At 66.0% G+C, this 41,076-nt stretch carries 36 protein-coding genes and 1 pseudogene; 19 read left to right on the top strand and 18 right to left on the bottom strand.

Annotated features, from left to right (window positions below):
- The 6 genes and pseudogenes from DIE22_RS36090 to DIE22_RS36065 form a co-directional block, all read right to left on the bottom strand.
- A pseudogene (locus DIE22_RS36090) lies at positions 1-572 on the bottom strand (hypothetical protein); the annotation flags it as partial.
- 283 nt (positions 573-855) lie between these two features.
- Positions 856-1,872 carry a HoxN/HupN/NixA family nickel/cobalt transporter gene (locus DIE22_RS36085; RefSeq protein WP_124607351.1) on the bottom strand — a complete coding sequence of 339 codons (1,017 nt, stop codon included), beginning with the start codon at positions 1,870-1,872 and terminating at the stop codon, positions 856-858.
- A gap of 174 nt (positions 1,873-2,046) precedes the next feature.
- Positions 2,047-4,158 carry an elongation factor G gene (fusA, locus tag DIE22_RS36080; RefSeq protein ID WP_124501766.1) on the bottom strand — a complete coding sequence of 704 codons (2,112 nt, stop codon included), beginning with the start codon at positions 4,156-4,158 and terminating at the stop codon, positions 2,047-2,049.
- A 218-nt stretch (positions 4,159-4,376) separates the two neighbouring features.
- Positions 4,377-4,877, bottom strand: coding sequence for a DUF192 domain-containing protein (locus DIE22_RS36075; protein ID WP_124501767.1), 501 nt, complete (start codon positions 4,875-4,877; stop codon positions 4,377-4,379).
- A 160-nt stretch (positions 4,878-5,037) separates the two neighbouring features.
- Entirely contained in the window at positions 5,038-5,256 is a 219-nt protein-coding gene (locus DIE22_RS36070; protein WP_124501768.1) for a hypothetical protein, read from the bottom strand.
- 288 nt (positions 5,257-5,544) lie between these two features.
- On the bottom strand, positions 5,545-6,123 hold the full coding sequence (locus tag DIE22_RS36065) for a pseudouridine synthase (RefSeq protein ID WP_185640769.1): 579 nt from the start codon (positions 6,121-6,123) through the stop codon (positions 5,545-5,547).
- 274 nt (positions 6,124-6,397) lie between these two features.
- On the opposite strand from DIE22_RS36065, the gene icd reads away from it, so the two are divergent.
- Positions 6,398-7,654 (top strand): NADP-dependent isocitrate dehydrogenase, encoded by a 1,257-nt coding sequence (gene icd / locus DIE22_RS36060; protein ID WP_124501770.1) that lies wholly within the window; start codon positions 6,398-6,400, stop codon positions 7,652-7,654.
- A gap of 282 nt (positions 7,655-7,936) precedes the next feature.
- Positions 7,937-10,165, top strand: a complete 2,229-nt coding sequence (locus DIE22_RS36055; RefSeq protein WP_124501771.1) for an NADP-dependent isocitrate dehydrogenase — start codon at positions 7,937-7,939, stop codon at positions 10,163-10,165.
- Between the two features lie 135 nt (positions 10,166-10,300).
- Here the strand turns inward: DIE22_RS36055 and DIE22_RS36050 are convergent, their stop codons facing one another.
- The gene (locus tag DIE22_RS36050; protein WP_124501772.1) at positions 10,301-10,525 is read right to left on the bottom strand and encodes a hypothetical protein; all 225 of its coding nucleotides are present in this window, start codon (positions 10,523-10,525) and stop codon (positions 10,301-10,303) included.
- A gap of 693 nt (positions 10,526-11,218) precedes the next feature.
- Between DIE22_RS36050 and DIE22_RS36045 the strand changes: the two genes are divergently transcribed.
- Positions 11,219-12,826: a multicopper oxidase family protein gene (locus DIE22_RS36045; protein WP_124501773.1), complete on the top strand. Its 1,608-nt coding sequence runs from the start codon at positions 11,219-11,221 to the stop codon at positions 12,824-12,826.
- Between the two features lie 178 nt (positions 12,827-13,004).
- On the opposite strand, the gene DIE22_RS36040 is transcribed toward DIE22_RS36045, so the two are convergent.
- Positions 13,005-13,208, bottom strand: coding sequence for a cold-shock protein (locus DIE22_RS36040; RefSeq protein WP_004196460.1), 204 nt, complete (start codon positions 13,206-13,208; stop codon positions 13,005-13,007).
- Between the two features lie 57 nt (positions 13,209-13,265).
- The gene (locus DIE22_RS38435) at positions 13,266-13,466 is read right to left on the bottom strand and encodes a hypothetical protein (protein ID WP_185640768.1); all 201 of its coding nucleotides are present in this window, start codon (positions 13,464-13,466) and stop codon (positions 13,266-13,268) included.
- Between the two features lie 290 nt (positions 13,467-13,756).
- Here DIE22_RS38435 and clpS point away from each other — a divergent pair, with 290 nt between their 5' ends.
- The 4 genes from clpS (at position 13,757) to DIE22_RS36015 (ending at position 18,764) form a co-directional block, all read left to right on the top strand.
- Positions 13,757-14,071: an ATP-dependent Clp protease adapter ClpS gene (clpS, locus tag DIE22_RS36030; RefSeq protein WP_006398529.1), complete on the top strand. Its 315-nt coding sequence runs from the start codon at positions 13,757-13,759 to the stop codon at positions 14,069-14,071.
- Positions 14,068-16,368: an ATP-dependent Clp protease ATP-binding subunit ClpA gene (clpA, locus tag DIE22_RS36025; protein ID WP_057926081.1), complete on the top strand. Its 2,301-nt coding sequence runs from the start codon at positions 14,068-14,070 to the stop codon at positions 16,366-16,368. The genes clpS and clpA overlap by 4 nt, the downstream gene beginning before the upstream one ends.
- 103 nt (positions 16,369-16,471) lie before the next feature.
- The gene (locus DIE22_RS36020) at positions 16,472-17,851 is read left to right on the top strand and encodes an amino acid permease (RefSeq protein ID WP_124607349.1); all 1,380 of its coding nucleotides are present in this window, start codon (positions 16,472-16,474) and stop codon (positions 17,849-17,851) included.
- Between the two features lie 142 nt (positions 17,852-17,993).
- Positions 17,994-18,764 (top strand): hypothetical protein, encoded by a 771-nt coding sequence (locus DIE22_RS36015; protein ID WP_124501776.1) that lies wholly within the window; start codon positions 17,994-17,996, stop codon positions 18,762-18,764.
- Between the two features lie 50 nt (positions 18,765-18,814).
- Here DIE22_RS36015 and dut read toward each other — a convergent pair whose 3' ends face one another.
- From dut to DIE22_RS35990, 5 genes are all read right to left on the bottom strand, one after another.
- Positions 18,815-19,261: a dUTP diphosphatase gene (gene dut / locus DIE22_RS36010; protein ID WP_124607348.1), complete on the bottom strand. Its 447-nt coding sequence runs from the start codon at positions 19,259-19,261 to the stop codon at positions 18,815-18,817.
- Between the two features lie 55 nt (positions 19,262-19,316).
- Entirely contained in the window at positions 19,317-20,528 is a 1,212-nt protein-coding gene (gene coaBC / locus DIE22_RS36005; RefSeq protein ID WP_124501778.1) for a bifunctional phosphopantothenoylcysteine decarboxylase/phosphopantothenate--cysteine ligase CoaBC, read from the bottom strand.
- A gap of 67 nt (positions 20,529-20,595) precedes the next feature.
- Entirely contained in the window at positions 20,596-21,096 is a 501-nt protein-coding gene (gene lspA, locus DIE22_RS36000) for a signal peptidase II (protein ID WP_124501779.1), read from the bottom strand.
- Complete coding sequence (gene ileS / locus DIE22_RS35995; RefSeq protein WP_124607347.1) at positions 21,097-23,934, bottom strand: isoleucine--tRNA ligase; 2,838 nt, start codon at positions 23,932-23,934, stop codon at positions 21,097-21,099.
- Positions 23,935-24,037: 103 nt separating this feature from the next.
- On the bottom strand, positions 24,038-25,030 hold the full coding sequence (locus tag DIE22_RS35990; RefSeq protein WP_124607346.1) for a bifunctional riboflavin kinase/FAD synthetase: 993 nt from the start codon (positions 25,028-25,030) through the stop codon (positions 24,038-24,040).
- A 122-nt stretch (positions 25,031-25,152) separates the two neighbouring features.
- Here DIE22_RS35990 and purN point away from each other — a divergent pair, with 122 nt between their 5' ends.
- The 6 genes from purN to nadC all read left to right on the top strand — a co-directional run bounded on the left by purN (position 25,153) and on the right by nadC (position 32,321).
- Entirely contained in the window at positions 25,153-25,815 is a 663-nt protein-coding gene (purN, locus tag DIE22_RS35985; protein WP_124486992.1) for a phosphoribosylglycinamide formyltransferase, read from the top strand.
- The gene (locus DIE22_RS35980) at positions 25,812-27,074 is read left to right on the top strand and encodes an RsmB/NOP family class I SAM-dependent RNA methyltransferase (RefSeq protein ID WP_124501782.1); all 1,263 of its coding nucleotides are present in this window, start codon (positions 25,812-25,814) and stop codon (positions 27,072-27,074) included. The genes purN and DIE22_RS35980 overlap by 4 nt, the downstream gene beginning before the upstream one ends.
- A gap of 18 nt (positions 27,075-27,092) precedes the next feature.
- Complete coding sequence (locus DIE22_RS35975; RefSeq protein ID WP_124501783.1) at positions 27,093-28,481, top strand: mechanosensitive ion channel family protein; 1,389 nt, start codon at positions 27,093-27,095, stop codon at positions 28,479-28,481.
- Positions 28,482-28,704: 223 nt separating this feature from the next.
- Entirely contained in the window at positions 28,705-29,901 is a 1,197-nt protein-coding gene (locus tag DIE22_RS35970) for an acyl-CoA desaturase (protein WP_124607345.1), read from the top strand.
- A gap of 405 nt (positions 29,902-30,306) precedes the next feature.
- Positions 30,307-31,443 carry a quinolinate synthase NadA gene (gene nadA, locus DIE22_RS35965; RefSeq protein WP_124501785.1) on the top strand — a complete coding sequence of 379 codons (1,137 nt, stop codon included), beginning with the start codon at positions 30,307-30,309 and terminating at the stop codon, positions 31,441-31,443.
- The gene (gene nadC / locus DIE22_RS35960) at positions 31,440-32,321 is read left to right on the top strand and encodes a carboxylating nicotinate-nucleotide diphosphorylase (RefSeq protein ID WP_124607344.1); all 882 of its coding nucleotides are present in this window, start codon (positions 31,440-31,442) and stop codon (positions 32,319-32,321) included. Before nadA ends, nadC begins: the two co-directional genes overlap by 4 nt.
- Positions 32,322-32,414: 93 nt before the next feature.
- On the opposite strand, the gene nadB is transcribed toward nadC, so the two are convergent.
- From nadB to radC, 4 genes are all read right to left on the bottom strand, one after another.
- The gene (gene nadB, locus DIE22_RS35955; protein ID WP_124501787.1) at positions 32,415-34,001 is read right to left on the bottom strand and encodes an L-aspartate oxidase; all 1,587 of its coding nucleotides are present in this window, start codon (positions 33,999-34,001) and stop codon (positions 32,415-32,417) included.
- Between the two features lie 159 nt (positions 34,002-34,160).
- Positions 34,161-34,328, bottom strand: coding sequence for a 50S ribosomal protein L33 (rpmG, locus tag DIE22_RS35950; RefSeq protein ID WP_006478046.1), 168 nt, complete (start codon positions 34,326-34,328; stop codon positions 34,161-34,163).
- Between the two features lie 17 nt (positions 34,329-34,345).
- Positions 34,346-34,579, bottom strand: a complete 234-nt coding sequence (gene rpmB, locus DIE22_RS35945; protein ID WP_004186391.1) for a 50S ribosomal protein L28 — start codon at positions 34,577-34,579, stop codon at positions 34,346-34,348.
- Between the two features lie 238 nt (positions 34,580-34,817).
- Entirely contained in the window at positions 34,818-35,597 is a 780-nt protein-coding gene (radC, locus tag DIE22_RS35940) for a RadC family protein (RefSeq protein WP_124501788.1), read from the bottom strand.
- Positions 35,598-35,732: 135 nt separating this feature from the next.
- Here radC and DIE22_RS35930 point away from each other — a divergent pair, with 135 nt between their 5' ends.
- The 6 genes from DIE22_RS35930 to DIE22_RS35905 form a co-directional block, all read left to right on the top strand.
- Positions 35,733-36,188 (top strand): peptidylprolyl isomerase, encoded by a 456-nt coding sequence (locus DIE22_RS35930; protein WP_124501789.1) that lies wholly within the window; start codon positions 35,733-35,735, stop codon positions 36,186-36,188.
- A 2-nt stretch (positions 36,189-36,190) separates the two neighbouring features.
- Positions 36,191-37,171: a 4-hydroxy-3-methylbut-2-enyl diphosphate reductase gene (ispH, locus tag DIE22_RS35925; RefSeq protein WP_006488968.1), complete on the top strand. Its 981-nt coding sequence runs from the start codon at positions 36,191-36,193 to the stop codon at positions 37,169-37,171.
- Between the two features lie 271 nt (positions 37,172-37,442).
- A complete protein-coding gene (locus DIE22_RS35920) occupies positions 37,443-38,279 on the top strand; it encodes a branched-chain amino acid ABC transporter (RefSeq protein WP_124607352.1) in 837 nt (278 codons plus the stop codon).
- Positions 38,280-38,490: 211 nt separating this feature from the next.
- Positions 38,491-39,441, top strand: coding sequence for a branched-chain amino acid ABC transporter permease (locus DIE22_RS35915; RefSeq protein ID WP_124501790.1), 951 nt, complete (start codon positions 38,491-38,493; stop codon positions 39,439-39,441).
- A gap of 19 nt (positions 39,442-39,460) precedes the next feature.
- Positions 39,461-40,627 carry an ABC transporter permease subunit gene (locus DIE22_RS35910; RefSeq protein WP_124607343.1) on the top strand — a complete coding sequence of 389 codons (1,167 nt, stop codon included), beginning with the start codon at positions 39,461-39,463 and terminating at the stop codon, positions 40,625-40,627.
- Positions 40,628-40,651: 24 nt separating this feature from the next.
- The coding region (locus DIE22_RS35905; protein WP_148093207.1) for an ABC transporter ATP-binding protein at positions 40,652-41,076 on the top strand (425 nt) is incomplete at its 3' end.

Raw genomic sequence — 41,076 nt, 5'->3', positions numbered from 1 at the left:
GAGCCACCACCGGAAGAGCCACCACCGGAAGAGCCACCACCGGAAGAGCCACCACCGGAAGAGCCACCACCGGAAGAACTGCCGCCCGAACCTCCGCTGCCGGAAGCATTGCCGCCGCGGCCGGTGCCGCTCGAGCCGCCCGTACTGCCCGTCCCGCCGGTGCCTGCGGGGCCGACGGCGCCGTTGCCGTTGTTTCCGCCGCTGCCCGGGCTGCCGCTGCCGCTGCTTCCGTCGGCACCGCTGCCGCCATTGCCGCCGATACCTCCGCCGGCATACACGAGCACCGCGCAAGCGGCCGGGTTGGCCGCACATGACGCTGCGTTCCCGGCCAACATCGTCACGGCGTCGGCTCCAGGGTTCGCATTGGCCGCGGCGTCAGGCGCCGCGTTCTGCTCGACCTGGGCGGGCGGGGCAGTGGAAGTGCCGTCACCCGGCAGCGCAGTCACCGGCACGACAGTTGTCGTGTCCTGCGCGACGGCATACGAGCAGCAGCACGCAATCGCGGCTGCGGCCAGCAGGGTCGTGCGATAGCACCGTCCCGTCGCACGGGACAGTTGTTTCGTTATGCTCATCATTGGCCTCCCGGTACGCGCGATGCCTCGTTACGCGCGTCGATCACGTGTGATGCAAGGGGACCAGCAACGATGCAATGTCGTTTCGATGGCCGATGCGTGTCGGACCGGCACCTGAGGCCAGCCGCGAACACGGATCGGCACGCGGGCCCGCCGTGCGAATCCCTAACTGCGAGATTCGTGCCACCGGCGGGCTACGCCCGTGGCGCAAGGGGCGCATGTCGCGCGCGATAGCGCGCGCGACGCCGTTGTGCGCTTTCTGTTTCTGAAATGAAACGTCTGACTACGTTTGGCGTGCCGTTGTGTCGGCAGCACGCGCCCAGCGATGGCAGAGGATCGACCCGACCCAAGCGACGAGAAACAGCGCGACGATGCCGTAACCGATCGGCCCGAAGTGCTCGCCGAGCGCATCGAGCGCATCGCGTACGGGGCCCGTCAGCGACAGTTTGTCGGCGAGCAGGCCTGCGGCCTCGACCCCGCCGACGGCCAGCGCGACGACCGCGGACAGCAGCGTGATGCTCGCGTTATAGAGCAGCTTGCGCTGCGGGTCGTCCATCGCCCAACCGTATGCGTGAATCATCAGCACATTGTCGGTCGAGTCGATCAGCGTCATGCCGGCCGCGAACAGCGCGGGAAACAGCATGACCGTATAGAGCGGCAGCGCGTGGCTCGCCTGCGCGGCCGCGATCGCGAGCAGCGCGATTTCTGTTGCAGTATCGAAACCGAGGCCGAACAGCACGCCGACCGGATACATGTGCCAGCTTTTCGACACGAACCGGAACAGCGGGCGCAGCAGCCGCGATACGAGGCCGCCGGCGCGATGCGTGTGCGCGCCGCCGTGAGCATGGTCCGGCGTGCCGCGATAGCGCCGCCATACGCCGCGCAGGATCACCAGGTTCATGCACGCGAGCACCAGCAGGAAGGTCGCGGACACCGCCGTGCCGATCGTCCCGCCGATCTCGCGGAATGCGTCGAAGCGGTCGCGCAGCGCGAACGCGGTCAGCGCGATGCCAAGCGTCGCGGCGATCACGATCGTCGAGTGGCCGAGCGAGAAGAACAGGCCGACGGTCACCGGGCGCTGGCCGTCCTGCATCAGCTTGCGCGTCGCCACATCGATCGCGGCGATGTGGTCGGCGTCGACCGCATGACGCAGCCCGAGCCCGTACGCGATCGCCGCGGTGCCGAGCAGCAGCGGATGGTCGCGCAGCACCGCGAGCGTCCATAGCCAGACGGCGGCGTTCGCGGCGATCAGGCCGGCATACAGCATCAGCAGGCGGCGCAGGGCGGGGGTGGGCGGCATCGGGGTGGTTCCATCGGACGAATCGCGATGCATTGTGGCATGCGAAAAAGATACCCGGCGTGCCGATCAAAAACGTCGTCGGCCACCCGCCTCGCCGCGTTCGACGGACGAAAAAAACCCGTCCGGAACCGGACGGGCCTGGCGCTTGCGCGCAGCAGGGCGTGCGCCCCGCGCTTACTTCACTTTCGCGTTGATCACGGCTTCCGACACGTTCGCCGGCGTTTCCGCGTAGTGCTTGAACTCCATCGTGTAGGTCGCGCGGCCCTGCGTGGCCGAGCGCAGCGACGTCGAATAGCCGAACATCTCGGCAAGCGGCACCTCGGCGCGCACCAGCTTGCCGCCGCCGCCCGCGATGTCCTCCATCCCCTGCACGATGCCGCGCCGGCTCGACAGGTCGCCCATCACGTTGCCCATGAAATCCTCGGGCGTTTCGACCTCGACGGCCATCATCGGCTCGAGCAGTACCGGCTTCGCCTTGCGCATCGCTTCCTTGAACGCCATCGAGCCGGCCATCCGGAACGCGTTTTCGTTCGAGTCGACGTCGTGGTACGAGCCGAACGTCAGGTGCACCTTCACGTCGACGACCGGGTAGCCCGCGAGCACGCCGCTCTTCAGCGTTTCGGTGATGCCCTTGTCGACAGCCGGGATGAATTCGCGCGGAATCACGCCGCCCTTGATCTCGTCGAGGAACTCATAGCCCTTGCCGGGGTTCGGCTCGAGCGTGATCACCGCATGCCCGTACTGGCCGCGCCCGCCCGACTGCTTGACGAACTTGCCTTCGACGTCGGTCGCCTTCGTGCGCACCGTCTCGCGATACGCGACCTGCGGCTTGCCGACCGTCGCCTCGACGCCGAACTCGCGCTTCATCCGGTCGACCAGGATTTCGAGGTGCAGCTCGCCCATCCCCGAGATGATCGTCTGGCCGGATTCCTCGTCGGTCTGCACGCGGAACGACGGATCTTCCTGCGCGAGACGGTTCAGCGCGAGGCCCATCTTTTCCTGGTCGGCCTTCGTCTTCGGCTCGACGGCCTGCGAGATCACCGGCTCCGGAAATTCCATCTTCTCGAGGATGATCGGCTTGACCGGATCGCACAGCGTGTCGCCCGTCGTCGCTTCCTTCAGGCCGACTGCCGCCGCGATGTCGCCCGCGCGCACTTCCTTGATTTCCTTGCGCTCGTTCGCGTGCATCTGCAGGATCCGGCCGAGCCGCTCCTTCTTGTCCTTGGTCGCGTTCAGCACCGTATCGCCCGATTCGACGACACCCGAATACACGCGGAAGAAGATCAGCTGGCCGACGAACGGGTCGGTCATGATCTTGAACGCGAGCGACGAGAACGGCTCGTCGTCGCTCGGATGACGTTCCGCCGGTTTTTCCGGATCGGCGAAGTCGTGGCCGAGGATGGCCGGCACGTCGACCGGCGACGGCAGGTAGTCGATCACCGCGTCGAGCATCGCCTGCACGCCCTTGTTCTTGAACGCGCTGCCGCACAGCATCGGCACGATCTCGTTCGCGATCGTGCGCTGGCGCAGCGCGGCCTTGATCTCGTCCTCGGTCAGCGATTCATGGTCGTGCAGGTATTTCTCGAGCAGTTCCTCGCTGGCTTCCGCAGCGGCCTCGACCATCTTCTCGCGCCATTCGTGCGCGAGCTCGACGAGATTCGCCGGGATGTCCTCGTAGGTGAACTTCACGCCCTGGCTTTCGTCGTCCCAGACGATCGCCTTCATCTTGACGAGATCGACGACGCCCTGGAAATGATCCTCCGCGCCGATCGGAATCTGGATCGGCACGGCGACGCCCTTCAGGCGCTCGCCGATCTGGCGCTGCACGCGGAAGAAGTCCGCACCGACACGGTCCATCTTGTTGACGAACGCGATGCGCGGCACCTTGTACTTGTTCGCCTGGCGCCACACGGTTTCGGACTGCGGCTGCACGCCGCCGACCGAGTCGTAGACCATGCACGCGCCGTCGAGCACGCGCATCGAACGCTCCACTTCGATCGTGAAGTCGACGTGCCCGGGGGTGTCGATGATGTTGATCCGGTGTTCGGGATAGTTGCCGGCCATGCCCTTCCAGAAGGCCGTGGTAGCAGCCGACGTGATCGTGATGCCGCGCTCCTGCTCCTGCTCCATCCAGTCCATCGTGGCCGCGCCGTCGTGCACTTCACCGATCTTGTGGCTCACGCCGGTGTAAAACAGGATGCGCTCGGTCGTCGTGGTCTTGCCGGCATCGATGTGAGCGCTGATCCCGATGTTGCGATAGCGCTCGATGGGGGTTTTGCGGGGCACGTGAACCTCCTGGTGGTTCGGATCGTAAGCGGGCCGGCTGAGTCGGCCCGGGTTGGAACAAGCTAGATTTAAAGCATAGCGCTTGTCCGGGGCTTTTGCAGATGCGGGCGGCGTCTGCCGAATCAAGGCGCGCGCCGCCGCCGGCAGGCGAAAAAAAAGCCGGCGCGCAACGGGCGGCCGGCTTCGGTCGATGCGCGGCGCCGCCGCGGCATGCGCCGTTACTGGGGCTTGGGCAGCCCGTCGAGCTTCATGCCCGCCTTGATGCCCTTCGCGGCGAACCAGCCCTTGCTCATTTCGAGCGCATAGACGCCGTTGTTGCGCGGGCAGTGGTTGTCGGTCGTCTCGGCCCGCATCTCGTCGATGTCGGTGATCGTGCCGTCCGCGCGGATGAATGCGATCGACAGCGGGATCAGCGTGTTCTTCATCCAGAAGCAGTGCACGGCGTTCTCGTTGAACACGAACAGCATGCCTTCGTTCGGCGCGAGCTGCGACCGGTACATCAGCCCCTGTTCGCGGTCGGCGTCGTTCGCGGCGACGGCCGCGTCGATCACGTACATGCCGGCGCGCAGCTTCGCGCGCGGGAACTCGCTCGGCTGCTTGGCACCGGGCGGCATCTGCGCGTGGGCGGCCTGTACGCCGAATGCGAGGACGGCGAGCGCGGCGGGAAACACGGCGGCGCGCGCAAGGCGGCCGAGCGATGAGCGCAGGGAGAATCGCACAGCAGGGCTCCTATCGGGAAAACGAGACCCGCATGGTACGCGAAGCACGCAGGCGGGCACAAAAAAGAAAAAGGCAGATCGCCTCGCGGTGATCTGCCTTTCAACGCCGTAAGAACGGCAAGACTGCGTGTTCTTGACTGCGTTATTACAACCAGCTTGCTTAGTTCGAAGCAGCGGCCGGAGCTTCGGCTTCGCTTGCAGCCTTCTTGGCAGCGTGGTGCTTCTTCGCTGCGTGGTGCTTCTTGTGCGTTGCCTTCTTTGCCGGTGCCGAAGCAGCTTCTGCCGGAGCAGCAGCCGAAGCAGCAGCCGGAGCCGAAGCTTGTGCGAAAGCAGCCGTTGCGAAGAGACCAGCGACCAGAGCGGCGATCAGTTTGTTCATGTTGTGTTCCTCAGCTTTAGTTAATTAACCAAATGACCCGGCATGGGAGTCATGACGTCTAACGGTGCCATCCACCTTTCGGTTGACAGACGCTCCGAGAAATTTCTCATTGCGCTGCGGGCGCCGAATCGTATTCGAAGAAAACGTCGCTTTCGTGACGCAAACACGGAAATACCGGTTCGGCTGCCAATGCCGGATAGCTTAGGGTGGCATCTGCGTGGTTTAACGCGCGATCTTCGCCGGCGGTTGACGAAAAAGATGACGAAAAATCGAAAGTAGCCGACGCGGTCATGCGTCGCGGGAGAAACCGTCCCACGGGGCCCGCGGCGGCAGCGCGATTGTTTCGCCCGGTGCAATGCCGAGCGCGAATATGTCGAGCGCGCCGATGCCGACGCGCACGAGACGCAACGTCGGGAAGCCGATCGCGGCCGTCATCCGGCGCACCTGCCGGTTCTTGCCTTCGGTGATCGCGAGCTCGATCCACGTGGTCGGGATCGCGGCGCGGTAGCGGATCGGCGGATTGCGCGCCCACAGCGCGTCGGGCGGTTCGATGAATTCGGCGCGGCACGGGCGCGTCACGTAGTCGCCGAGATCGACGCCGCGCGCGAGCGCCTTCAGGTCGGCCGGACCCGGCGCGCCGTCGACCTGCGCCCAGTAGCGCTTGACGAGCTTGTGGCGCGGCTCCGCGATGCGCGCCTGCAGCGCGCCGTCGTCGGTGAGCAGCAGCAGGCCCTCGCTGTCCGCGTCGAGCCGGCCGGCCGGGTAGACGCCGGGTGTCGTTACCCAGTCGCCGAGCGACGGCCGCGTCTCGTGCGCGGAAAACTGGCAAATCGTGCCGAACGGCTTGTTGAGGGCGATCAGGGTCATGGCGGGGGCGCCCGCCCGGCGCGCCGCGGGGAAGCGGGGCGGGCGGTCTATGGCAAATGGCGGAATCTTAATGCATAATACGGAACGGCAAGTCATCTGTCTTATATAAGACATAAGGGAAGACTTGATACGCAGCGTCGCGCTTCGTGCCGCCGGCCCCGGTTGGGGCGCTAGAATAGCGGCTCGCTGTCGCCGTCACGAGGGTGGCAAGGCCGCCTCGCCGCGCGCAGTTTCGACCAGCATCACCTGCTCAGCCACGTCACTGGAGTCGATCATGCCGTATCAGCACATCAAGGTTCCGGAGGGCGGTGACAAGATCACCGTCAACAAGGACTTCTCGCTCAACGTTTCCGATCAGCCGATCATTCCCTATATCGAAGGCGACGGTACGGGCTTCGATATCACGCCGGTCATGATCAAGGTCGTCGACGCGGCGGTCGCGCATGCCTACAAGGGCAAGCGCAAGATCCACTGGATGGAGATCTTCGCGGGCGAGAAGGCGACGAAGGTGTACGGTCCGGACGTGTGGCTGCCGGACGAGACGCTGCAGGTGCTCAAGGAATACGTGGTGTCGATCAAGGGGCCGCTGACGACCCCGGTCGGCGGCGGCATCCGTTCGCTGAACGTCGCGCTGCGCCAGGAGCTCGACCTCTACGTGTGCCTGCGCCCGGTCCAGTATTTCAAGGGCGTGCCGTCGCCGGTGCGCGAGCCGCAAAAGATCGACATGGTGATCTTCCGCGAGAACTCGGAAGACATCTACGCGGGCATCGAATGGGCCGCGGGCTCCGAGCAGGCGAAGAAGGTCATCAAGTTCCTGCAGGACGAAATGGGCGTGAAGAAGATCCGCTTCCCGGAAACCTCGGGGATCGGCGTCAAGCCCGTGTCGACCGAAGGCACCGAGCGTCTCGTGCGCAAGGCGATCCAGTACGCGATCGACAACGATCGCAAGTCGGTCACGCTGGTGCACAAGGGCAACATCATGAAGTTCACGGAAGGCCTGTTCCGTGACGCCGGCTACGCGCTCGCGCAGAAGGAATTCGGCGGCGAGCTGATCGACGGCGGCCCGTGGATGCGCGTGAAGAACCCGAAGACGGGAAGCGAGATCGTCATCAAGGATTCGATCGCCGACGCGTTCCTGCAGCAGATCCTGCTGCGTCCGGCCGAATACGACGTGATCGCGACGCTGAACCTGAACGGCGACTACATCTCCGACGCACTGGCCGCGCAGGTCGGCGGCATCGGGATCGCGCCGGGCGCGAACCTGTCGGATTCGGTCGCGATGTTCGAGGCGACGCACGGCACGGCGCCGAAGTACGCGGGCAAGGATTACGTGAACCCCGGTTCCGAGATCCTGTCGGCGGAAATGATGCTGCGCCACCTCGGCTGGGCGGAAGCGGCCGACACCATCATCGCCGCGATGGAAAAGTCGATCCTGCAGAAGCGCGTCACGTACGACTTCGCGCGCCTGATGGAAGGCGCGACGCAGGTGTCGTGCTCCGGCTTCGGCGAAGTGCTGATCGAGAACATGTAAGACCCCTTCCGGGGTCGGCCGGCGTGGAGCCGGCCGCCCCGGCGCCTACTGCCGGCGCCGGGGCGTTTCGTGGATGGCAGGTTTGTTGGCAGGGCGGCCCGGCATGCGGGCCGCGGCGCCGCGATGCGGCCTGCATGCCCTGCAAGGTAGAACATGACGGCCCTCGCAACACCACCGCCCGGCTGAGCCGGCGCGCCCCTTTCGCGATCCACCCGGTCGCTCCCCGCCGGTTACCGCCGGCGCTCCTCAGTTCAACAATCACGTAGCAATGCTTTGACCACCATGTCCACTTCGCCCAAGATCATCTACACCCTCACCGACGAAGCGCCTGCGCTCGCGACCTATTCGCTGCTGCCGATCGTCAAGGCCTTCACGCGCTCGTCGGGCGTCGCCGTCGAAACGCGCGACATCTCGCTCGCCGGCCGCATCATCGCGGCATTCGCCGACGTCCTGCCGCCGGAGCAGAAGGGTTCCGACGATCTGGCCGAACTGGGCCAGCTCACGCTGAAGCCGGAAGCGAACATCATCAAGCTGCCGAACATCAGCGCTTCGGTGCCGCAGCTCAAGGCCGCGATCGCCGAGCTGCAGGCGCAGGGCTACCAGCTGCCGGCGTATCCGGAAGAGCCGTCGAGCGACGAAGAGAAGGCCGTCAAGGCCCGCTACGACAAGATCAAGGGCAGCGCGGTGAACCCGGTGCTGCGCGAAGGCAACTCCGACCGCCGCGCGCCGCTGTCGGTCAAGAACTACGCACGCAAGCACCCGCACAAGATGGGCGCCTGGAAGGCCACGTCGAAGGCGCACGTCGCGCACATGAGCGAGGGCGACTTCTACGGCAGCGAAAAGTCGGCGCTGATCGCCGAGGCCGGCAGCGTGAAGATCGAACTCACGACGGCCGACGGCGCGAAGCAGGTGCTGAAGGAAAAGACGGCCGTGAAGGCCGGTGAGGTCATCGACGCATCGGTGATGAGCCGCAAGGCGCTGCGCAGCTTCATCGAAGCGCAGATCGCCGACGCGAAGGCGCAGGACGTGCTGTTCTCGGTGCACCTGAAGGCGACCATGATGAAGGTCTCGGACCCGATCCTGTTCGGTCACTTCGTGTCGGTGTTCTACCGCGACGCGCTCGAGAAGCACGCGGACGTGCTGGCGCAGGCCGGCTTCAACCCGAACAACGGGATCGGCGACCTGTACGCGCGCCTGAAGGACCTGCCGGCCGACACGCGCGAAGCGATCGAAGCCGACGTCAAGGCTGAATACGCAGCGCGTCCGCGTCTCGCGATGGTCAACTCGGACAAGGGCATCACGAACCTGCATGTGCCGAGCGACGTGATCGTCGACGCATCGATGCCGGCGATGATCCGCGAGTCGGGCTGCATGTGGGGGCCGGACGGCGAACTGTACGACGCGAAGGCCGTGATTCCGGACCGCTGCTACGCGGGCGTCTACCAGGCCGTGATCGAGGACTGCAAGCAGCACGGCGCACTCGATCCGGTCACGATGGGCAGCGTGCCGAACGTCGGCCTGATGGCGCAGGCGGCTGAGGAATACGGTTCGCACGACAAGACGTTCCTGATCCCGGCCGACGGCGTCGTGCGCGTCACCGACGAAGCCGGCAACGTGCTGCTCGAGCACGCGGTCGAGTCGGGCGACATCTGGCGCATGTGCCAGACGAAGGACGCGCCGGTGCAGGACTGGGTCAAGCTCGCGGTGAACCGCGCCCGCGCGACCGGCGCGCCGGCCGTGTTCTGGCTCGACCCGGCACGTGCGCACGATGCGCAGATCATCGCGAAGGTCGAACGCTACCTGAAGGATCACGACACGAACGGCCTCGACATTCGCGTCATGACCCCGGTCGACGCGACGCGCTTCTCGCTCGAGCGCATCCGCGCGGGCAAGGACACGATCTCGGTCACGGGCAACGTGCTGCGCGACTACCTGACCGACCTGTTCCCGATCATGGAACTCGGCACCAGCGCGAAGATGCTGTCGATCGTGCCGCTGATGGCAGGCGGCGGGATGTTCGAAACGGGCGCGGGCGGCTCGGCACCGAAGCACGTGCAGCAGTTCGTCGAGGAAGGCTTCCTGCGCTGGGATTCGCTTGGCGAATTCCTCGCGCTGGCCGCGTCGCTCGAACATCTCGGCAATGCGTACCAGAACCCGAAGGCGCTCGTGCTCGCGAAGACGCTCGACCAGGCGACCGGCAAGTTCCTGGACGAGAACAAGTCGCCCGCACGCAAGGTCGGCGGCCTCGACAACCGCGGCAGCCACTTCTACCTGTGCCTGTACTGGGCGCAGGCGCTGGCCGAGCAGACCGACGATGCCGCGCTGAAGGCGCAGTTCGAAGGCGTCGCGAAGTCGCTGTCCGACAGCGAAGCGCGCATCCTGGAAGAACTGTCGGCCGCGCAGGGCAACGCGCAGGCGATCGGTGGCTATTACCGTCCGAACGTCGAGCTGACGAGCCAGGCGATGCGCCCGAGCGCAACGCTGAACGGCATCGTCGACGCCGTCGCCTGACGCCGGCCGCGCCAGCGCGCGCGCCACGGCAGCGGCAGCGGCAGCAGCCGATGCGGCGGGCCCGGCGGCTCGCCGTTGCGCCGAACATGAAAACGCCCCGGTCGCCCGGGGCGTTTTTCGTTGCAGGCGTGCCATTCAGACGTGAACGATTTCCCATTCGGCGATTTCGTCCGGCACTTCGAGCGTGGCCGTGTCCAGTTCGGACGGCTGCTCGCAGTCGCCGCGGGAGATGCGGTCGGCCGCGACTTCCGGGCACGAGAACGCGCCGAGCAAAGCGTTGCCGAACGTCGCTTCCCAGCCACCGTTTGCCGGCAGGATGTAGAACGACCCGAGCGCTGAACCAAAGCGAAATCCCTTCATTTCCGTTCTCCCTTTCTGATGACAAGCGATTCTGTTGTGCCGCCCGCCGGCTCGTCCGGCTGTGGCCCGACTGGTTGCTTGCGCCGAGGTCCGTATCGAACGTCGTGGCGAAGCGTCAGTCCATGGAACAAAGTCTACGTCCGCGGCCGCGCCCGATGGTGCGCGTAGAACGCTTTCTCGAAACAAAAATTCGTGTTTAAAAACAATGTGTTATTTCAGTAGTTTTGTATTGCGGAACGATTTTTGGCATCGCGAAACAGCGAATTTGTGCCGTGCACCACGAATTTTTATAACGCAGAGACTTGTTCCACATCGTGAAAAATTGACGGGTTCATGCATCGAACGCGCGTGGCGTGCGGCTGTCGGGACGAACGGCGGGTGCGAATTGCCTCGATCGGGCGTGGCGAAAGCGGGTGGCGAAGGTCGCGGACCGGGGCGGCCGGCGGTGAATGCAGCGGGGGTTGCGGTATCGGACGATGATCGAAAATGCCGCGCGAACGGTGCCCGGGCCGTCGGGCCCGGCCACGCACTGCGGCGTATCGCCGCTCGCGCGATGCCGCGGCGCTTCGGTCGCGGGCTGCGGTTATGATGACGCGGGCATCAGGTTTCGCGTCGCGCGCGGGCGCTTCCGCACTGGCCGGCGCGGGTGTCGCGACGGCCGCGCGACGCAGCACGAATAACGAGGAACGATTGATGATACGGAGAACCTTCCTGTCCCGCGCCGTCGGCGTCGCGGCCGCATCGCTGTTGGCGCGCACCGCCTGGGCGCAGCATGCCGGACACGCGGGCATGGCAGGCATGGATCAGATGGACGACATGCCCGGCATGTCGGGCATGTCAGGGATGGCGGGCCACACGCAGCACACGAAGCCGGCGCCGGCCGCACTCGCGGCGGCCGATGCGCTGCCGGCCGGCGCGCCGCTCGCGTCGCTGCGCACGCTCGCGAACGAAAGCCGCGAGCCCGGCACGTTCCGCGCGACGCTGGTCGCGCAGCCGGTCGCGCGTCCGATGCTGCACGGTGCGCGTCCGACGACGTTCTGGCAGTTCGGCGCAGGCACGCAGGGGCCGGTGGTGGGCCCGCTGATCGACGTACGCGAGGGCGACACGGTCGAAATCCGCTTCGTGAACAAGCTGCCGCAACCGTCGACGATCCACTGGCACGGCCTGCCGGTGCCGCCCGACCAGGACGGCAACCCGTCCGCCCCCGTCGCGCCGGGCGCGTCGCGCGTGTACCGCTTCACGCTGCCGAAGGGGAGTGCCGGCACCTACTGGTATCACCCGCATCCGCACATGATGACCGCCGAGCAGGTGTTCCGCGGGCTGGCCGGCCCGTTCGTCGTGCGTGCCGCCGACGATCCGCTCGCCGGCTGGCCCGAGCGCAACCTGTTCGTGTCCGACCTGAAGCTCGCGCGCGACGGCACGATTCCTCCGAACGACATGATGGACTGGATGAACGGCCGCGAAGGCCAGTTCGTGCTGGTCAACGGTGCGCGCCGGCCGCGAATCGACGTCGCGAGTGACGAGCGCTGGCGCGTGTGGAATGCGTGCAGCGCGCGCTACCTGCGCGTGGCGTTCGACGACGGCCGCGCGTTCGAGCATGTCGGCACGGATGGCGGGCTGTTCGATGCGCCGCGCCGCGTGACGTCGCTGCTGCTCGCGCCGGGCGAGCGCGCGGAACTGCTGGTGCGCGCCGGCGACCGCGCGTCACGCGCCGTGTTGCAGGCGGCCGAATACGACCGTCGCAAGATGGCGATGTCGCATGACGACGGCCACGGCAGCCTGCCGCCCGATCCGGCGCTGCCGCTGGCCGACATCGCGTTCGCACCGGCCGCCGCCCGTGCGCTGCCGGCGACGCTGCGCGCGGTACTGGCGCTCGGCGAGCCGGTCGCGCACAAGGACGTCGCGTTCGGCGAAGAGATGGACATGGACGCGATGATGAACGGCCCGGCGCATGGCCGTCCGGCCGGGATGCGCTTCACGATCAACGGCGCGACCTATGCACCGCACCGTGCGACGCTGACGAGCCGCCGCGGCGAAATCGAGCGCTGGGCGATCCGCAACGCCACCGACATGGATCACCCGTTCCATTTGCACGGCACGCAATTCCAGGTGATCGAGCGCGCATCGGACGGCACGCGCACGAGCGAGCCGTTCCGCGCGTGGCGCGATACCGTGAACGTGCGCAGCGGCGAGACCGTGACGATCCTCGTCACGCAAGACATGCCCGGCGAGCGTATGTTTCACTGCCATATTCTCGAACACGAGGATCTCGGCATGATGGGCACGCTGAAGGTCGTGTGACGAGTATCGAATATGTTTCACGCGTATGGCGGCATTCGATCTGCGCGTGCGACAGGACAATGCGTGTTCAATTATCGGGATTGAACGAAAAGGCCGGCCAATCGAATTAACGAGTGGCCGGCCTGAAAAAAAGAAACCCGGCGTAATGCCGGGTTTCTTCGTCCGATATCCGGTGCCTTTACGCGGCCTGGATGTTCGACGCTTGTTTGCCCTTCGGCCCTTGAACGACCTCGAAGCTCACCTTCTGGCCTTCCTTCAGGGTCTTGAAGCCCTGCATGTTGATGGCCGAGAAGTGCGCAAACAGATCTTCACCGCCCTCGTCGGGAGTGATGAAACCGAAGCCCTTCGCGTCGTTGAACCACTTAACGATACCAGTTGCCATTTTCCTACTTCCCCTGTCACACAGTCGCTGCTACTTACCACGAGCACGCTCGAAAAGCTAAACGACCGGAAAATACAGCCGTTCCCCCCTCACAAGCTCACCTTCGGCCTCTTTCATTTCGCCGACCGGCGAGTTGAAAAAAGTGCCAGCTTGATTGTTGGCGCTCTTTATTTGAGTGTCAAGCGGAATTTTTAGACGGTTGGAGGGCCGTTGTAAAGAACCCATTTTCAGGGTTTTTCCGGCTTTGCTGTGCAGCATGCCGCCGAGCGCGCGGACTTGAAAAGTCGCATAATCGGTTCATATACCAGGCTCGAGTGACACGCGATCGAGTCGTCCCGGCTTGTGGGATACTGGATGCGAATGCGACGGTCCGGTGCGGTTTCCCCCTGACGGTTCGTGTTCCGCGCCACGCGTGAAAGCCGGCACCGCAGCCGGCTTTCCTATGGCACGAAGACGATCGCGGGTCGTCGGGAACCAGGGAGGGCGCCGGCCGGTCGGTCGGGTAATGGCAGGATTGCGGGCCTGTCCGAGTTGTTTAGAATGGGTGTATGGCGATTATCCCGGACAAGCAGGACAGCACCGTCCTGGAACGCAAGCAGCAGAAGCTCAAGCCGCCTTCGATGTACAAGGTGGTGCTGCTGAACGACGACTTCACGCCGATGGAGTTCGTCGTGATGGTCGTACAGGAGTATTTCAAGAAGGATCGCGAGACGGCCACGCAGATCATGCTGAAGGTCCATCGCGAAGGGCGAGGGGTTTGTGGGGTCTATACGCGGGACATCGCGTCGACCAAGGTTGAGCAAGTCGTTACCCATGCGCGGCAGGCCGGGCATCCGCTGCAGTGCGTGATGGAGGAAGCATGATTGCCCAGGAATTGGAAGTCAGCCTGCACATGGCGTTCATGGAAGCACGCCAGGCGCGCCATGAGTTCATTACGGTCGAGCATCTGCTGCTGGCCCTGCTGGATAATCCGACGGCAGCCGAGGTGTTGCGCGCGTGTGCGGCCAACATCGAGGACTTGCGTCAGAACCTGCGCAATTTCATCCACGACAACACACCGACCGTCCCGGGCACCGACGATGTCGATACCCAGCCGACGCTCGGTTTCCAGCGCGTGATCCAGCGCGCGATCATGCACGTCCAGTCGACGTCGAACGGCAAGAAGGAAGTGACCGGCGCGAACGTGCTGGTCGCGATCTTCGGCGAGAAGGATTCGCACGCGGTCTATTACCTGCAGCAGCAGGGCGTCACGCGCCTGGACGTCGTGAACTTCATTTCGCACGGCATCGCGAAGACGAACGGCGGCGAAGCCGCGAAGTCGACCGACGCCAACGCGGAAAGCGAGGACGCGAACGCGCAGAAGGAAACCCCGCTCGCGCAGTTCACGCAGAACCTGAACCAGATGGCGAAGGACGGCCGCATCGATCCGCTGATCGGGCGCGAGCCGGAGGTCGAGCGCGTCGTCCAGGTGCTGTGCCGCCGCCGCAAGAACAATCCGCTGCTCGTCGGCGAGGCCGGCGTCGGCAAGACCGCGATCGCGGAAGGGCTCGCCTATCGCATCACGCGCGGCGAAGTGCCGGACATCCTCGCGAACGCGCAGGTGTATTCGCTCGACATGGGCGCGCTGCTCGCGGGCACCAAGTATCGCGGCGACTTCGAGCAGCGTCTGAAGACGGTGCTGAAGGAGCTGAAGGAGCGTCCGCACGCGATCCTGTTCATCGACGAGATCCATACGCTGATCGGCGCGGGCGCCGCATCGGGCGGCACGCTCGATGCGTCGAACCTGCTGAAGCCGGCGCTGTCGTCGGGCACGCTCAAGTGCATCGGCGCGACCACCTTCACCGAGTATCGCGGCATCTTCGAGAAGGACGCGGCGCTGTCGCGGCGCTTCCAGAAGGTCGACGTGACGGAGCCGACCGTCGAGCAGACGGTCGCGATCCTGCGCGGGCTGAAGTCGCGCTTCGAGGAGCATCACGGCGTCAAGTATTCGTCGGGCGCACTCTCGGCCGCGGCCGAACTGTCGGCGCGCTTCATCACCGACCGTCACCTGCCGGACAAGGCGATCGACGTGATCGACGAAGCGGGCGCGGCCCAGCGCATCCTGCCGAAGTCGAAGCAGAAGAAGACGATCGGCAAGAGCGAGATCGAGGAAATCATCTCGAAGATCGCGCGCGTGCCGGCGCAGAGCGTGTCGCAGGACGATCGCAGCAAGCTGCAGACGCTCGATCGCGACCTGAAGAGCGTCGTGTTCGGCCAGGATCCGGCGATCGACGCGCTCGCCGCATCGATCAAGATGGCGCGCGCGGGCCTCGGCAAGATGGACAAGCCGATCGGCGCGTTCCTGTTCTCCGGCCCGACGGGCGTCGGCAAGACCGAAGTGGCGCGCCAGCTCGCGTTCACGCTCGGCATCGAGCTGATCCGCTTCGACATGTCGGAATACATGGAGCGTCACGCGGTGAGCCGCCTGATCGGCGCGCCGCCGGGTTATGTCGGGTTCGACCAGGGCGGCCTCCTGACCGAAGCCGTCACGAAGAAGCCGCACTGCGTGCTGCTGCTCGACGAAATCGAGAAGGCGCATCCGGACATCTTCAACGTGCTGCTGCAGGTGATGGACCACGGCACGCTGACCGACAACAACGGCCGCAAGGCGGATTTCCGCAACGTCATCATCATCATGACGACGAACGCGGGCGCCGAGTCGATGCAGAAGGCGACGATCGGCTTCACGACGCGCCGCGAGACGGGCGACGAGATGACCGACATCAAGCGCCTGTTCACGCCGGAGTTCCGCAACCGCCTGGATTCGATCATCAGCTTCCGCTCGCTCGATGAGGAAATCATCATGCGCGTGGTCGACAAGTTCCTGATCCAGCTCGAGGAGCAGCTGCACGAGAAGAAGGTCGACGCGCTCTTTACCGACGCGTTGCGCAAGCATCTCGCGAAGCACGGCTTCGACCCGCTGATGGGCGCGCGGCCGATGCAGCGGCTGATCCAGGACACGATCCGTCGCGCGCTGGCCGACGAACTGCTGTTCGGCAAGCTCGTCAACGGCGGGCATGTGACGGTCGACGTCGACGAAAACGACAAGGTGCAGTTGTCGTTCGACAAGCTGGCGAATCCGCCGCACAAGCCGAACGAAGAGACGGTCGAAGTCGAGTAAGCGATAATTCGTTGTTCATGCGAACGGCGCGGGAAGTTCTCCGCGCCGTTTCGTTTTATCCGGCGCCGGCGGTGCCATGGTGGGGCAGGGGAGTGGTAACGCAGTGACACGACAACAACGGTCGTTCGACAGCATCGTCGCGCGCGAACAAGGGTTGCGCCATGCGCTGACGTCGGGGCAGATGGCGATGATCGCGATCGGCGGCGCGATCGGCACGGGGCTGTTCCTGGGCAGCGGGTTCGCGATCGGGCTGGCCGGCCCGAGCGTGCTGGTCTCGTATGCGATCGGCGCGCTGATCGCGCTGCTGCTGATGGGCGCGCTTGCGGAAATGACGGTCGCGCATCCGACGGCCGGCTCGTTCGGCGCCTATGCGGAGCACTACGTCGGCCCGCTCGCGGGCTATCTCGTGCGCTATGCGTACTGGTTCGCGGTGGTGTTCGCGATCGGCACCGAGATCAGCGCGATCGCCGTCTTCATGAAGTACTGGTTCCCGGCCGTGCCCGGCTGGTACTGGGTGATCGGCTTCTCCGCGCTGCTGATCGCGGTGAACCTCGCGAGCGTCACGCTGTACGGGGCGGTCGAATATGCGTTCTCGCTGTTGAAGATCGCGGCGATCGTCGTGTTCATCGTGCTCGGCGCGTATCTCATGTGGTCGGCGCCGGGGGCTTCGGGCATCGGCTTCGCGAACTACACCGCGCACGGCGGCTTCATGCCGAAAGGGCCGTGGGGCACGTGGGTCGCGGTGATCGTCGCGATCTTCAGCTACATGAGCATCGAGGCGGTCGCGATCGCGGCCGGCGAGGCGCGCGATCCGCAGCACGCGGTCACGCGCGCGTTCCGCTCGACGGTGTTCCGGCTCGTGCTGTTCTACCTGCTGACGCTGTCGCTGATGCTCGCGATCGTGCCGTGGACGCAGGCCGGCACCGACGAAAGCCCGTTCGTGAAGGTGATGGCCGCGACGCACGTGCCGTACGCGGCCGGCGTGATCAACTTGGTGCTGCTGATCGCGGCGCTGTCGGCGATGAACAGCCAGCTCTACGTGACGACGCGGATGATGTTCAGCCTGTCGCGCGCGCGGCTCTCGCCGGCGGTGTTCGGCCGGCTCGGCAACAACGGCGTGCCGCGTGCGGCGCTGTGGATCTCGACCAGCGGCGTCGCGGTCGCGGCCGTGCTGGTCGCGCTGTCGCCCGACACCGCGTTCACCGTGATGATGGCGATCGCGATGTTCGGCGCGCTGTTCACGTGGCTGATGATCTTCGTCACGCACCTGCGCTTTCGTGCACGCTATCGCGGCCCGGCGCTCGCGTTCCGGATGTGGGGCCACCCGTTCGGCAGCCTGCTCGGTGCGGGGCTCGTCGGCGCGATCCTGCTCACGACCGCGTTCACGCGCGATTTCCGGATGACGATGGTGGTCGGCGTCGTGTTCGTCGTGCTGCTGACGCTCGCGTACGCGCTGCACTACCGGCACCAGCACGCGCGTTGACGCGTGACCTCGCGCCGTGCGGGTGCGGCGAGGCGGTGCAATACCGCTAAGGTTCCGTTAAGCCGGCGGCGGCTACATTCGAACCTGTCCGCGATGCGGGTTGGCGCGCGCCAGCCCGTCGCCACCTGCAAAAGGGGTTCGAATGAACAAGCTTCCTCAAATCACGCTCGCATTCTGGATCATGAAGATCTGCGCGACGACGCTCGGCGAAACCGGCGGCGACCTGCTGTCGATGACGCTGAACGTCGGCTACGCGGTGAGCTCGATCCTGCTGTTCGGATTCTTTCTCGTCACGCTCGGCGCGCAGCTCAGGACGACCGGCTATCGCCCGGCGATCTACTGGGCCGTGATCGTCGCGACCAGCACCGCCGGCACGACGATGTCCGACTTCATGGACCGTACGCTCGGCCTCGGCTATGCGGCGGGCTCGTCGATCCTCGTCGCGATCCTGCTGGCGATCTTCACGGTGTGGCGCCTGAGCGGCGAATCGCTGTCGGTCGACCTGATTCGCACGCGCAAGGTCGAACTGCTGTACTGGATCGCGATCCTGTTCTCGAACACGCTCGGCACAGCGCTCGGCGATTTCCTCGCGGACAGCTCGGGGCTCGGCTTCGGTGGCGGCGCGCTGCTGATCGGCGGGCTGCTCGCGGCGATCGTGCTCGCGCACTATTTCACGCGCATATCCGGCGTGCTGCTGTTCTGGGCGGCGTTCGTGCTCACGCGCCCGTTCGGGGCAACGGTCGGCGACCTGCTGACGAAGCCGGTCGCGAAGGGCGGCCTCGCGCTCGGCACGGCCGGCTCGTCAGCGGTGCTGCTCGGCGTGCTGGTGGCGATGGTGATTTACGCGAGCATCGCGCAGGCGCGGCGACGCGAACCGCTGCCCGCGCGAATCGTGCAACCGGCCGGCGAATGACCCTGCACGGAAAGAGAAAAGGGGCCGAGGCCCCTTTTTTACTGCGTCGCTCAGTGACGGCCGGTGCTGCCGAAGCCGCCTTCGCCGCGATCGCTCTCGGCGAAGTCGTCGACGATGTTGAACTGCGCCTGCACGACCGGCACGATCACGAGCTGCGCGAGCCGCTCGAACGGGTTCAGCACGAACTCGGTCTGGCCGCGGTTCCACGTCGACACCATCAGCTGGCCCTGGTAGTCGGAATCGATCAGGCCGACGAGGTTGCCGAGCACGATCCCGTGCTTGTGGCCGAGGCCCGAGCGCGGCAGGATCAGCGCCGCGTAGCCGGAATCCGCGAGATGGATCGCGAGGCCCGTCGGCACCAGCGTCGTTTCGCCCGGCTGCAGCGTGACGGGCGCGTCGAGGCACGCGCGCAGGTCGAGGCCCGCGCTGCCGGTGGTGGCGTAGGCGGGCAGGTAATCGCGCATGCGCGCGTCGAGAATCTTCAGGTCGAGTTTCATGCGGTCGTCGAATCGGTCGGGAAGGGCGCAGCGGCGCGTGCCGCCGCGCAAGGGATCAGATCAGGCGGTTGTCGGGCAGGCGTTTTGCGATTTCGGCGACGAGCACGTGCGCGAGCTCGTCCTTCGGCGCGCGCGGCAGGCGCGTGAGGCCGGCTGCCTCGAACAGCACGACTTCGTTGTCGTCGCGGCCGAACGTCAGCGGGCCGAGGTTGCCGACCAGGAGCGGCACGTTCTTGCGCTTGCGCTTCTCGTCACCGTGCACGTCGAGGTCGCCGCTTTCGGCCGCGAAGCCGACGCAGAACGGCGGATCGGGCAGCGCCGCGACCGACGCGAGGATGTCCGGGTTCTCGACGAATGCGAGCGTCGGCATCTTGCGATCGGCCGTCTTCTTCATCTTGTGCTCGGCGGGCTGGTCGACGCGCCAGTCGGCGACCGCGGCCACCGCGATGAAGATGTCCGCGTCGGACACCGCCTGCATGACCGCGTCGTACATCTGCTGCGCGGTCTGCACGTCCTGGCGGTACACGCCCCACGGCGTGTCGAGCGCGACCGGCCCCGCGACGAGATGCACGTCGGCGCCGGCCTGCTGTGCGGCGCGCGCGAGCGCGAAGCCCATCTTGCCGCTCGAGCGGTTCGTGAGGCCGCGCACCGGATCGAGCGGCTCGAACGTCGGGCCGGCCGTGATCAGCACGCGACGGTGCGCGAGCACCTTCGGCGCGAAGTGCGCGACGATCGCCTCATAGATCGCCTCGGGTTCGAGCATGCGGCCGTCGCCGACTTCGCCGCAGGCCTGCGCGCCCGAATCGGGACCGAGCACCGACACGCCGTCGGCGCGCAGTTGCGCGGCGTTGCGTTGCGTGGCCGGGTTCTGCCACATCTGGCGGTTCATCGCGGGTACGACGAGCAGCGGACAGTCGCGCGCGACGCACAGCGTCGACAGCAGGTCGTCCGCGAATCCGTGCGCGAGCTTCGCGAGGAAATCCGTCGACGCGGGCGCGATCACGATCGCGTCGGCTTCGCGCGACAGGTCGATGTGCGCCATGTTGTTGTCGATACGCGCGTCCCACTGGCTCGTGTAGACGGGCCGGCCGGACAGCGCCTGCATCGTGACGGGCGTGATGAACTGCGCGGCGGCTTCGGTCATCGCGACCTGCACGGTCGCGCCTGCCTTCGTCAGCAGCCGGGTGAGCTCGGCGATCTTGTAGCAGGCGATGCCGCCGGTCAGGCCGAGAACGAGGTGTTTTCCAGCGAGTTCTGCGTGCGCCAACTCAGGCCTCCAAGGGTCAAACGGAACGGTCGGCGCGAAGCCGGCCGTCGACACCGAGTATGCGCGCTCAGCGCGAGCCGCGCACGCGACGCAGTTCGTCGTAGATCAGCAGCACCGCGCCGACCGTGATCGCGGAATCGGCGAGGTTGAACGCCGGGAAGTGCCAGGCGCCGAGGTGGAAATCGAGGAAGTCGATCACGTGACCGTAGACGAGCCGGTCGATCACGTTGCCGAGCGCGCCGCCGAGGATCAGCGCGAGCGACAGGCTGAACAGCCGTTGCTGGCCGTGGCGGCGCAGCAGGAAGCAGATCACGAGCGTCGCGCCGATGCCGAGCGCGGTGAACGCCCAGCGCTGCCAGCCGCCCGCGGTCGACAGGAAGCCGAACGCGGCGCCGCGGTTGTACACCAGCACGAGGTTGAAGAACGACGTCAGCGCATGCTGTGCGCCGTACGCGAACGTTTTCAGGATCGCGATCTTCGACAACTGGTCGAACAGGATCACGATCAGCGAAATGCCGAGCCAAGGCGCGAGCGCGCCGCTGGCCGGTTTCGACAGGGTTTTCGCCATTTAAGCAGCGCTCCGGGTTTCGCCGTTTTCAAACAGGTTCGAGAAGCAGCGGCCGCACAGCGTCGGATGATCGGCGTGCGCGCCGACGTCCTCGCGGTAGTGCCAGCAGCGTTCGCACTTCTGGTACTTCGACGCCGCGACGTCGACGCTTTCCTGCGCTTCGTCGTCGACCTTCACGACCGTCGCCGCCGACGTGATCAGCACGAACTTCAGGTCTTCGCCGAGGCTCGTGAGCGCATCGTAGCGCGCGCCGCTCGCATGCACGGCCACTTCGGCCTGCAGCGACGAACCGATGCGGTTCGCGGTGCGCGCTTCCTCGAGCGCCTTCGTCACGTTGCCGCGCACGTCGCGCAGCAGCGCCCACTTCTCGATCAGCGCGGCGGAGCCGGCGACTTCCGGATACGCGTAGTAGGTTTCCGTGAAGATCGTGTCACTGGCCGGCTGGAACACCTTCCACGCTTCTTCCGCGGTGAACGACAGGAACGGTGCGAGCACGCGCAGCAGACCGTGCGTCAGGTGGTACAGCGCGGTCTGCGCGGAGCGGCGCGCGCGCGAATCGGCCGCGCTGGTGTACAGGCGGTCCTTCAGCACGTCGAGGTAGAAGCCGCCGAGATCTTCCGAGCAGTACGTCTGCAGCTTCGCGACGACCGGGTGGAATTCGTACTTCTCGTAGTGGCCGAGCAGTTCCGCCTGCAGTTGCGCCGAGAACGCGACCGCATAACGGTCGATCTCGAGCCATTCGTCGACCGGCACCGCGTGCTGCGCGAAGTCGAAGTCCGACAGGTTCGCGAGCAGGAAGCGCAGCGTGTTGCGGATGCGGCGATAGCCTTCCGTCACGCGCTTCAGGATTTCCTCGGAGATCGCGAGCTCGCCCGAATAGTCGGTCGACGCGATCCACAGGCGGATGATTTCCGCGCCGAGGCGGTTCGCGACTTCATGCGGGTCGATACCGTTGCCGAGCGACTTGCTCATCTTGCGGCCTTCGCCGTCGACCGTGAAGCCGTGCGTGAGCAGGCCCTTGTACGGCGCGCAGCCGTCGATCATCGACGCGGTCAAGAGCGACGAGTGGAACCAGCCGCGGTGCTGGTCCGAGCCCTCGAGGTACAGGTCGGCCGGGAACTGCAGCTGATCACCGTGCGAGCCGCGCAGCACGTGCCAGTGCGTCGTGCCCGAGTCGAACCACACGTCGAGCGTGTCGCGATTCTTTTCGTACATGTTGGCGTCGTCGCCGAGCAGCTCGCGCGGATCGAGCGACTGCCACGCCTCGATGCCCGCCTGCTCGACGCGCTGCGCGACTTCCTCGAGCAGCTCGAGCGTGCGCGGGTGCAGCTCGCCGGTTTCCTTGTGCACGAAGAATGCCATCGGCACGCCCCACTGGCGCTGGCGCGACAGCGTCCAGTCGGGACGGTTCGCGATCATGCTGAACAGCCGCTGCTTGCCCCACGACGGGTAGAACGCGGTCGCGTCGACGCCTTCGAGCGCCGTTTCGCGCAGCGTCTTGCCGTCGTCGCGCGGCGTCACGTCCATGCCGGCGAACCACTGCGACGTCGCGCGGTAGATGATCGGCGTCTTGTGGCGCCAGCAGTGCATGTAGCTGTGCGTGTACTTCTCGCTGCGCAGCAGCGAGCCGGCCGCGTTCAGCGCGTCGACGATCTTCGGGTTCGCGTCCCAGATCGACAGGCCGCCGAACAGCGGCAGCGATTCGATGTAGCGGCCGTCGCCCATCACCGGATTGATGAAGTCCGAATCGGTCATCCCGTGCGCCTTGCACGACTGGAAGTCCTCGATGCCGTAGGCGGGCGACGAGTGCACGACGCCGGTACCCGTGTCGGTCGTCACGTAGTCGCCGAGGTACACGGGCGCGGTGCGCTTGTAGCCGGGATGGGCCGACGCGAGCGGGTGGTGGAAGCGCAGGTTCGCGAGCTTCACGCCGGGTGTGGTCGCGACGACGCGGCCGGTCAGCTTGAACTCGGCCATGCACGCGGCGACGCGCTCTTCCGCGATGATCAGCAGCCCGCGCTCGGTGTCGACCAGCGCGTAGACGATTTCCGGATGGAGGTTCAGCGCCTGGTTCGCGGGAATCGTCCACGGCGTGGTGGTCCAGATCACGATGCCGCCCTCGGCGCGCGGCAGCGCCGGCAGGCCGAACGCCTGCGCGGTCTTTTCCGGTTCCGCGAACGCGAACATCACGTCGATCGTCGGATCGGTGCGGTCCTTGTACTCGACTTCCGCCTCGGCGAGCGCCGAGCCGCAGTCGAAGCACCAGTTCACCGGCTTCAGCCCGCGGTACACGTAGCCCTTCTCGATGATCTTGCCGAGCGCGCGGATCTCTTCCGCCTCGTTGACGAAGTTCATCGTCTTGTACGGATTCGCCCAGTCGCCGAGCACGCCGAGGCGCTTGAAGCCGACCTTCTGCTTCTCGATCTGCTCGGTCGCGTACGCGCGCGCCTTGCTCATCACTTCGGCCGCCGGCAGCGACTTGCCGAACTGCTTCTCGATCTGGATCTCGATCGGCATCCCGTGGCAATCCCAGCCCGGCACGTACGGCGCATCGAAACCGGCCATGTTGCGCGACTTGACGACGATGTCCTTCAGGATCTTGTTGACCGCGTGACCGAGGTGGATGTCGCCGTTCGCATACGGGGGGCCGTCGTGCAGGATGAACTTCGGCCGGCCCTTGCTTGCCGCGCGGATCTTTTCGTAGATGCCGCGCGCTTCCCATTCCTTCACCCACTGCGGTTCGCGCTTGGGCAGGTCGCCGCGCATCGGGAACGGCGTGTCGAGCAGGTTGACCGGATACTTGGCCTGCGGTTTCGAATCGGCTTTCTTGTTGCTCATGATGGGATCGCTATCTAAATCGGGGGACGCTCGTGCGTCGTGAATCGGGGAGGCGCGCGTGTCGGCGGCGCGAGGGTGCGGCGCGGGGGCGCCGCCGGCCGGATCAGCTAATTCGGTCGGTCGCCGAGGTCGAGAAGCCGGTTGCGCGGCTGCCCGGCGCGCGGTCGCGCTCGACGAAGTACGCGCGCGCATTCGCGACGTCCAGCGCGATCGCGCGCGACAGCGCCTCGAGATCGTCGAACTTCGCCTCGTCGCGCAGCTTCTTCAGGAACTCGACGCGGATCAGCTTGCCGTACGCGTCGCCGTGCCAGTCGAGCAGGTGGACTTCGAGCAGCACGCGGCCGGAATCGTCGACGGTCGGGCGCAGCCCGAGGCTCGCGACGCCCGGCAGCGGGGTGGGGCCCAGGCCATGCACCTGCACGACGAAGATGCCCGCGAGCGCCGGCCGCTTGTGTGCGATCGGCAGGTTCAGGGTCGGGAAGCCGAGGTCGCGGCCGAGCTTCAGCCCGTGCGCGACGTGGCCGCTGATCGCGTAGCCGTGGCCGAGCGCCTGCGCGGCGGCGTCGAGATCGCCCGCGGCGAGCGCGGCGCGCACGCCCGAGCTGGAGATGCGCGTGCCGTCGCTGCCTGCGACCGTACCCATCTGCTCGACCTTGAAGCCGTACTGCTCGCCGGCCGCCTTCAGCGTGTCGAAGGTGCCCGCGCGCTTCGCGCCGTAGCAGAAATCGTCGCCGACCATCATCCAGCGCGTGTGCAGCCCGTTCACCAGCGTGCGTTCGACGAACGCCTGCGGGGACTGGCTCGCGAACGTGTGGTTGAAGTGCTCGACGACGACGCGGTCGACCCCGTGGTCGCGCAGCGCTTCCAGCTTGTCGCGCAGCATCGCGATGCGCGGCGGCGCGCCGGCCGGGTTGAAGAATTCGCGCGGGTGCGGCTCGAAGGTCATCACGCACACGGGCAGGCCGCGCGCGTCCGCTGCCGCGCGCACGCGCGCGAGCAGGGCCTGGTGGCCGCGATGGACACCGTCGAAGTTGCCGATCGTCAGCGCGCACGGCGCGCGGCTCTCGGCGTTGGGCAGGCCGCGGAAGACTTTCACGATAGCGGATGCAGCGTCGGGGAATGGGCGGTGGGATGCCGCAAAGCAGAAGATTATAAACGTTCGGGCGGCCCGGCGGCCGAGAAGGGGGGAAACGCGGGGGCGAATGGTAAAATTCGCAGATGAAAAAACTCGTGATCCTGATTTCCGGTCGCGGCAGCAACATGGAGGCCATCGTCCGCGCGTGCGCGCAGGAACGCTGGCCGGCCGAGGTTGCCGCCGTGATCGCCAACCGGCCCGATGCGGCCGGCCTGGCTTTTGCCGCGTCGCACGGGGTGGCGACCGCGGTGGTCGACCATCGTTCGTTCGACGGCCGCGACAGCTTCGATGCGGCGCTCGCCGCCGAAATCGACCGTTTCGCGCCCGATCTCGTCGTGCTCGCCGGCTTCATGCGCATCCTGACGCCCGATTTCGTCAGACGATATGAGGGCCGCCTGCTGAACATCCATCCGTCGCTGTTGCCGAGCTTCAAGGGCATTCATACGCATCAGCAGGCGCTGGATGCCGGCGTTGCGCTGCATGGCGCGAGCGTGCATTTCGTGATTCCCGAACTCGACAGCGGCGCGATCGTCGCGCAGGGCGCGGTGCCCGTGCGCGCGGGCGACGACGCGGCGGCGCTCGCGCAGCGTGTGCTGACGGTCGAGCACGTGCTGTATCCGCGTGCGGTGCGCTGGTTCGTCGAGGGGCGCCTGCGCCTCGAGAATGGGCGGGCAGTGGTGGCGCCGGAAGAGGCGCGCTGGATTTTCGCGGATCAACCGCATACCGAAACGAGCGAGGGCGTATGAAGCTGCACGGATTCCTGATTGGCCAGACCGAGACCTTGCTGGCCGAGGTGCTGAAGTTCACCGGCCCTGCCGACGCGACGACGAGCCGGTTCTTCCGCGCGCATCCGAAGCTCGGGCATGCCGAGCGCGGCGTGATCGCCGAGGCGGTGTTCGCGGTGCTGCGCCGGAAGATGGAGTTTTCGCACCTGGCCGAGAGCGGCACGGGCAGCCCCGCGCGGCGCCTTACGTTACTGGGCATGATGCAGACGCAAGGCCGCAACGCGCTGAAGCCGTTCGTGTCCGCCACCGAGGCCGCGTGGCTCGAGCACGTGTCGAAGATCGACCCGGCGAGCCTGCCGGTGCGCGTGCGCACCAACCTGCCGGACTGGATCTACCAGGCGCTGTCGGCCCGTTTCGACGCCGACGAGCTCGGGCAGCTCGCCGCCGCGCTGAACTACCCGGCGCCGCTCGACCTGCGCGCCAACGCGCAGAAGGCGACGCGCGACCAGGTGATCGACGCGCTGCGCGCGAACGGCATTGACGCGGGCGCAACGCCGTTCGCGCCGCATGGCGTGCGCGTCGTCGGCAAGCCGGCGCTGACGCGCCTGAAGCTGTTCGAGGAAGGCCAGATCGAGGTGCAGGACGAAGGCAGCCAGCTGCTGTGCTCGCTGGTCGCGCCGCGCCGCGGCGAGATGGTCGTCGATTTCTGCGCGGGCGCCGGCGGCAAGACGCTCGCGCTCGGCGCGATGATGCGCTCGACCGGGCGCCTCTATGCGTTCGACGTGTCGGAAAAGCGCCTCACGAAGCTGAAGCCGCGCCTCGCGCGCAGCGGGCTGTCGAACGTGAACCCGGTGCTAATCGACAGCGAGCACGATGCGAAGATCAAGCGGCTCGCCGGCAAGATCGACCGCGTGCTGGTCGACGCGCCGTGCAGCGGCCTGGGCACGCTGCGCCGCAACCCCGACCTCAAGTGGCGCCAGACGCGCACGTCGATCGAGGAGCTCGCGCCGAAGCAGGCGTCGATCCTCGCGAGCGCCGCCCGTCTCGTGAAGAAGGGCGGCCGGCTCGTGTACGCGACCTGCAGCGTGCTCGACGCGGAGAACGAAGCGATCGTCGAGCAGTTCCTGGCCGACCATCCGGACTTCGTGCTGGTGCCTGCGCAGAAGGTGCTGGCCGACCAGCGCATCGAGCTCGAGACCGGCGACTACCTGTCGCTGTGGCCGCACCGCCATGCGACCGACGGCTTCTTCGCCGCGGTGCTCGAACGGCGCGCGCAGTAACGGCGGCTCGGACGGATGATGGAGAGTCTGCAAAGCCGCCTGCTGTCGCACCGGCTGGCCTCGGTGATGCGCGATTTCCACCAGCCGGTGATGATCTGGCAGGCGGCGATCCTCGTCGGCGCGCTGTGTTTCGCATGGGTGGCCGCGCGCTTCGTGCACGGCCGGATCGATGCGCGCCGCAGGGCGGCCGGACGCGCGCCCGGTGCGGGCGCGCAAAGCCTGAAGCGCGCGCTGTTCCCGCTGTTCGGCGGCATTTTCGTCGGCGTCGTGCAGCTTGCGTTCGACCCGTTCATGTCGACGGCGCTACTGTCGCTCGCGCTCGTGCCGCTGTTCGGCATCGGGCTGATCTACGTGCTGTTCTTCTTCGCGCGGCGCGTGTTCGCGCGCGATGGCCACACGCATGCGTGGCTGTCGATCGTCGAGAAGCTCGTGTCGACCGTCGTGTGGGCCGCGATGGTGCTGACCGTGCTCGGCATCCAGCGCGACGTGCTCGGCTGGCTCGACAGCGTGCAGTTTCGCGTTGCCACTGCGCATCTCACGCTGCTGTCGGTGATCTCCGGCGCGCTGTGGGTGTGCGTGACGCTGATGGTCGCGATGTGGCTCGGCTCGGTGCTCGAGGATCGCCTGACGCGCGCGAGCACGCTCGACGCGAACCTGAAGGTCGTGCTGTCGCGGGTCGGCCGCGCGCTGCTGGTGTTCGCGGCGATCCTGATCGGGCTGTCGCTCGTCGGCATCGACGTGACGGTGCTCGGCGTGTTCGGCGGCGCGGTGGGTGTCGGCCTCGGCTTCGGGCTGCAGAAGATCGCCAGCAACTACGTATCGGGCTTCATCATCCTGCTCGACCGCTCGCTGCGGCTCGGCGACGCGATCAGCGTCGGCGGGCTGCAGGGCGTCGTCACGCAGATCCGCACGCGCTACACGGTCGTGCGCGGCCTGGACGGCAACGAGACGCTGATCCCGAACGAGAAGCTGATCACCGACGTCGTGCAGAACCAGTCGTCGTACCTGACGCGCGGCTACGCGAAGGTCGCCGTGCAGGTCGCCTATACCAGCGACGTCGAGCAGGCGCTGTCGGTGCTCGCGGAAGCCGCCAACGGCGTGCCGCGCGTGCTCGCCGAGCCGGCACCGACCCCGTACCTGGTCAGCTTCGGCGCGGACGGGATCGATCTGGAGCTCGGCTTCTGGATCGAGGATTCGGCGACGGGCACGTCGGGCGTGCGTTCGGCCGTGAACCGCAACATCTGGCGGCTCTTCGGCGAGCACGGGATCTCGATTCCGTTCCCGCAGCGCGAAGTGCGCGTGGTCGGCCTGCCGGACGGTCTTGCGGCGACCGGCGCGGTGGCCGGGGGCGTGCCCGTGCCCGTGGCCGGCGGCGGCCCGGTGGACGGGCAGGTGTCGGCGGCCTAGGCGCGCCGCGCCGGCGCGAATCGGGCAAGTTCAGCGGCCAGAAGCGGATCACGAGGCTCTCCCGGTCCGTCAATGGACTGTCCGCGTTGCGTCAAGACAAGAAAATATTCATTTTTTACAAAGACTTGGAACGGTTGAAGTAAAATTCCGGTCTACACGCGGTATGCTTTCATTTTTATGACGTCGGCTTGCGCCGGCGTCGCTCTCATCACAGGTAACTGCCTTGTTGAATTCCCTGCTCGATTTTCTTTCCCACGGGCTCCTGCATTTTTCGTGGTGGCAGGTCGCGCTGTTCGCGCTGGCCGTCACGCACGTGACGATCATCGGCGTGACGGTCTACCTGCACCGCTGCCAGGCGCACCGCGCGCTGGAGCTGCATCCGATCGCGAGCCACTTCTTCCGCCTCTGGCTGTGGATGACGACCGGCATGCTGACGGGTCAGTGGGCCGCGATTCACCGCAAGCACCATGCGAAGTGCGAGACCGAGGAAGATCCGCACAGCCCGCAGACGCGCGGCATCTGGAAGGTGTTCCTCGAAGGCGCCGAGCTGTATCGCGCGGAAGCGAAGAACGAAGAGACGATGCGCAAGTTTGGCCACGGCACGCCGAACGACTGGCTCGAACGCAATCTGTACACGAAGTATCCGATTCTCGGCATCAGCATGATGATGGTGATCGACGTCGCGCTGTTCGGCGTGCTCGGCCTGACCGTGTGGGCCGTGCAGATGGTCTGGATTCCGTTCTGGGCCGCCGGTGTCGTGAACGGCTTCGGCCACTTCTGGGGCTACCGCAACTTCAACTCGGCCGATGCGAGCACGAACCTGTTCCCGTGGGGCATCGTGATCGGCGGCGAAGAACTGCACAACAACCACCACACGTTCGCGACGTCCGCGAAGCTGTCGAACAAGTGGTACGAGTTCGACATCGGCTGGATGTACATCCGCATCATGTCGGCATTCGGTCTCGCGAAGGTGAAGAAAGTTGCGCCGACGCCGCGCCTGAACAAGCCGAAGACGGTGCTCGACCAGGAAACGCTGCAAGCCGTGCTGTCGAACCGCTACGAAGTGATGGCGCGCTACGGCAAGGCCGTGAAGCGTGCGTACCGCCAGGAGCTCGCGCACCTGAAGGAACTCGGTTCGAGCGAGAAGTACCAGCTGATGCGCGGCGCGCGCAAGTGGTTCCACAAGGACGCTGACGGCCTCGACGAGCCGCAGAAGAAGCTGCTGCCGGAGATTTTCGCGAACAGCCAGAAGCTGCATACGTACTTCCAGCTGCGCCAGGATCTGGCCGCGATCTGGGATCGCTCGACCGCATCGCGCGAACAGCTGCTCGCGCAATTGCAGGATTGGTGCCATCGCGCGGAACAAAGCGGCATCAAGGCGCTGCAGGAATTCGCGACGCGTCTGCGCCGCTACGCCTGATTCGAAATCGATTAGAATCTCAGGACGTCACAAACCCCGCGTTGGCGGGGTTTTTTCTTTTGGGCCGACGGTTTTCGAAGGACGAGCGGAGGCGCCGGAATTCGTATGAGGCTTGGGGCCGCGCCGACGTGGCGCCCCCGGGGCGAGCGTAGAGGATGGGGCTGGAGTCGGCGTCGAAGCGCTAACTCGGGTCGACCGCGAAGCATGGGACCAGAGTAAGTGCTAAAGCACTAACTCGGGCCGACCGCGAAGCATGGGGCCCGAATAAGCGCTAAAGCACAAACTCGGGCCGACCGCGAAGCATGGGGCCCGAATAAGCGCTAAAGCGCTAACTCGGGCCGACCGCGAAGCATGGGGCCCGAGTAAGCGCTAAAGCGCTAACTCGGGCCGACAGGAGATATGGAGATGCAATCGACGATCAAATCCGTCGAGTACGACCGGCCGGTCTCGGCAGGAACCGTCTGTGGCGTCGGGCAAGCGTGGGCCAAGGTGCCCGATGCTCCGTCCGCCGAAGAACGCGCAGCACTGAAGGCGCGCATCAAGGCGCTGCTCGCCCGTGAAAAGGCCGTGCTCGTCGCTCACTACTACGTGGATGCCGAACTGCAGGAACTGGCCGACGAAACCGGCGGCTGCGTCGCCGATTCGCTCGAAATGGCCCGCTTCGGCCGCGACCACGACGCGCAGACGCTCGTCGTCGCCGGCGTGCGCTTCATGGGCGAAACCGCGAAGATCCTGAGCCCCGGCAAACGCGTACTGATGCCCGATCTCGACGCGACCTGCTCGCTCGACCTCGGCTGCCCGGTCGACGAATTCTCCGCGTTCTGCGATGCGCATCCCGACCGCACCGTCGTCGTCTACGCGAACACCAGCGCCGCCGTGAAGGCGCGCGCGGACTGGATGGTCACGTCGTCGATCGGACTCGAGATCGTCGCCGACCTGCACGCGCGGGGCGAGAAGATCATCTGGGCACCCGATCGCCATCTCGGCAGCTACATCCAGAAGAAAACCGGCGCGGACATGCTGCTGTGGCAGGGTTCGTGCCTCGTCCACGACGAATTCAAGGGCATCGAGCTCGACCTGCTGCGTGCCGAATATCCGGACGCGAAGGTGCTCGTGCATCCCGAGTCACCGGAAAACGTCGTCGCGCAGGCGGACGTCGTCGGCTCGACGACGCAGCTGATCGACGCGGCCGTGAAGTTCGATGCGACGCACTTCATCGTCGCGACCGATCTCGGCATCCTGCACAAGATGCGGCTCGCGGCGCCCGGCAAGACCTTCATCGCCGCGCCGACGGCCGGCAACAGCGCGACCTGCAAGAGCTGCGCGCATTGCCCGTGGATGGCGATGAACGGCCTCGCGAACCTCGCCGACGTGCTGGAACGCGGTCACAACGAGATCTTCGTCGATCCCGCGATCGGCGTGCGCGCGCGTCTGCCGATCGACCGGATGCTCGATTTCGCGGCGGCGCACAAGAAGCGCGTGCAGGCGAGCGGCGATCTGCAGCGCGACCAGCAACTGTTCGCGAACGTGGGGGCTGCATGACTGGTGCAGTCTCCCCGCTGTTCGACAGCGTCCGCGCACAATACGGTGCGGCATTCGACGAAGCGATCGCGCGCAACGTCGCCGATGCGATCGCCGAAGACGTCGGCACCGGCGACCAGACCGGGCGCCTCGTGCCGGCCGGCAAGCCGCGCCGCGCGCGCATCATCGTGCGCGAGGAAGCGGTGCTGTGCGGCGTGCCGTGGTTCGAGGCCGTCATCGCGCGGATCGATCCGTCGATCGTCGTGCAGTGGCGCTATCGCGAAGGCGACCGGATGACGCCGGATTCGACGGTCTGCGAACTCGAAGGGCCGGCGCGGGCGCTGTTGACGGCCGAACGCAACGGGCTGAATTTCCTGCAGCTGCTGTCGGGCGTCGCGAGTGCGACGCGCCGTTACGTCGATCGCGTCGAAGGCACGCGCGCGAAGATCCTCGATACGCGCAAGACGCTGCCGGGCCTGCGGCTCGCGCAGAAGTACGCGGTACGGGTCGGCGGCGGCGAGAACCAGCGTCTCGCGCTGTACGACGGCATCCTGATCAAGGAAAACCACATCGCGGCAGCCGGCGGCGTCGGCGAAGCGCTCGATGCGGCGTTCGCGCTGGATGCGGGCGTGCCGGTGCAGGTCGAAGTCGAGACGCTCGCGCAGCTCGACACGGCGCTCGCGCATGGCGCGCAGTCGGTGCTGCTCGACAACTTCACGCTCGACATGATGCGCGAAGCCGTGCGCGTCGCGGCCGGCAAGGCCGTGCTCGAAGTGTCGGGCGGCGTCAATTTCGATACGGCGCGCACGTTCGCGGAGACGGGCGTCGACCGCATCTCGATCGGCGCGCTGACGAAGGACGTGCGCGCGACCGACTATTCGATGCGGATCGTCGACTGACCGCGCATCATCCCGTCTGACGAAAAAAGCCGTTGGCACGCAAACGCCAACGGCTTTTTTGTGTGGCCGACAAGCCGGGAAGGGGCGTACCGGTCAGCGGCGCGAGCGGGGCGTGAGCACGCTCGGCAGCGCCTTCGGCAGCGTGTGCGGCCAGTCGCGGCTGTAGTGCAGTCCGCGGCTTTCGCGGCGCGAGTATGCACTCTTCACGATCAGCGTCGCGACGTCGACGAGATTGCGCAGTTCGAGCAGGTCGCGCGTCACGCGGAAATTCGCGTAGTACTCGTGGATCTCGTCGCGCAGCAGCGACAACCGGTGCTTCGCGCGTTCGAGACGTTTGTCGGTACGCACGATGCCGACGTAGTTCCACATCAGCCGGCGCAACTCGTCCCAGTTGTGCGCGACGACGACTTCCTCATCCGCATCCGACACGCGGCTTTCGTCCCAGGCGGGCAGCGTGGCCGGTGTCTGGCCCTCGAAGCCGGCCGCCTCGATCGCTTCGGCCGCTGCGCGGCCGATCACGAGGCATTCGAGCAGCGAGTTGCTCGCAAGCCGGTTCGCACCGTGCAGCCCCGTGTACGACGTTTCGCCGACCGCGTACAGGCCCGCGAGATCGGTGCGCCCCGCGAGGTCGGTGACGACGCCGCCGCACGTGTAGTGCGCGGCCGGCACGACCGGAATCGGCTGCTTCGCGATGTCGATGCCGAATTCGAGGCAGCGCGCATGGATCGTCGGGAAGTGTTCGCGCAGGAACGCTTCCGGCTGATGGCTGATGTCGAGATACACGCAGTCGATCCCGCGCTTCTTGATCTCGAAGTCGATCGCGCGCGCGACGATGTCGCGCGGCGCGAGTTCCGCGCGCGGATCGTGCGCGGGCATGAAGCGCGTGCCGTCCGGCAGCTTCAGCAGGCCGCCTTCGCCGCGCACGGCTTCCGAAATCAGGAACGATTTCGCGTACGGATGGAACAGGCAGGTCGGGTGGAACTGGATGAACTCCATGTTCGACACGCGGCAGCCCGCGCGCCACGCCATCGCGATGCCGTCGCCGGTCGCGGTGTCGGGGTTCGTCGTGTACAGATAGACCTTGCCGGCTCCGCCGGTCGCGAGCACCGTGTGCGGCGCCTCGATCGTGATCGTGCGGTCGTTGTCGACGTCGAGCGCATACAGCCCGTGACAGCGGCGGCCGGGCAGGCCGAGCCGGTCCGACGTGATCAGGTCGATCGCATGGTGGTTTTCGAAGAACGTGATGTTCGGATGCTGGCGTGCGCGGTCGGACAGCGTCGCGAGCACCGCATGGCCGGTCGCGTCGGCCGCATGGATGATCCGGCGATGACTGTGGCCGCCTTCGCGCGTCAGGTGGAAGCCGAGTTCGGCCGCATCGTCCTTCGTGAACGGCACGCCCTGCGAGATCAGCCATTCGATCGCTTCGCGGCCGTGCTCGACGATGTAGCGCGTCGCGCCTTCGTCGCACAGGCCGCCGCCGGCGACCAGCGTGTCGTCGACGTGGTTCTCGATGCTGTCCGCCGAGTCGAGGACGGCCGCGATGCCGCCTTGCGCGTTATCGCTCGCCCCCTCCATCATCGAACGTTTCGCGATCAGCGCGACACGTCGCGTGCTGGCCAGGTTGAGTGCGACCGACAGCCCTGCCAGGCCGCTGCCGACGATCGCCACGTCGAATTTCATGCTGCATCTCCATCGTTACGCTTTAGATCTTGTGCGTTCCGTCGGCCGTGGCCGCGGAAAGGGGAGAGCATACCGCGTCGGGCCCGCGCGTGCGCGCAAAACAAAAAGCCCCGCATGTGCGGGGCTTTTTGGTCGCCGTCAGGCTGCAGAAACCGGAGATTACTTGATCTTGGTTTCTTTGTATTCCACATGCTTGCGGACGACGGGATCGAACTTCTTGATCGCCATCTTTTCCGGCATGTTGCGCTTGTTCTTCGTGGTCGTGTAGAAGTGACCCGTACCAGCGGTCGACTCGAGCTTGATCTTGTCGCGTGCGCCTTTTGCCATGATTGTGCTCCTTGGGCTTAGGCTTCGCCGCGTGCGCGCAGGTCAGCGAGCACGGAATCGATGCCGTTCTTGTCGATCAGGCGCAGGCCGGCGTTCGAGACGCGCAGGCGCACCCAGCGGTTTTCGCTCTCCACCCAGAACCGGCGGTTTTGCAGGTTCGGCAGGAAGCGGCGCTTCGTCTTGTTGTTTGCGTGGGAAACGTTGTTGCCGCTCATCGGCGCTTTCCCAGTTACTTGGCATACGCGTGCCATGAGAGCACTCCTAATACGCTAAATTCGGGGTTCGATCGCCGATGAAGGTTCCATCGCACCGCCACGTGATCCATGGCTGCACTCAGAACGCCGAAGCCTTTGCAGACAAGGCCCTTCGATGGCTAGAACTGGTTGGAAAAAAGACAGACGACGATTCTAGCAGAAAAAGTTCAGAAAAATCAAACCCAATTTCGCTTCGTCGTTGCGGCGACCCCAGGGCGGGTCGCCGGGCCACAGTCTACAGCCAACCGGCGCGCGCGAACGAAAATGTATCGGCGGTGCCGACGACGACGTGATCGAGCAGCTTTGCGTCGACGAGCGTGAGCGCTTCGTGCAGCGCGCGTGTCAGGCGGCGATCTTCCGCACTCGGCTGCACGGCGCCGGACGGGTGATTGTGCGCGATGATCAGCGCGGCGGCATTCAGTGCGAGCGCGCGGCGCACGATCTCGCGCGGATAGACGGCCATTCGTGTCAGCGAGCCGCGCGCGCTTTCTTCCACGTCGATGAGGCCGTGACGGGCATCCAGGTACAGCGTGACGAACACCTCGTACGGCCGCGTGCCGATCCTCAGCCGCAGATAGTCCTCGACGGCCCCCGGCGAATCGATCAGCGCGCGCGTGCGCGCCTTTTCGGCCAGCGCGCGCCGCACGATCTCGGTCACCGCGATCAGCAGCGCGGAGCGCGCCGCGCCGATGCCGGGGTGCGTCGCGAACACGTGCGGCTCCGCGTCGAGCATGTCGCGCAGCGAGTCGCCGAACCGGGCGAGCAGCGCGCGAGCGCTGGCGAACACGTCGCGGCCGCCGCCGCCGGTGCCGAGCAGCAGCGCGACCAGCTCGGCGTCGGTCAGTGCGGCCGGCCCGCGCTCCAGCAGCCGCTCGCGCGGCAGGTCGGGTCGCCAGTTCCGCGGGCGGCGCTTGCGCGGCAGCCTGGCGGTGCCGTTGCGGCGGGCCGCAGCGGCCGGGGCATCGGCGGGGTCGCGACATTCGGTCGCCGGGGCGACGAGGCAGGATGGCAGCATGATCGAAACTCCATTGGCGGCGGCCGAGTGCGCGACGACGTCGCACTTTCAGCCTTGCACGCTCAGGTGACTTACAATATTGGCTTTGCGCCGGGCCTTTCGGCCGTTTCGGGCGCCGACGAACACGAGTAATCCATGAGCCTCATCGATCTATCCGAAGTGAAGCCCGGTTCCCATGTGACGCTGCATTACCGGCTTGCACTGGCCGACGGCGCCGACATCGTCAACACCTTCTCCGACAAGCCCGCCACGCTGCTGCTCGGCGCGGGGCAACTGGCGCCCTCGCTGGAACAGATTCTGATCGGGCTCAGGGTCGGCGACCATTCGACTTTTCAGCTAACGCCCGAGCAGGGGTTCGGTCCCCGCAATCCCGACATGCTCCAGCGCGTGACGCTGTCGACGCTGCGCGAGAACGGGATGGTCGGCGACGATTTCACGCCGGGCGACCTGATCGAGTTCAATGCGCCGGACGGCGGCCGCTATGCAGGGGTGCTGAAGGAAGTCAGCGAAACCTCGGCGCTGTTCGACTTCAATCATCCGCTCGCGGGCCAAGCGCTCACGTTCGAAGTGAAAATCATCGGAATCCTGTAATCATGAGCACCACCGATACGCTGTCCGGGCAGACCGTCGCCGCCGATGCCGAAATCCTGCTGGCCCAGCCGCGCGGCTTCTGTGCAGGGGTCGATCGCGCCATCGAGATCGTGGAGCGCGCGATCGCGATGCACGGTGCGCCGATCTACGTCCGTCACGAGATCGTCCACAACAAGTACGTGGTCGAGGATCTGAAGAAGAAAGGCGCGATCTTCGTCGAGGAACTCGAGGAAGTGCCGGCCGGCAACACCGTGATCTTCAGCGCGCACGGCGTGTCGAAGGCCGTGCGCGACGAGGCGGACGTGCGCGGGTTGCGCATTTACGACGCAACCTGCCCGCTCGTCACGAAGGTGCACGTCGAAGTGGCGAAAATGCGCCAGGACGGCGTCGACATCGTGATGATCGGCCACAAGGGCCACCCGGAAGTCGAAGGCACGATGGGGCAGGTCGAGCGCGGCATGCATCTCGTCGAAAGCGTCGAGGACGTGCAGAAGCTCGAACTCGCCGATCCCGAGCGCATCGCGCTCGTCACGCAGACGACGCTGTCCGTCGATGACGCGGCCGAGATCATCGGCGCGCTGAAGGCGAAGTATCCGAAGATCCGCGAGCCGAAGAAGCAGGACATCTGCTACGCGACGCAGAACCGCCAGGATGCGGTGAAGTTCATGGCGCCGCAGTGCGACGTCGTGATCGTCGTCGGCAGTCCGAACAGCTCGAATTCGAGCCGCCTGCGCGAGGTGGCCGAGAAGCGCGGCGTGGCCGCGTACATGGTCGACGCACCCGACCAGATCGATCCGGCCTGGGTTGCCGGGAAGCGCCGCATCGGCGTGACGGCCGGCGCATCGGCGCCCGAAGTGCTGGCCCAGGCCGTGATCGCGCGGCTGCGCGAACTCGGCGTGCGCAACGTCCGTGCACTCGACGGCATTGAGGAAAACGTGTCGTTTCCGCTGCCGCGCGGGCTGAACCTGCCGCCCGCTGCCTGATTACCGCATCGCACCCGCGGTACCCCGAAGCGCGCCTCCCGGCGCGCTTTTTTTTGCGTCGCGAAAAACGAGATCGCAACCATTATTCACATTAATAGTGCAACCCGGTTGCTATGCCTGTGCTTAACCGTCTCTCAAAATTGGTTGCAATGCAGGAAAACCCCATCGAATCAGGATTATTGGCGTCCTATAAATGGAGTTACAATGCGCCCGTTTTCAAGCCGGAATGGCTTTGAAACAGGGTTTTGGCAAGGCGCGGGAGACCTATTCGATGCATGTGAAGTTGGCTTACGCCATGTCCGCCGCCGCACCGGTTGCAATGCTTGCCGGTTGCAGCAAAAAGAGCGACGACGGGGCGGGCAGGGAGGCTGCGGCATACGCAGTACCGGCGGCCAGCGATGTGCGCGCTGCCAGAACCGGTCGTGCGGCGCCGTCGGCGTGCCGCATTGCGCAATCGGACAGTGACAAGGATAACGGGGCACGTTTGGCGATCGAGGCATTCAACGCACAGGGTCCGCAGATCGGCATGCATTCGGCACGGCGGGCAGTACTCGCCGGCGGCGTGGCGGCCAACCGGGCGACGGACACGCGGTTGGCAGGACAACGAGCCGCCGACCGTGATGCGGCAGCAGGGCGCGTCGAACGACGGGCGCCCGGGTTTCGGGGCAACGCAGGCGACGTGCAGATGTCACTGATTCCCTTTCATTTCGATTCGACGAAACAGCGTGTCGCCGCGACCCACCGCGTCGCGGCCGGCGGCCTGCTTCGTTTCACGAATTCCGATCCAGTCCCGACGAAAGTCGGGCGCCGCCTTTGCGATGCCGGTTCGGGCGCCGCGCGGGCGGCGGCGGACGGCTCGCTTGCAGCGCAGGCGACGGCGTCCGGCATCGGAGCGCAAACCCTTGGCGGCAACGGCATGTGCGCCGTCAAGGTGGTCGAGCCCGCGGGCGACGCGGCGCGGAACCTGATCTGCCCGGATGCGGGGCTTGCCCCGGCCCGGACGGAAAAAGGCACGGATTTCGGGAAACCGGAGGCCGGCCGTTTCGGCACGTTGCCCTACGACTTCAAGGAGGCCAAGTACACCGTCCTCGATGTCGTGACGATTTAGCGACGGGACTCTTGATGGCACCGGAACAGTGCGGTGCCGTTTTTGTATCCGCTCCGGCGGCAAGTCCGGCCGTACAGGCCGGGCGGCGCGCGCCGGGACGATCCACCCTTACCGGTATCGACTAGTACCCGCAGTGTCGCCGAGAAGGCGCGATTCCTCGCTTACCCGCGGGGCGCAACGTCCTCCGGCAGCATGGGCCAAGGAGCTTTAAATGGATATTTTCGTCCAGCAGATCCTCAACGGGCTGGTGCTCGGCAGTGTGTACGCCATCATCGCGTTGGGCTACACGATGGTGTACGGCATTCTCGGCATCATCAACTTCGCGCACGGCGACGTGCTGATGATCGGCGCAATGGTTGCCCTGTCGGCGATCACCGTGCTGCAGAACCACTTTCCTGGACTCGGCAACGCCGCGACGCTGACGATCGGCCTTGGCATCGCTGCGGTCGTCTGCGCGTGCGTGGGCTATACGATCGAGCGTGTCGCGTACCGGCCGCTGCGCCGCGCACCGCGTCTCGCCCCGCTGATCACGGCGATCGGCGTATCGATCCTGCTGCAGACGGCTGCGATGATCATCTGGTCGCGCAACCCGCTGCCGTTCCCACAATTGCTGCCGACCGATCCGATCAACGTGATCAAGGCGACCGACACGACGCCCGGCGCCGTGATCTCGGTGACCGAAATCGTGATCATCGCAGTGGCGTTCATCGTGATGGGCGGCCTCTTGCTGCTCGTGCACAAGACCAAGCTCGGCCGCGCGATGCGTGCGATTGCCGAAAGCCCGAACACCGCGAGCCTGATGGGCGTGAACCCGAACTTCGTGATTTCGGCGACGTTCATGATCGGCTCCGCGCTCGCAGCGCTGGCCGGCGTGATGATTGCGTCCGAATACGGCAACGTGCACTTCTACATGGGCTTCATCCCCGGCATGAAGGCGTTCACGGCAGCGGTGCTCGGCGGGATCGGCAACCTCGGCGGCGCGATGGTCGGCGGCGTGGTGCTCGGCCTGATCGAGCAGCTCGGCGCAGGCTACATCGGCAACCTCACGGGCGGCGTATTCGGCAGTAACTACCAGGACGTGTTCGCCTTCATCGTGCTGATCATCGTGCTGGTGTTCCGTCCGTCGGGCCTGCTGGGCGAACGTGTCGCGGACCGCGCGTAACGGAAGGGGAGCAAACAACATGACATCCATTCAACCGATCGAATCCTCGACGTCGCTCGTCGAAGAGCGCAACACGACCAAGACCGTCATCATCGGCATCCTGACCGCGGCCTTCGTGATCGCCGCGCCGATCATCATCGGCTCGGCAGGTGGCAACTACTGGGTCCGCGTGCTCGACTTCGCGATGCTGTACGTGATGCTCGCGCTGGGCCTGAACGTGGTGGTCGGCTTTGCCGGCCTGCTCGACCTCGGCTACATCGCGTTCTACGCGGTGGGCGCGTACACGGCGGCATTGCTGAGCTCGCCGCACCTGAGCTCGCAGTTCGAGTGGATCGCGGCGCTCGCGCCGAACGGCCTGCACATCCCGTTCCTGCTCATCGTGCCGATCGCGATGGCGCTCGCGGCGACCTTCGGGATCCTGCTCGGCGCGCCGACGCTGCGCCTGCGCGGCGACTACCTGGCGATCGTGACGCTCGGCTTCGGTGAAATCGTGCGGATCTTCATGAACAACCTCGACCGTCCGGTGAACATCACCAACGGCCCGAAGGGGATCACGGGCATCGATCCGGTGCACGTCGGCGGCTTCAACCTGTCGCAGACGCACTCGATCTTCGGCTTCCAGCTGCCGTCGGTCTACATGTACTACTACCTGTTCGTGCTGTGCGCGCTGCTGGTGATCTGGACGTGTACGCGCCTGCAGCACTCGCGTATCGGCCGCGCCTGGGCGGCGATCCGCGAGGACGAGATCGCGGCGAAGGCGATGGGCATCAACACCCGTAACGTGAAGCTGCTCGCGTTCGCGATGGGCGCATCGTTCGGCGGTCTGTCGGGCGCGATGTTCGGTTCGTTCCAGGGCTTCGTGTCGCCCGAGTCGTTCACGTTCTGGGAATCGATCGTGGTGCTCGCGTGCGTGGTGCTCGGCGGCATGGGCCACATCCCGGGCGTGATCCTGGGCGCGGTGCTGCTCGCGATCTTCCCGGAATTCCTGCGCTCGACGATGAGCCCGCTGCAGCACGCGATCTTCGGCCACGACATCGTCGATACCGAAGTGATCCGTCAGGCGCTGTACGGCCTCGCGATGGTGATCATCATGCTGTACCGCTCGGAAGGCCTGTGGCCGGCGCCGAAGCATGAGGACAAGATCGCGAAACTGGCGAAGCGCAGCGCCAAGTCGGTGCGCGCTTAACCGACGGACAAGGGGATATCACACATGAGCGACAAACAAATCCGACTGTCCGTCAAGGGCGTGAACAAGCGCTTCGGCGGCCTGCAGGCGCTGTCCGACGTCGGCCTCGAAATCAAGGAAGGCGAGATCTACGGGCTGATCGGCCCGAACGGTGCCGGCAAGACGACGTTCTTCAACGTGATCACGGGCCTCTACACGCCGGATTCCGGCGAGTTCAAGCTCGATGGCACGGAATACAAGCCGACCGCGGTGCACCAGGTCGCGAAGACGGGCATCGCGCGCACGTTCCAGAACATTCGCCTGTTCGGCGGGATGACGGCACTCGAGAACGTGATGGTGGGCCGCCACGTGCGGACCAAGCACGGGCTGCTGGGCGCGGTGTTCCAGACGCCGGCCGAGCGCCAGGAAGAGCGCGAGATCAAGGAACGCGCGATCGAGCTGCTCGAATA

This window comes from Burkholderia sp. Bp9142 (assembly GCF_003853415.1).
In the GTDB taxonomy this organism is placed as follows: Bacteria; Pseudomonadota; Gammaproteobacteria; order Burkholderiales; family Burkholderiaceae; genus Burkholderia.
Note: the sequence above shows the minus strand (reverse complement) of the source record. Positions and strands in the feature narration are given on the sequence as shown.

Bases quoted from the DNA above. Each gene is read 5' to 3' on its own strand.
- dut (WP_124607348.1), bottom strand. From the start codon at position 19,261: ATGAAACTCGACCTGAAGATTCTCGACGCGCGCATGCGCGATTACCTG.
- DIE22_RS36045 (WP_124501773.1), top strand. From the start codon at position 11,219: ATGATACGGAGAACCTTCCTGTCCCGCGCCGTCGGCGTCGCGGCCGCA.
- DIE22_RS38435 (WP_185640768.1), bottom strand. From the start codon at position 13,466: ATGCTGCACAGCAAAGCCGGAAAAACCCTGAAAATGGGTTCTTTACAA.
- DIE22_RS36050 (WP_124501772.1), bottom strand. From the start codon at position 10,525: ATGAAGGGATTTCGCTTTGGTTCAGCGCTCGGGTCGTTCTACATCCTG.
- ileS (WP_124607347.1), bottom strand. From the start codon at position 23,934: ATGAGCAACAAGAAAGCCGATTCGAAACCGCAGGCCAAGTATCCGGTC.
- clpA (WP_057926081.1), top strand. From the start codon at position 14,068: ATGATTGCCCAGGAATTGGAAGTCAGCCTGCACATGGCGTTCATGGAA.
- DIE22_RS35910 (WP_124607343.1), top strand. From the start codon at position 39,461: ATGACATCCATTCAACCGATCGAATCCTCGACGTCGCTCGTCGAAGAG.
- ispH (WP_006488968.1), top strand. From the start codon at position 36,191: ATGAGCACCACCGATACGCTGTCCGGGCAGACCGTCGCCGCCGATGCC.
- nadC (WP_124607344.1), top strand. From the start codon at position 31,440: ATGACTGGTGCAGTCTCCCCGCTGTTCGACAGCGTCCGCGCACAATAC.
- DIE22_RS35915 (WP_124501790.1), top strand. From the start codon at position 38,491: ATGGATATTTTCGTCCAGCAGATCCTCAACGGGCTGGTGCTCGGCAGT.
- nadB (WP_124501787.1), bottom strand. From the start codon at position 34,001: ATGAAATTCGACGTGGCGATCGTCGGCAGCGGCCTGGCAGGGCTGTCG.
- DIE22_RS35930 (WP_124501789.1), top strand. From the start codon at position 35,733: ATGAGCCTCATCGATCTATCCGAAGTGAAGCCCGGTTCCCATGTGACG.
- purN (WP_124486992.1), top strand. From the start codon at position 25,153: ATGAAAAAACTCGTGATCCTGATTTCCGGTCGCGGCAGCAACATGGAG.
- DIE22_RS36055 (WP_124501771.1), top strand. From the start codon at position 7,937: ATGTCCACTTCGCCCAAGATCATCTACACCCTCACCGACGAAGCGCCT.
- DIE22_RS36070 (WP_124501768.1), bottom strand. From the start codon at position 5,256: ATGAACAAACTGATCGCCGCTCTGGTCGCTGGTCTCTTCGCAACGGCT.
- DIE22_RS36040 (WP_004196460.1), bottom strand. From the start codon at position 13,208: ATGGCAACTGGTATCGTTAAGTGGTTCAACGACGCGAAGGGCTTCGGT.
- radC (WP_124501788.1), bottom strand. From the start codon at position 35,597: ATGCTGCCATCCTGCCTCGTCGCCCCGGCGACCGAATGTCGCGACCCC.
- DIE22_RS36015 (WP_124501776.1), top strand. From the start codon at position 17,994: ATGAACAAGCTTCCTCAAATCACGCTCGCATTCTGGATCATGAAGATC.
- clpS (WP_006398529.1), top strand. From the start codon at position 13,757: ATGGCGATTATCCCGGACAAGCAGGACAGCACCGTCCTGGAACGCAAG.
- DIE22_RS36085 (WP_124607351.1), bottom strand. From the start codon at position 1,872: ATGCCGCCCACCCCCGCCCTGCGCCGCCTGCTGATGCTGTATGCCGGC.
- rpmG (WP_006478046.1), bottom strand. From the start codon at position 34,328: ATGGCAAAAGGCGCACGCGACAAGATCAAGCTCGAGTCGACCGCTGGT.
- DIE22_RS35920 (WP_124607352.1), top strand. From the start codon at position 37,443: ATGCATGTGAAGTTGGCTTACGCCATGTCCGCCGCCGCACCGGTTGCA.
- DIE22_RS35975 (WP_124501783.1), top strand. From the start codon at position 27,093: ATGGAGAGTCTGCAAAGCCGCCTGCTGTCGCACCGGCTGGCCTCGGTG.
- DIE22_RS35980 (WP_124501782.1), top strand. From the start codon at position 25,812: ATGAAGCTGCACGGATTCCTGATTGGCCAGACCGAGACCTTGCTGGCC.
- rpmB (WP_004186391.1), bottom strand. From the start codon at position 34,579: ATGGCACGCGTATGCCAAGTAACTGGGAAAGCGCCGATGAGCGGCAAC.
- DIE22_RS36065 (WP_185640769.1), bottom strand. From the start codon at position 6,123: ATGACCCTGATCGCCCTCAACAAGCCGTTCGGCACGATTTGCCAGTTT.
- lspA (WP_124501779.1), bottom strand. From the start codon at position 21,096: ATGGCGAAAACCCTGTCGAAACCGGCCAGCGGCGCGCTCGCGCCTTGG.
- nadA (WP_124501785.1), top strand. From the start codon at position 30,307: ATGCAATCGACGATCAAATCCGTCGAGTACGACCGGCCGGTCTCGGCA.
- icd (WP_124501770.1), top strand. From the start codon at position 6,398: ATGCCGTATCAGCACATCAAGGTTCCGGAGGGCGGTGACAAGATCACC.